This window comes from Chryseobacterium sp. UF-290 (genome assembly GCF_058245615.1).
This window is the reverse complement of record NZ_JBSICB010000008.1, coordinates 1-57,671: the sequence shown is the minus strand read 5'-3', so window position 1 is coordinate 57,671 and position 57,671 is coordinate 1. Positions and strand designations below refer to the sequence as shown.

General features: G+C 34.3%; 49 protein-coding genes, 1 tRNA gene and 1 pseudogene. 41 read left to right on the top strand and 10 right to left on the bottom strand.

All coding sequences use genetic code 11. The features are described from left to right. Window positions 1-250: 250 nt before the first annotated feature. Complete coding sequence (locus tag AC4IF5_RS11235) at window positions 251-418, bottom strand: hypothetical protein (RefSeq protein ID WP_490734521.1); 168 nt, start codon at window positions 416-418, stop codon at window positions 251-253. A 354-nt stretch (window positions 419-772) separates the two neighbouring features. On the opposite strand from AC4IF5_RS11235, the gene AC4IF5_RS11230 reads away from it, so the two are divergent. After that, on the top strand, window positions 773-964 hold the full coding sequence (locus tag AC4IF5_RS11230) for a cold-shock protein (RefSeq protein ID WP_490734517.1): 192 nt from the start codon (window positions 773-775) through the stop codon (window positions 962-964). 1,406 nt (window positions 965-2,370) lie between these two features. On the opposite strand, the gene AC4IF5_RS11225 is transcribed toward AC4IF5_RS11230, so the two are convergent. Genes AC4IF5_RS11225 through AC4IF5_RS11215 form a run of 3 tightly spaced genes read right to left on the bottom strand, consistent with a single transcriptional unit; the run spans window position 2,371 to window position 11,118 of the window. Further along, window positions 2,371-5,913 carry a DUF6443 domain-containing protein gene (locus tag AC4IF5_RS11225; protein WP_490734516.1) on the bottom strand — a complete coding sequence of 1,181 codons (3,543 nt, stop codon included), beginning with the start codon at window positions 5,911-5,913 and terminating at the stop codon, window positions 2,371-2,373. 3 nt (window positions 5,914-5,916) lie between these two features. Next, the gene (locus tag AC4IF5_RS11220) at window positions 5,917-9,525 is read right to left on the bottom strand and encodes a DUF5977 domain-containing protein (protein WP_490734515.1); all 3,609 of its coding nucleotides are present in this window, start codon (window positions 9,523-9,525) and stop codon (window positions 5,917-5,919) included. A gap of 9 nt (window positions 9,526-9,534) precedes the next feature. Continuing rightward, a complete protein-coding gene (locus AC4IF5_RS11215; protein WP_490734514.1) occupies window positions 9,535-11,118 on the bottom strand; it encodes a T9SS type A sorting domain-containing protein in 1,584 nt (527 codons plus the stop codon). Window positions 11,119-11,854: 736 nt separating this feature from the next. On the opposite strand from AC4IF5_RS11215, the gene AC4IF5_RS11210 reads away from it, so the two are divergent. The 3 genes from AC4IF5_RS11210 (at window position 11,855) to AC4IF5_RS11200 (ending at window position 16,180) form a co-directional block, all read left to right on the top strand. Beyond that, window positions 11,855-13,309, top strand: coding sequence for a tyrosine-type recombinase/integrase (locus tag AC4IF5_RS11210; protein ID WP_490734513.1), 1,455 nt, complete (start codon window positions 11,855-11,857; stop codon window positions 13,307-13,309). 1,084 nt (window positions 13,310-14,393) lie between these two features. Beyond that, the gene (locus AC4IF5_RS11205; protein ID WP_490734512.1) at window positions 14,394-14,657 is read left to right on the top strand and encodes a helix-turn-helix domain-containing protein; all 264 of its coding nucleotides are present in this window, start codon (window positions 14,394-14,396) and stop codon (window positions 14,655-14,657) included. 227 nt (window positions 14,658-14,884) lie between these two features. Beyond that, entirely contained in the window at window positions 14,885-16,180 is a 1,296-nt protein-coding gene (locus AC4IF5_RS11200; RefSeq protein WP_490734510.1) for a BT4734/BF3469 family protein, read from the top strand. 8 nt (window positions 16,181-16,188) lie between these two features. On the opposite strand, the gene AC4IF5_RS11195 is transcribed toward AC4IF5_RS11200, so the two are convergent. Beyond that, the gene (locus AC4IF5_RS11195; RefSeq protein ID WP_490734508.1) at window positions 16,189-16,971 is read right to left on the bottom strand and encodes a hypothetical protein; all 783 of its coding nucleotides are present in this window, start codon (window positions 16,969-16,971) and stop codon (window positions 16,189-16,191) included. Window positions 16,972-17,072: 101 nt separating this feature from the next. On the opposite strand from AC4IF5_RS11195, the gene AC4IF5_RS11190 reads away from it, so the two are divergent. The 14 genes from AC4IF5_RS11190 to AC4IF5_RS11125 all read left to right on the top strand — a co-directional run bounded on the left by AC4IF5_RS11190 (window position 17,073) and on the right by AC4IF5_RS11125 (window position 28,802). Next, window positions 17,073-17,768, top strand: coding sequence for a hypothetical protein (locus tag AC4IF5_RS11190; RefSeq protein WP_490734506.1), 696 nt, complete (start codon window positions 17,073-17,075; stop codon window positions 17,766-17,768). Between the two features lie 14 nt (window positions 17,769-17,782). Beyond that, on the top strand, window positions 17,783-18,478 hold the full coding sequence (locus AC4IF5_RS11185) for an HNH endonuclease (protein ID WP_490734504.1): 696 nt from the start codon (window positions 17,783-17,785) through the stop codon (window positions 18,476-18,478). Window positions 18,479-18,782: 304 nt separating this feature from the next. Then, entirely contained in the window at window positions 18,783-19,205 is a 423-nt protein-coding gene (locus AC4IF5_RS11180; protein ID WP_490734502.1) for a hypothetical protein, read from the top strand. A 7-nt stretch (window positions 19,206-19,212) separates the two neighbouring features. After that, window positions 19,213-19,569, top strand: coding sequence for a hypothetical protein (locus AC4IF5_RS11175; protein ID WP_490734500.1), 357 nt, complete (start codon window positions 19,213-19,215; stop codon window positions 19,567-19,569). Between the two features lie 7 nt (window positions 19,570-19,576). Then, complete coding sequence (locus AC4IF5_RS11170; RefSeq protein ID WP_490734498.1) at window positions 19,577-20,005, top strand: hypothetical protein; 429 nt, start codon at window positions 19,577-19,579, stop codon at window positions 20,003-20,005. Window positions 20,006-20,011: 6 nt separating this feature from the next. After that, entirely contained in the window at window positions 20,012-20,233 is a 222-nt protein-coding gene (locus AC4IF5_RS11165) for a hypothetical protein (RefSeq protein ID WP_490734496.1), read from the top strand. Window positions 20,234-20,357: 124 nt separating this feature from the next. After that, window positions 20,358-21,830: a hypothetical protein gene (locus AC4IF5_RS11160; RefSeq protein WP_490734494.1), complete on the top strand. Its 1,473-nt coding sequence runs from the start codon at window positions 20,358-20,360 to the stop codon at window positions 21,828-21,830. Between the two features lie 12 nt (window positions 21,831-21,842). Beyond that, window positions 21,843-23,051, top strand: coding sequence for a JAB-like toxin 1 domain-containing protein (locus AC4IF5_RS11155; protein ID WP_490734492.1), 1,209 nt, complete (start codon window positions 21,843-21,845; stop codon window positions 23,049-23,051). Between the two features lies 1 nt (window position 23,052). Next, window positions 23,053-23,565, top strand: a complete 513-nt coding sequence (locus tag AC4IF5_RS11150) for a hypothetical protein (protein ID WP_490734490.1) — start codon at window positions 23,053-23,055, stop codon at window positions 23,563-23,565. Continuing rightward, a complete protein-coding gene (locus AC4IF5_RS11145; RefSeq protein WP_490734489.1) occupies window positions 23,565-24,629 on the top strand; it encodes a hypothetical protein in 1,065 nt (354 codons plus the stop codon). Before AC4IF5_RS11150 ends, AC4IF5_RS11145 begins: the two co-directional genes overlap by 1 nt. Window positions 24,630-24,695: 66 nt before the next feature. After that, entirely contained in the window at window positions 24,696-25,646 is a 951-nt protein-coding gene (locus AC4IF5_RS11140) for an ABC-three component system protein (protein ID WP_490734487.1), read from the top strand. Next, complete coding sequence (locus AC4IF5_RS11135; protein WP_415877625.1) at window positions 25,630-25,866, top strand: ABC-three component system middle component 8; 237 nt, start codon at window positions 25,630-25,632, stop codon at window positions 25,864-25,866. Before AC4IF5_RS11140 ends, AC4IF5_RS11135 begins: the two co-directional genes overlap by 17 nt. Window positions 25,867-25,870: 4 nt before the next feature. Continuing rightward, complete coding sequence (locus AC4IF5_RS11130) at window positions 25,871-27,685, top strand: DUF2326 domain-containing protein (protein WP_490734485.1); 1,815 nt, start codon at window positions 25,871-25,873, stop codon at window positions 27,683-27,685. Between the two features lie 586 nt (window positions 27,686-28,271). Beyond that, entirely contained in the window at window positions 28,272-28,802 is a 531-nt protein-coding gene (locus tag AC4IF5_RS11125; protein WP_490734483.1) for an antirestriction protein ArdA, read from the top strand. A gap of 148 nt (window positions 28,803-28,950) precedes the next feature. Here AC4IF5_RS11125 and AC4IF5_RS11120 read toward each other — a convergent pair. Next, window positions 28,951-29,021: transfer RNA gene (locus tag AC4IF5_RS11120), tRNA-Gln, on the bottom strand. A 258-nt stretch (window positions 29,022-29,279) separates the two neighbouring features. Here AC4IF5_RS11120 and der point away from each other — a divergent pair. Together der and upp are read left to right on the top strand one after the other, a co-directional pair. Continuing rightward, on the top strand, window positions 29,280-30,590 hold the full coding sequence (gene der / locus AC4IF5_RS11115) for a ribosome biogenesis GTPase Der (RefSeq protein ID WP_490734481.1): 1,311 nt from the start codon (window positions 29,280-29,282) through the stop codon (window positions 30,588-30,590). 156 nt (window positions 30,591-30,746) lie between these two features. Continuing rightward, a complete protein-coding gene (gene upp / locus AC4IF5_RS11110; RefSeq protein ID WP_490734479.1) occupies window positions 30,747-31,397 on the top strand; it encodes a uracil phosphoribosyltransferase in 651 nt (216 codons plus the stop codon). Between the two features lies 1 nt (window position 31,398). Here upp and AC4IF5_RS11105 read toward each other — a convergent pair whose 3' ends face one another. The 3 genes from AC4IF5_RS11105 to AC4IF5_RS11095 form a co-directional block, all read right to left on the bottom strand. Further along, window positions 31,399-32,085 (bottom strand): alpha/beta fold hydrolase, encoded by a 687-nt coding sequence (locus AC4IF5_RS11105; RefSeq protein ID WP_490734477.1) that lies wholly within the window; start codon window positions 32,083-32,085, stop codon window positions 31,399-31,401. A gap of 174 nt (window positions 32,086-32,259) precedes the next feature. Continuing rightward, window positions 32,260-32,913, bottom strand: coding sequence for a ComF family protein (locus AC4IF5_RS11100; RefSeq protein WP_490734475.1), 654 nt, complete (start codon window positions 32,911-32,913; stop codon window positions 32,260-32,262). Between the two features lie 112 nt (window positions 32,914-33,025). Beyond that, window positions 33,026-34,498, bottom strand: coding sequence for a helix-turn-helix domain-containing protein (locus tag AC4IF5_RS11095; RefSeq protein WP_490734473.1), 1,473 nt, complete (start codon window positions 34,496-34,498; stop codon window positions 33,026-33,028). Window positions 34,499-34,624: 126 nt separating this feature from the next. On the opposite strand from AC4IF5_RS11095, the gene aceB reads away from it, so the two are divergent. The 10 genes from aceB (at window position 34,625) to AC4IF5_RS11045 (ending at window position 44,410) form a co-directional block, all read left to right on the top strand. After that, window positions 34,625-36,199 carry a malate synthase A gene (gene aceB / locus AC4IF5_RS11090; RefSeq protein WP_490734472.1) on the top strand — a complete coding sequence of 525 codons (1,575 nt, stop codon included), beginning with the start codon at window positions 34,625-34,627 and terminating at the stop codon, window positions 36,197-36,199. A 146-nt stretch (window positions 36,200-36,345) separates the two neighbouring features. After that, window positions 36,346-37,626: an isocitrate lyase gene (gene aceA, locus AC4IF5_RS11085; RefSeq protein ID WP_490734470.1), complete on the top strand. Its 1,281-nt coding sequence runs from the start codon at window positions 36,346-36,348 to the stop codon at window positions 37,624-37,626. A gap of 219 nt (window positions 37,627-37,845) precedes the next feature. Continuing rightward, entirely contained in the window at window positions 37,846-38,406 is a 561-nt protein-coding gene (locus AC4IF5_RS11080) for an OmpH/Skp family outer membrane protein (protein WP_490734468.1), read from the top strand. A gap of 136 nt (window positions 38,407-38,542) precedes the next feature. Continuing rightward, window positions 38,543-38,929: an acyl-CoA thioesterase gene (locus tag AC4IF5_RS11075; protein ID WP_490734466.1), complete on the top strand. Its 387-nt coding sequence runs from the start codon at window positions 38,543-38,545 to the stop codon at window positions 38,927-38,929. Between the two features lie 74 nt (window positions 38,930-39,003). Beyond that, complete coding sequence (locus AC4IF5_RS11070) at window positions 39,004-40,173, top strand: hypothetical protein (RefSeq protein ID WP_490734464.1); 1,170 nt, start codon at window positions 39,004-39,006, stop codon at window positions 40,171-40,173. Window positions 40,174-40,215: 42 nt separating this feature from the next. Next, window positions 40,216-40,884 carry a DUF6624 domain-containing protein gene (locus AC4IF5_RS11065; protein ID WP_490734462.1) on the top strand — a complete coding sequence of 223 codons (669 nt, stop codon included), beginning with the start codon at window positions 40,216-40,218 and terminating at the stop codon, window positions 40,882-40,884. 219 nt (window positions 40,885-41,103) lie between these two features. Continuing rightward, on the top strand, window positions 41,104-41,550 hold the full coding sequence (locus AC4IF5_RS11060) for a 6-pyruvoyl trahydropterin synthase family protein (protein ID WP_076596381.1): 447 nt from the start codon (window positions 41,104-41,106) through the stop codon (window positions 41,548-41,550). Between the two features lie 23 nt (window positions 41,551-41,573). Further along, window positions 41,574-42,344: a UDP-2,3-diacylglucosamine diphosphatase gene (locus AC4IF5_RS11055; RefSeq protein WP_490734460.1), complete on the top strand. Its 771-nt coding sequence runs from the start codon at window positions 41,574-41,576 to the stop codon at window positions 42,342-42,344. Between the two features lie 362 nt (window positions 42,345-42,706). Then, a complete protein-coding gene (locus AC4IF5_RS11050; protein WP_490734458.1) occupies window positions 42,707-43,699 on the top strand; it encodes a LuxE/PaaK family acyltransferase in 993 nt (330 codons plus the stop codon). Between the two features lie 165 nt (window positions 43,700-43,864). Next, window positions 43,865-44,410, top strand: a complete 546-nt coding sequence (locus AC4IF5_RS11045; protein WP_490734456.1) for a hypothetical protein — start codon at window positions 43,865-43,867, stop codon at window positions 44,408-44,410. 204 nt (window positions 44,411-44,614) lie between these two features. Here AC4IF5_RS11045 and aqpZ read toward each other — a convergent pair whose 3' ends face one another. Continuing rightward, window positions 44,615-45,331 carry an aquaporin Z gene (aqpZ, locus tag AC4IF5_RS11040; protein ID WP_490734758.1) on the bottom strand — a complete coding sequence of 239 codons (717 nt, stop codon included), beginning with the start codon at window positions 45,329-45,331 and terminating at the stop codon, window positions 44,615-44,617. 216 nt (window positions 45,332-45,547) lie between these two features. On the opposite strand from aqpZ, the gene AC4IF5_RS11035 reads away from it, so the two are divergent. The 11 genes and pseudogenes from AC4IF5_RS11035 to AC4IF5_RS10985 form a co-directional block, all read left to right on the top strand. Next, the gene (locus tag AC4IF5_RS11035) at window positions 45,548-46,168 is read left to right on the top strand and encodes a DUF5715 family protein (RefSeq protein ID WP_490734454.1); all 621 of its coding nucleotides are present in this window, start codon (window positions 45,548-45,550) and stop codon (window positions 46,166-46,168) included. A gap of 65 nt (window positions 46,169-46,233) precedes the next feature. Further along, window positions 46,234-47,013, top strand: coding sequence for a hypothetical protein (locus AC4IF5_RS11030; protein ID WP_490734452.1), 780 nt, complete (start codon window positions 46,234-46,236; stop codon window positions 47,011-47,013). 16 nt (window positions 47,014-47,029) lie between these two features. Next, window positions 47,030-47,653, top strand: coding sequence for a hypothetical protein (locus tag AC4IF5_RS11025; protein ID WP_490734450.1), 624 nt, complete (start codon window positions 47,030-47,032; stop codon window positions 47,651-47,653). Between the two features lie 149 nt (window positions 47,654-47,802). Next, entirely contained in the window at window positions 47,803-48,435 is a 633-nt protein-coding gene (locus tag AC4IF5_RS11020) for a sensor histidine kinase (protein ID WP_490734448.1), read from the top strand. Beyond that, the gene (locus tag AC4IF5_RS11015) at window positions 48,404-49,081 is read left to right on the top strand and encodes a response regulator transcription factor (protein WP_490734446.1); all 678 of its coding nucleotides are present in this window, start codon (window positions 48,404-48,406) and stop codon (window positions 49,079-49,081) included. The genes AC4IF5_RS11020 and AC4IF5_RS11015 overlap by 32 nt, the downstream gene beginning before the upstream one ends. Before the next feature lie 152 nt (window positions 49,082-49,233). Further along, window positions 49,234-50,586: a phospholipase effector Tle1 domain-containing protein gene (locus AC4IF5_RS11010; protein ID WP_490734444.1), complete on the top strand. Its 1,353-nt coding sequence runs from the start codon at window positions 49,234-49,236 to the stop codon at window positions 50,584-50,586. A gap of 218 nt (window positions 50,587-50,804) precedes the next feature. Further along, window positions 50,805-52,733 (top strand): ABC-F family ATP-binding cassette domain-containing protein, encoded by a 1,929-nt coding sequence (locus tag AC4IF5_RS11005; RefSeq protein WP_490734443.1) that lies wholly within the window; start codon window positions 50,805-50,807, stop codon window positions 52,731-52,733. Window positions 52,734-52,938: 205 nt separating this feature from the next. Continuing rightward, window positions 52,939-53,274, top strand: a complete 336-nt coding sequence (locus AC4IF5_RS11000) for a hypothetical protein (protein WP_490734441.1) — start codon at window positions 52,939-52,941, stop codon at window positions 53,272-53,274. A 233-nt stretch (window positions 53,275-53,507) separates the two neighbouring features. Further along, window positions 53,508-55,892 carry a TonB-dependent receptor gene (locus AC4IF5_RS10995; protein ID WP_490734439.1) on the top strand — a complete coding sequence of 795 codons (2,385 nt, stop codon included), beginning with the start codon at window positions 53,508-53,510 and terminating at the stop codon, window positions 55,890-55,892. A gap of 26 nt (window positions 55,893-55,918) precedes the next feature. Beyond that, complete coding sequence (locus tag AC4IF5_RS10990) at window positions 55,919-56,473, top strand: hypothetical protein (protein WP_490734437.1); 555 nt, start codon at window positions 55,919-55,921, stop codon at window positions 56,471-56,473. 372 nt (window positions 56,474-56,845) lie between these two features. Further along, a pseudogene (locus AC4IF5_RS10985) lies at window positions 56,846-57,671 on the top strand (hypothetical protein); the annotation flags it as partial.

Here is a 57,671-nt window from a genome sequence, read left to right as displayed (position 1 = left end):
AGCGTTATACAAACCAAGTAATGTTATGGAACAATTTTAAAATCAGTATGTAAAACGGAGTCAAAAAGATTATAGCTTATCCTTTAAACTAGCTGTCGTACAAGAAGTGGAAAATAATCGGGCCGCAATGCGCAAGTATGAGATCCAAGGTCATAGTACTATCACCGAATGGCGGAGAAAATATGGTAACTTTGATATAGATAACCATTCACAAAGTAAATCTATGCAAACCCCGGAACAAAAGATTCAATCACTTCAGGAGAAAATAAAGCGTTTGGAACGCCAGAATCAATCCTAAATCAATATTTCGGGAAACTATGGTAAACGGATTGTGCTGTTTCAGGTATGATAATGGTTTTACCTGCGGATAGGTGAAATAGGTATATAAGACTTTACTATTTACCCCAATTAAAATCATCAAAATACATTTTAACTTTATGCTGATTAGTATGGGTGAATAAATAAAAAGTGCTTGTTTTCAATAAATTATGTGTATATTTGTAAAATAATCAGGCTCCTGCCAACGCTTCTTCTGAAACTTTTGAGTTTACTCTTTCTATCAGTTTTCGCTTTTACAGCCGCTAATTTTTGTCATCAATATAACAGATGCAGTATCTTTTTTCAACTTGAATATTTTCAAGATTCTAAAAAACATCAACATCATTTCTTGCTTACAAATCGATTTATTATTGTTTTGATGTAATTATCAAGACAGTAATGGCAATAGCCAAAACAATTTATCAGTAATACAATAATTTTATAATACATTACAATGCAACAAGGAACAGTAAAATTCTTTAACGATGCCAAAGGATTTGGTTTTATTACACCATCAACAGGTGGGCAAGATGTTTTCGTACATACTTCAGGTTTAGTAGATAATATTCGTGAAAATGATGTCGTAACATTCGATTTACAAAACGGAGCAAAAGGCGTTAACGCAGTTAACGTAAAAGTAGTTTAATCTCTGAGGATTAATAATCTTCAATAGTGATACAAGCAGATAATTTATTTTATCTGCTTTTTTGTCTGAATAATTACCTTTCTCACTGTAATTGTGTGTTCTCATTATTGATATCTACTAAAATTTATATACTAAAGCATTAATATTCATACCTGTCCCAACAGATGCAAATAAAACTATATCATTTTCTTTGATATTGTGCTCTGGAAGTTCATTATTTAATATTATTGTAAATAAAATAGATGAGTTGCTACATGACTGTTTCCTGGTTTGCTAATTATCATCAGTATAACATCTTTATAAAATTCTATACCCAATCTATACATTTTTGAATAGGCATCGTGACAATACCTACCGTAAGCTTACACCTATATAGGTAGATACCTTTTTTTTCAACTACCTCCATTAGAGATTTTTTGTTTTTGACTGCTGTTTCTGTTTTTGGTTTAATCTCGGAGATTATTCGAGCTATGACGAACTACTGGAAGCAATGTATGAACTGCATTCTGATGAATCCGCCCCTGAATTTATTTTTCAAGATTACGAACACCGTGAACTGTTTGAGAGATTGGGATTGATAGGGGAAAGTTTTTTATCTCCCAAGATTTACGAAATTGCAGAGCAAATAAATGAATCAGAGTATGATTCAGAAGTATTCTCCTTACAAAAATATACAGCATTATGGTTTTCGATAAAGAATATATTTTATCTTGCGTTCTTCTAATAAGCATTAACTATTTTTGTATTATAAATAGAAGCCACCGCAATTGCAGTGGCTTTTTGTTGATTTTACTTATTAGAAATAAGCATCGTTTAATTATGGATTGATTCCTAGTTCTTAATTCTTTATAGTATCCTTATAAAATTTTATTCTCAAAAAGAGTTCCTGTCCAAGTATTTCATTTAAGATCTATAATGATGTAGATTTACTAAACGGTGGATATGTTGTATTCCTTGCTTTGGTAAATAATTTCCAAAATTATTGAAGTTTGAATTATCAGATGTATATTACTTTACTCTAAAGGGGAGTCAAATAAAAGGTTTTTCATAACGCCAATTGTGAGCATAACCAAAAAGAAGAGTAAAAAATATGCGAAGAAATTAACAAATCGTTTTCTATTATCATGATTTCCTAACGTATTGGTATTATAATTATTTACAAAGCTCCTTAGTCCTAAAGTAAATACAACAATAATTGATGTAAATGTGATATAAAGGATAATTGATTGCTTTAGTTCAAAGAAGAGTAATATTACTAAAATATCTATTAATGCAATAATCCAACTTAATTTAAATATTTTAAAGGACAATATATTTTTTCCCAACATTAAAAATATTGAATTTGAAAATATAATGATAAGAAGTATTATTTGTAAGATTGTATTCATAAGATTGTATATTAAAAATTAATAAGAGAAAGGATTGGGGAAAGTAAGCTTTATATCAGCACCCAAGCCTAGGCCATCTGCTACCTTTCCTGAAACACCTACAGAAAAGCTATTATTTTTAGGGTTGTAAAGATAAGATGCACCACCTTTTGCACCTACTGCTCCAACTGGGATAGAACCTGTTATGTCCGCTCCCCATCGACCTCCAGGAGAAGTAGCACTCCAATTTCCTTCAAATTCAGCGAATGCACCAATTGCACCAATATCAGCTGACCATCCATATTGGTCACTCTGCATGTTAGCTCCTACAAAACCCGTTAGTCCTTTTGCCCCCAAAGAAAAAGCTAAGGTACTTGTTGTGAAACTCAATTTTGCCTCTCCAACAGTTCCTTCTAAATAACCTTGAAGATTTGAGTTGTTACCGATTAGATATGGCATAGAAAGTCCACCTTTTACATTCATCAGTTTTACATTAAGATTTGCATCTAAACCCTCAAAATTAAAATTTTTCAAACCTGCATTATAGTCAATTGCTGTGAAGTCAAATGATGAAGATGTAAATGATGAAACATTTCCATTCATTTTAGAGAACCATTTACCATAATATGTACCGTATGTATGATCTTTGCCTTCATTATAAATTTTAGTTTCAGACCAATCTCCTGGTCCACCAGGTCCTAAAGTAACTTTTGAACCACTAGCACTTTGATATTCATTATTTGTATATCCGTCAGAAAAATTACTATATCCCATTGATTGATAATTGTCTTTTGTCACTTTGTCATGCCATTCCCATTGATTCCCTTTTAATCCCCAACCATCAGGTGCTCTTCCATCAGGATCTATAAATCCTATCGGATTATTGAATGCATAGTTATAGGGAGAGTATCTTCTCATTTTTTCGGCAAGAGGATCAATTACTCCCCATCTCCCGATATCCGGCATATACATTCTTGCTCCATAGTCATACATACCTGTTTCTTGTAGCTCTTTGCCGTTGTACTTGTAATTATAAGGTATATTAAATTCTTTGAGGTTATCATATTCATTATATCCTTGATGTAATAAACCAAAAGGGTAGTAATTGTTTTCTTTTATATACCATTTTCCACCACCATCGAGAACACTATAAGTAAATCTAATATTCCCCAGGTGATCTTTATAATCATATAAATACTGAATTCTTTCAAAATTATAGGCGCCTTCAGCTGTAGGTATTAATTTTAAAACTCCATTTTCATATTGGAAGCCATCCAGGTATTCAGTTATTTTATTTCCAAAAGTCTTTTTCAGTTTTGTACCATCTGCGCTATAAAGGTAGGAAGTATTTCCTTGCGTAGCTATAATTTGTTTGGGTAAGTTCAAATAGTTATATACTATAGATGAAATGCCTTTATCTTTTTGGCTGGTCATATTCCCGTTTATATCATAGGTAAACGTACTACCTCCAATTGGATAACCTGAGAGATTATTTCTGTTGTCAGTAACTTTTGTTAATTTATTTGACAAATTGGGAATCTCATAGTCATACACAAGTTCATCAATTTGCATGGCTGTTGACGAACCTGGAGGTGGTGCCTGGAACCTGTTTAGAGTTTTGACATTCCCGTTAAGATCATAACTGATTTCTTCATCGTAAAAATGATTCTGGGAATTGGAAGTTAGATAAGGTGTTAAAAAAGTCCCCTTTGTAAGCCTGTTCACGGAGTCATAATTGTAAGCATACCTTCTGTGTATCTTATCATTTGCGGTTTTCCAATCTACTTCTGAAATATTTCCATTATATTTTGCTGCACCGTATTGGCTGTCTTGTGGATTTTGATATTTTAATCTCATTGCAAAAAAATCATCTCCCAAGTTATCAGGATCATTAATGTCTGTTAGCCAACCTCTTATATTATATTTATAATCAATTGATTGTAAAGGGATGTAATAATCTGAATCTTCGCGTCCTGTATCCTTTTTTACCAATTGTCCTAATTCATTGTAGCTTAGTATAGCCAACGGTTCCTCTACATAATTATTAACTTTATGTTTATGAGTGATAAGCCTATTTTGGTAATCATATTCAAAAGTTTCTTTTATTTTAACTTCTTCAGTATTAGCGGTTCTTTTGTGATAAACATATGATTCTTTAACAATCCCTGAAAAGTCCAATAAGAATTCACTTCTGGTAGAGCCGCCTAAATGATTGATAGAATGAGAACCTATGTTTCTTCCTTTTGAGTCATACCATGTATAATTCTTTGTCCAGTTGTCATCATCAATATTTTTAATATAAGTTGCAACTGCCATGGATTGGGTATTTATAGAGGAATTCTGTAGGTCAGAAAGCACACTTTGCCCCAAAATATTGGTCGGAATAGTGGGGGCTCCTATTGGGTAAGTATCATAATAATTAACACTGAGTACGGTCATACTTCCTGTAGGAAATGCACTCTTTGTATAATAAATGTCTAAACCATTTTGTGAAAAAGGAGTGGTACTTCTGGACTCATTATTTCCTGGATTTGCAGTCATATTATTAATGGCAGTTTGCATAACGATTCTACTTGCTGTATTTGTAAAGAAACCAGTATATGCAACTCTACCAAATATGTCATATTTTGTAAAAAGCCATCCTTTTTTTGAGAAATTATTAGTTGTACTGCCTAGTGATTCATCCTGGGATAAAACAACTCTATCCTGTTTGTCATAGATCATATATTCCCACCCTTTACCAGGAAGTTTCTTTTCAACAAGTCTGCCCTTATTATCATAACGATACTGATAACATAGATTATTGAGAAGGATCTCGGTGATTGCTTGATGAACGGCATTAGGTGGTATAACGAATGCCAGTTGGCCATATTCATTATAAACATAATAAGTGTCTACATAGGTAGTAGAGTCCATAATTTTTCTTAGCAGTAAGGTTTGCCCTTCTGTATTCGTGAATTCTACAGTTTGATTTCCATCTTCATCAGTCAAAATGTTTTTATACAAAGTACCAGGAGCATAAGTCTCGGCCGTAGATAGACTTACCTCACTTTTAGTTGTTCCATTCTCCCAAACAGTACTTATAGTGTATTTGTAAACTTCATTAGCTTCGTTGGCTTCATATGCGAATTTTATTGGTTTATTTGCCCAATCTTTTCCTACCTGAATCTGTTTTTGAATTCTATTTAAAGGAGAATTTTCAAAAACTTTTTCTGCATAAATTTTTTCTGCCCCGTAAGGAGTGCTACTTAGGTTATTTAATGGATCAGGAACAATAGCTCCGTTTAAAGAGTTGCCTTGAGGAACGGGAAGGAATTCTTTGGACAGTCTTCCAAACTGGTCATATTCGATATGGGTTACAACGTCCTTGCCTAAAGGGGATGCTTTTACATTAACAACTTGTTTGGGTCTTCCCAGACCATCAAAGTACTCTACTATATGAACTTTTTTAGTATTGTCATTAGGTTGAGTTACAGGCTCTAAGTAAGTGCGTGTCTGTATATAATTTTCTGTAGTAGATAGTTGAGCCCTCATATTTATTGATATAAGAAGTAATCCTATAGCTATGATTGATTTTTTCATTACTTATTCGCTTTTTTGAAATTGGAAGGTGAAATTCAGGTAGTTATATCTGCCAGGTGTTATCGTTCCAGATATTAATTTTGCAGATACGTTTCCGCCATTGTCAACTCTGATTTCCCATGTACGATTTGCTGGAGTAGTTCCAAAAGGTCCACCTGGGAGTTCATCAAAAGTAAAGACTAACGCGGTTTTAGATCGTTTACAATCCCCTTCAATATATCCTAATGAGCGAGGAATATTAAAAAATGTTGGATTTAAACCTTGTGTAGCGATATAAGCTTTGAACTTCACCGTGTTTCCTTCATTATAGATTACAGGAGTGTTAGTAAGTACTAATGAATTGAATGTTACAAAATTACATTGTGAAGCTATACATATTGCATTTTGATTGGCTAAATATTGCCCTGTTGAATTAATGTCCAAGACTGCTTGTTGTTCAGCATCATCTTGGCTAATGAGGGAAGAGTAAGTTTCAGCAGGAACTGTATAAGTATAAGGACCACCTGCAAAACCTTGTCCACAATTATTTCTTGTAAATGTTTTAGTTTTTTCTGTATTATAATATACGGTTGGATACGTATAAGGGGAAGCATAGTTGTAATTAAAATCTTTAAGGATTTCTCCTGATATGTTAGTGATTTTATCCAGTCTGTTTTTTGTGTCGTATATATAATTCTCTCTTATCCCTGAAGAAGACATTTTACTTGTAATACCTACTAACGGATTATAGGTAGATGTCGTTATTGGGTAATCTTGTAAAGCTGGATTTTTCCTAAAAGTCTCCAATGCATTAATTAATGTTTGCTCTGAGTTTGTATCTTTGTCGATATCAGACTTTTTTACTATATCTAAGTTCAAATATGCTGTTGGGCTTGCAGAAAGTCCAAATATTTGCATTAAATCTGTGTAGGTAATTCCCTGTATCTGAGCAATAGGTAAAGTCTGGTGATATCCCCATATTGTTGTAGTAGGAATATCTTGTTTTGCTTTATTTTGTAATAGATTTCCTTTATCATCATAGAGTTGATAATACATTTGATCTTCCGTCTGTACATTTGAGATAGAAGAAAAATCAGCGTTTAAAAGAGAATTTCTTGTTGTTCCGATTTTCCAAGTATTTGAAGTATTGGCATTTTTAGTATAAATATTTTCCGTTAGACTACTTTTACCTGTTTTATTTTTTTCTATTGTCATTACAGGTTTTATGATATTGTCGTTTAGCATATTTTTATAAGTAGCATATTTACCGGCAGCATAATCAAAATCATTGCAATTACCTATAACGCAAGCATCATTTAATCTTAACGCATCTCCTGGATAATATATATTTTTTGCGATTTCACTTCCATCTGTCAAAATCTCCTTGGTTTCGATAGGAAAAGGATGCCAGTACAAATATTTATCATTATAAGTTTTTTTAAAATTTCTTGTAATACTCTTATTTCCAAAGTATTCTGTTGTGATGATATTCTCGGGCAAGTATGGAAGAACAGGAATATACATTCTTCTTCCTTCGGCAGATGGTAAACCTTCTGTAGATACATAATAATTATTATCTGTAATTTTACAATTTGAGCAATTACTTGTTGGTTCACTTAGAGGCTCAACATTATTTAGAAAATTTTTGTATTTATATTCTGTAATACTTTTAAGAACACCATTAACATCTATTAATTCTACTTTCGTTGGTTTTCCTCTTTCGTTTTCTTTCGATAATAATTTTGCCGCTCCTAGATTAGTTATTCCATGAAAATTAGGATTCTTAAAATATAAAGATTTAGCTTCGTCTGGATTAGTTTTTCTGTTAGTAAAAAAATATTTTCTTATTCCTTTTTCATCAATTTCCTGAACTTCTGTATAATGTATTAAGTCAGAACTATACATATTCGGGGAAAGGTTTTCTGAAGATGAGGTCATAGCCCCACTATAAGTGATCAAACCATTTGGGTTCATAAAAACAACAGGCGTAGGTTTTAAATAAACTCCCTGGTCTAAAATTCCTGTTGACTTATTTGAAATATCTATATATTTATAATTTTTAGTATATGCATTGATTCCATCATTAATAATTTCTTTGTATAATCTTGCTCCATAATACTTGTTTTCAGCGACATTTTCAACAACATTGTTCTCTTTATAAATCATGGAATACTTGTGGGGTTCGTAAAAAAATTCTTTGTATCCTCGTGTAGGAAGTAATATTCTTTTTAATAAACCTGTTTTGAATATTTCTTTATCTGGATTTTCAGGATCATTATAGTTCATTTTACCATTCCAGAAACCCATTGTATTCTTGCTTGCGGAATTATATTGTGGAAAATCATTTGTTTTATAATAGTCAAAAACATATTCCTCATCTTTTTCATTGGAAACCTTTTTTAAAAAAGTTCTCTTGTAAGTTCCACCTAGATTATCATAAGATAAAGAGATATTTTTTACGAGCAAATTATTAGTATCAAAGACTGTTATTTTTTTTAAATAAACCTTTGTAAGTTCTAAGGGATTTGTTGTTTCATCATACTCAAAATTCAATTTTCCAACATCACTAATATTAATATTTTCTAATATACATTGTTTAGAATATACAGTTTCCGTACTTTTTTCGGATGAAACTATATCACCAATAGTTCCGTCATTTACGGAGCGTATTGATGTAGTTGAAACAGTATTTATCTGTCTACCGATAAATAAATTATTACTTTTTAAAGCTTGCTTGTCTGGAAATGAAATCATAAAATTAGCAGTGACATTTTTCCCTTCATTAATAAAACTATTTAAAATACTTTTGTTACTATTTTTGTATGTAGCATTTATTATTCTTCCGTTATATAGGATTATTTTTTTTAAATTCCATCCAACAATATAATTTGTTCTTATATTCCTTTTTACAGAGGTATTATACACGCTTGGGGTAGCGTATTCAGAATTATCAACATTTAACTGATGATAGTTAATTTCTAATTCATTAGGTGATCCTCCAAAAATAAATATGTTACCCTTATCATCCTTAAATGTAATTTCAGAAAATGTAATCTCTTCAAAAAGAGGCTGACAGCCAAGATTATTTATATCTACAGTCAGGTTAGCATTTTCACAAACAACAATAGTTTTTCCATTATGATCGATAACAAAATATCCCTTATAATTTAAAAAGTCAAAATAATATTTATCTGTCATCCATGTAAAGTATTCATTAGAAGTGCTTGTCGGATTTTCTAATAACATTTTCTTTGTAAAAGAAAAAGAACTAGGTTTAAAACAATCTTGTTCATTACCATTTACTTGGTTATAATACAATGAATATTTTCTAGTTAAAGGTCTATTTGTTTCTCGTGTAATTTTGCCAAATAAATTAACATTCCAATTAAGACCTACAATATCGGGTTCTATATGTGGCCTGAAACCATTAGACTCATATGTAAGGTTACTTGCTAATGTTAATTCATTTCCAAGACCGATTTGATAAAGAGGAACGGAAACATTAACTAATCCTGAGTATAATTTATTATTGGTTTCTACACCTTTAATTAAAGCGTAACTACTAATACTCTTATCTTGAGAATAAAGGAGATTATTTATGAATAGTAGTAGGATGCAAATATAATTTTTCATAATACAGTTTTATTTCTTTATCAGCTTCACATTCGCTGTTTTGTTGTTATCAGTTTTTATAGTCACTAAGTAAGCACCTTGAACTAAGGACTGAGTATTTATCTTGGTAACTTTGTTTTTGGTTTTCAAATTCTGAAGCTGTCTTCCACTCATATCATACAGCATAATGTCTGCTTCTTTGAAATCAAAACCGACTTCTACGTAAGTATAATCTGATACAGGATTCGGATAGATCCTAATATCATATTTTTCAATCAGATCATTTACTTGTTTGTCACCTAGCTTTACAATCTTCCAGTTTTCTTTTCCTAGTTCCTCAGCACTTGTTCCTGCGAGAATAATAGAGCCATCTCTGTTTAGTTTTAGGTCAGATAATCTTTCCTCTCTCTTTCTAAATTCTCCTTTGACATGTTTTCTCCATTGTTCATTACCGTTGTTATCTAAATACAACATCCAGAAGGTTTCATCATTCTCTTGTATTCTTCCTTCTGCCTGAGTATAACCGCCTAATAAGATTCCCTTAGTTTGCTCAAGTCCTTGAATAGCATTCATACTCATCAAAATATCACGGTTTTTGAAATTGTAGGATTTTTGCCACTGTTCATCACTTTTTTCGTTAAGGGCAATCAGCCAAAGGTCAGTCCCTTCTTCAATTCCTACAGTCTTATTTCCTGATCTTTCAGATCTAGATTCTCCACCGATGATGTAACCATTTGCTGTTAAAGCCAACGTTCTTACATGGTCGTCTCCTTTACCTCCAAAATTTTTTTCCCATTCTACTTTTCCGTTTTTGTCTAATTTGACGATCCAATAGTCGCCTTCACCGAAGTTGATGCTGGCTTTTGGCAACTGGCTAATGGCTGTAGAGGTTACAGATGATAAATTTCGGTTGGCAGATTGACCGGTCGGAAGTTTGGTCTCTGGATTTCTTACTCCTGAATCACGAACCTCGGAACTCCTGGAATAAATTCCAAGCAGTGCTCCGCCGTCTTTCGTTGGTATCATTTTTTCAACTTCATCAAGACCTTTTCCTCCTAAGATAAGTTGGGATAATTCTTTCCCATCTTTATCCAGCCTGATGATCCATACATCTTTAGAACCATAGCCTTTGGATGAGTTTTGTACATTTCCAGCTATAATAAAACCTAGATCAGTAGTTTGAATGACTGCTTTTGCTTCTTCTTCAGAAGATGTTCCCAACGTTTTCTGCCATAGCTCATCTCCGTATTCGTTGATCCTGATGAGCCAAATGTCTGATCCGCCTTTGGAATCCTCTTTTTTATCGAGTCCTTTTCCTGAATAAGAGGTTCCTGCTAATAGAAATCCACCATCTTGAGTAGATACTGTTGCTGATAAATAATCGTGGTTTTGCCCTGAGAAATATTTTTCCCAGACTTCTTCGCCCTGTTGATTGAGTTTTACCAGATGGAAATCGTAGCCATTGTTTTGTTTGTTTCCCTGCTGAAGTTTGTTACTCTGTATTGAGCTTCCTGTGATAAGATACTGTTGATCTATTGTAGTAGTCACTTGGCTCATAAAATCTTGTGTGGAAGATTTAATATCTTTTTGCCAAGCAACTTGCTGAGCAGACATGCTAAATATTGTGCATAAAGTACATGCACAGAGATAAAGCTTTTTCATCCTTTTGTTTTTTTAGTTAGTATTAGTTTGATTTTTTGCAAATTTAACTTTTTTTTAACACGCTATTTGTTTCATGTTAAAGTGATTTAGTATGATTTTTATCACGGTTTCGTGGATTTAAGAACTACTTGTTTTATATTGAAACAAAAGTATTTGTGAAGTACGTCAAATCATGTCGTATTAAAATTATTTTATTAATCTCTTCATAAAAGTCCTTTAAATATTATTATGAGATTTCCAGTGATGAAGATTTTGTACAATATTTATATGAAGATGATACGTCTAATATTCCTAATTGGATTGTGATTGATTCGGTAGCAACCGTACGGAGCATAATGTTCGATTATTTTGAAAGTGACGGACATTATTTCCGTGGTTAAAATGCAATTGGATTAAGATACGTTCAAATAGGTTAAAATATTTCAAGTCGGGAAAAAACTCGGGAGTAAAAAAATAAAAAACCTTGAAAATCAATCGATTAATAAGGTTTTATGTAGACCCACAGGATATAACACTTTGCATTTGTTTATATTTTGTTAAATAAATTTTATAGCTTGTATTGCTGATTAATAGGTGATTAAATTTTATTGAATGCAAATGAATTTAAATACATTCAAAATTTACAGTGACCAAAATAGTGACCAAACTTGAAATATTCGTATATTTGTTATGCAGATATTTTTATTTTATGGCACAATATAACAACGAAACAGGAAGCGTAAATTTCAGACTGAAAGAACCAAAAGCGGAAATTTCCCGAATAATGGGTAGATATTCATTTAAAGGTTTGCAGGCAGATTTTACTACAGGTTTAAAAACTATTCCGAGCAGTTGGGACAGTGAGACGAAAACAGTCACTTCAGGAACTGATAAAAGAGAAATCAACCAAAAGTTAAGCAGGTTTAAAATTTCTATTGTAGATGCTCACAAAAATTTCAATGAGCATTACAATCGTGTGCCAACAAAGAAAGAACTAAAAACGATTGTTGATAATGCTGTAGAGGGGAAAGAGCTCAATACGGTACAAAAAAGTAAAAAATCTTTTGATGATGTTTTTCAAGAGTTTATAAAATTACTTGAATTAAGAAACAAACGTGCTGTTTCGTCTGGACAAAAACCCCTGCATAAAAGTTATGTATCATCATTTAATGTGATGTACCGAGATTTAAAAGATTTTGCTACTGATAACAGTATTTTTTTGGACATAGACAAATTTGATGAAACACAGTGTTTAGAGTTTCAAAATTGGCTACTTGATACAGAAAAGGTAAAGGAATTGAGTACGCTCAAAACACGAATCAAAAGATTGTCACAAGTGCTAAAACGTGCATTTGAGAAAGGCTATACAAACAATAGGAGTTATTTACAAGAAGAGTATAGCGTTAAAGTACCTCCGAGTTTCCATACAGTATTGACAGAACCAGAAATCAAAATATTGTATGAACATGATTTTTCAGGCTTAAAAAGATTGGAAAGAATAAGAGATTTGTTTGTTTTAGGCTGTCATGCTTCACTCCGATTCGGAGATATAACACGAATTGAGAATGGGCATATAGACGAAAGTTCAGGAAATATAAGCATATTATTAAATAAAGGTTCTCGTGTTGACAAGTACAAAACGGTGAACTTTCCGATTTTTGGGTATGCAGGAGAAATTTTGAACAAATATGATAATGATATTAAGAGCATTGCTATATCGAATCAAAATACAAACGAATACCTGAAAGAACTGTTTAAAGAGATTCCCTATTTTAATGAAAAAGTAATAACTCGTGAACGTCCAACTAACGAAGGAGTTGTTTTTGAAACAATCAACTTTACGGATAAAGTGGCTTTTCATGATTCTAGGAGAAGTTTTTGTACGAACCGATATATTGAGGGGTGGGACTTATTGGAGATATGGCAATACACGGGTCATACTGATGAATCTGTTTTTAAAACTTATTTCAAACCTACCTTTGAACATGAGCAGATAAGGCAGCAGAGCATCAAAGCAAGAAACGAAAAACTTCAAAAAGTTGATTTACAGGCAAAACAGATTGAGGAACTGAAAAATCAAATGCAGATGATGAAAGAGCTTTATGAGAATGGAAACATGGAGCAGTTAGCCGAAATCATCAATATTAACAAAAATGTTTCATAAAAATCTAAAAAGTTAAAATTTTGGCATATTAATTGAATATTGAAAAAAGATTGATTTTAAAAAACAGTTATTTAAAATGATAATCAGATAAGCGTTCTTTATTCAATAATTTTCTATGATAATAGTTAGGTGCAAACTCAATAATTTCGAGTAAGTGTATAACTATATTTAAAAATTCTGTTTCACTTGAAATAGTGATAAGGGGTGTCACCTGTTTAAAAACGGCAACAGTCAGCTCATTTGAGGAAATGTATAAATCTATTACAGTTGAAATACTGTTGAGGGGAGCCACCTGTTTAAAAATGGCAGTAGTCACTCATTTTTGAGACATGGAATAATTGTGTCTATACTTTTTGAGCATAAGCTATTAAAACCGAAAGTAGTTAGCAACTATTGAGGGGATACACCTCATTAAACACGTGCGGTCACTCTGTTTTGAAACATTATAATGATTTTATATTTGTTCTCAAAATAGCAGGCATGGGAAAATTATATTTATTTAGCATTGTTTAAATGCTATGGCTAAAAAATCCAAACTAGAACAAGCCACTAGGGAGGGGTTGCACCTCAATAAAAACGTGTTGGTCACTCAGTTTTTGAGAATACTCAAAGACAGTAGGCATAGAATAGCTATGTTTAAAATTAAAATCTCTGTAGGAACTAACTGATCCACTCATGGCGTACCACATGCAAAACGGCAACAGAGTCGCTCAGTTTTTGAGAAAGACGTTAAGTCTGTAAAATCTCAAAACAAGTAGACAGAGGATAATTATGTCTTATTGCTAAGTGTAAATAGTCAAAAAGTCGTAAGGATTGACAAACTAAAGAGGGGTTGCACCTCGTGAAAAACGTATTACGCAAGCTCAGATTTTGAGTTGTATTTTAATTTAAAATATAAGCACTCAAAACAGCAGACAAAAAATAATTATGTCAAAAAATTAAGATAGATAGACCAACTCGAAAGAGCTAGGTCTTTTTTTATGCCCGAAAATTAACAAAATAAATAAATACAAGATAGGAGACCCTTTGAGGTCTCTTTTTTTGTTGGTATGAACTAGAAATAGAATAAAAAAAAATAAATATTATGATACAATTAATTTCAATTTCAAAAGATGAACTAATGCAGGAATTTGAGCAAATAGTTTACAAAGTATTAGAAAAAATGCAACAGGATCAAGCTCCAAAAGATCAGAAAGAGTTTTATACTCGTGAAGAAACAGCTAAATTATTAGATGTTAGCCTAACAACACTTTTTCATTGGAATAATGACGGAACTTTAAAAAATACTAAAATTGGCAAAAGAGTTTATTACTCTAAAAATGAAGTTTTAGCACGTCTAAATCCTTAAACTTCTTTTTGACAGTTGTTTTTATTAGTGTGGGGGCGTAAATCTAAAAACTGTTCTCTTATTAATAACCTGTCAATCAAAAAAATACTCTCCTTACAATTTGTTGGCTTGGATCTCAAATAATAGCCCAAAAATCAACTAAAATTTTAAAACAATACAAACCCTCAAAAAGTATAGCAAACAAACTGTATAAGCTATCGCTATGCCCTTATTTTAAATGAATCATTATGAAATATAAACATTTTAAAAATACACCAAATACAATTATAAATATTTGCAAAGCTGTAACATCTAGAGACATTATTTATTCTGTAAAAGATTTAAAAGAATTTATAGACTTAGTAAAATCAGATGATAAGCCTGAAAATGTAACTATTAAGAATCTAAGAACATTTAAAGAGAAAAAATCTGAGTTTAAAAAAATCAAATTAACTCAAATTTCCAGTGCAATACTTCATTTTAATTATGATAACAATAAAATGGTAAGTGAAAACACTAAAAATCCCACAGGCTATTTATTTTTTGATATTGATAATGATGCTTCAGATGTATTAAAGCAACAATTAGACAGTAATCAATATATTGCAGCTTATTGGAAAAGTGTCTCTAATACTGGATTTGGACTAGCAGTTAGAGTTTCTGGAATTACTCCGTTTAATTATCTTGATGCTTGTAAATATATTCGAAGAATATTAAAACTCCCAATCGATGAAAAAGCACATTCAATAGATAGATTGACAGTTCTTTCTTATGATCCCAATGCGGTGTATAAACCCACATCTACTATAATTGACATTAATCCAGTAAATTTTGAAAATGCAATACCCCGTAAAATTTCTAAAAATCAGGAAAAATCTATACAGCCACTTTTCCGTAACACTATCAATAAAGATAAATCTTTATTAGGTATACACTGTGACGGAAAAATAACAATAAAATATAATAATCTTGAAGAAGTAACTGAAAATATGGAGTTTCATTATAATAATAATGGTATCCATGATTGTGGCAAAAATAAAGTAGAATATACAATTGCTTATATGCCTAAAAATGTGAAAACAGGAAACCGTGAAAGAACCTTGGGATTATATGCTAAAAATTTATTATTTCTGAATCCTGATATGACAAAAGAATTGTTGCACAAAATAGTATCAAATGCCAATATGAGAAATCTTTTAAATCCGTTGGATTATAAGGAAGTTAACAGTATAGTAACTAAAGCTTATAATAAGCAAAATGAATTTAAGCCTCCCTGCAAAAAAAATAAAAGATTTTTCTTTAATGATGTTACTCTTACTCCTATTGAGAAGACTTTAAAGTTTTTACCAATTCTTAATGAAGAAAAAAGACAAAAAACTGAGGAAAAGAAAAATTTGATTTCAGAAATACTCTGCAATTGGAACTGTAATGACAGTGGTAAAATAACTCCTAAAAAAGTATTGGAGCTTGGAAATGGAATATTAAAAAAGACATTAGTATACAATTACTTTAGAGATAATAAAAAAGATATTCCGATTTGTTAATAATGTATTTAATTTAAAAGCTCTTTCGTAAAAGCAATTATGGGAGGGGCTATCAAGCTAATTGTTTGAACTATTAATAATAAAGGTTTTAATGGCTTTTCAGGGTTTAGCTTTTGAGATTTAACAAAAAGATATTTTAAAATTCGATAAGAAAGAAATGCTGTAAACCTACACAATGACCATACAACTAATTCGATAATAATAAAAGTTATAATTATCAGTATTGGTAAGAGAAGTAAAATTAAGTATGTCTGATTTTCAATTATTTTTTCAAAGATAACATTTTCGGGTATGTTGAAATTTTTTAAGAAGGTAAATGAAATATAATAAAAACCTAATATTAAAAAATAATATAAGACTATTAGAAACAAGACTAAAGGATTTTTGATTTTCTTCAAAATATTAGTTTTTGTATTCTTATAAAAAGTGGAAAAGTCAGTTTTAAATCCATTAGATAAAAATAACAGAATAAATACAGCTCCTGCCATGGAATAAATTTCTTGCAGTATAAATGATGTATTTGTATTTCCTGCATTTATAGCTATACCCAATATAAGTATCGAAACCATATAAATAACAGCAAAAAAGAATAAAATAACCCTTAACGAATTGATTATTATTCCTGAAGATGCTGTCCTGAAAGTTGTTGCGGTAAATTTTTCAACATATATTCTTATTTGTATATGAAAATTATCAATTTTTTTTAAAGTTACTTCATCTGTAACAACGCTTTCAATAGATCTTGTTACAAGTATAAAAGCTAGAAATAAACTTAAAATAATTAATATCATGAATTGTCTATTTATTGTGACATGAAATTTATATTTTTTTCAATCAACAATGAAATATTAAACGTAATTAATAAATTTGTATTTCATGTAATTTATAACAAATGCTGAAAAAATATAAAAACGAAGTTTATCAGATTATTAAAGAAAAGTTTAGTTTAGATACAAACAGGTTTACTATTTCGGATTTTGAAGAAAAAAATAGCCCTATAACAGAGGTTAAGGTTGTTGATTCCGAGATGAGGTTTCATTTTTTTAATCCAGCAAGCAGTTGGGAACAATTTAGATATAGATACACAGCCTTTAGACCCATTCTTAGTATAACTGAATTTATACCAAATAATGCACAGGTTCATGATAAAGCCGAAGTATTTAAGCATTTTGAAAATTGGATAAAAAATCATGCTGCACTATTTATTGAAGATATGGATTCAGTCGATCATTGGAATAATTTTCAATTTGAACAAAATATTTTCTCTTTGTTAGATGCTAATGCACTTGACAATGCTCCATTCACGATACATCAAGTTCAATATATTACCAATTCAACAAATGTGTTAAGGGAATCAATTGTTGAAACAATTAATCCTACAGAAATACAAATGCAGTATATCACAGAAAGATTGGATTATCTAGTAGATGCTACAGAAAGATTAGGGAAGTTTGATTGGTACGGGGTGTTTTTATCTACTCTTATTTCCATTGCAATTAATATGGGGGTTGATACGGGGACACCACAAGTTTTGTATGAATTGGTAAAACAAGCATTTTCCTCATTTAAATTATTAATGAATAATTAGATTATAAAAACATTATGGAAGAAAAAAAAGTAAGAAAAAGAATCCCGAAGGAAAGTAAAGTGAGAGCTGAGTTACAAAAAGAGATAAATTCATTCTGTCCTTTTTGTAGTAATGATGATGTTGGGCATTTTGAGATCCATCATATTGACGAAAACCCCTCAAATAATGAAATTAAGAATTTAATTTTACTTTGTCCTTTATGTCATTCTAAAATAACTAAAGGGGATATTTCTAATTTTGATGTTCTAAAAAGAAAATTTGAATTAGTAACTACTCCATTAAATATAGATAAGCAAGATAAAAATTCTATAAACTTTAATGCTAAAGTTGGTAATGCTGTAATTGGTGACAATAATAACATTACAATTAAAAAACCAGGTAAAGCACCAAAAGCAAAATATCCAGAAGGTTGTGTAGGATTTGATACCACGAAAGCTAATTATATTGGTCATTTAATAAAACGATATAATGAATATAAAGAATATGAAGTAGGGAAGGATGGAATGAATTATGGAGCGTTTGGGGCTGTATTGAAAAGAGAATTTAAAATTGCTCCTACAAGAACAATTTACAATGTTCCTCTTGAAAGATTTGAAGAATTATCTTTTTATATACAAGGTAGAATTGATAAAACGAAGCTAGCTCGAGTTAAAGGAAAAGAACATAAAAATTATTCCACATTTGAAGAATATAAAACTGATGTTGGATAAGTTATTTAAAAATATTTAGGAACAATTTTTGCTTATTAAGCACAGATTGCAAAAATTTATATCTTTGCAATTCAAATTTTATCGAAAAACAGAAGCATAGCTTTTATTTTGTTAGCAGAAATCTGACAGTTTCAAAAAACGATACAAAATAAATAGTTCATGACTCGTGCTATATGGCATGGGTTATACCTATTTGTATCGTTTGGCTTTGTCAGAGCCTCTGCTAGCAAGTATGGTTGATCCCATGCTTTCTGCATTTTATAACCTTTCACTTTTGGGATTGAGTGAGTAAAAATATTCACTTATGAAAAAACTATTATTCACAGTTTTTACAGCACTAACATTCATTGGTTGTTCAAATCACGATGATGACAACACACAAGCAACAAACAATCCAGTAACAACACAGTATTTTCATCCACCCGCATGGATTCAGGGAAAATGGCAAAAAGACGGAACGACATTGTATAAGTTCACTAATGATGATTTTTATACCATTGCAGGAAGCATAGAAACAAGTTACAAATCCATTTTGGAACAGGGAGCAAGTTTAGGAGCTTCTTCCAGTGTTCCCGAAACTATTTCAGAGACAGTTTATGAATTTACGATTAAATCAGGCTCTACAAATGCAGAATACAAATTCAAAAAGATCAATTCTACGACAATCGAGTGGGTAAATTATCCTTATGCTTCGACAGTCGGTGCATTTTATTTAACTAAACAATAATACTATCATGAAAAAGTTTTTAACAGCAGTAGTGATAGTTGTTTCGACAATTACTTTTGCACAACAAGTAGAGCAAAACAACAAATGTGATTTACCTAAAGATTATCAAGAACCAAAGCCAGAAAAAAGACTACAATCCAGTTTAAAAAGAGTTAATGCTACTATTAATGATTTGAGGAAACATATTGCAGTTGAGAATGATTGTAACGAGGAAGATGTTGTTTTTCTTAGAATTTCTGAACAATTGGGTAATGGTATGTATTCCGTTTGTGTTAAAGGTCAGGAAATGAAATACAAACGTATGGGATCAGTTTTTATGAAAAATTCTGAAAATCCCTTTGATGCATTTAATTCTAATAAATAAGGATAACATGAAAAGGTTATTTTTATTTGTGGGAATATTCTACAGTTTTTCCCTATCAGCACAGGTGTATCATGATAAAATCACATTTTCTTACGGATATGATGTAATTGAAATTATTGAGTATGGAAAACACGTTAAATACATCAATATGCCTACTGTATGTACTTTTAATACTGGAACTAATAAATCAAAAGTAGTTTGTACAAATGAATTATTTAACAATAGCAAAATATTTATCAATATTGATGATGATTTGTTTGATAATTCACAAAAAATAAAATTTCCAAAATCTCCAGTAAAATTTTATGATTACAAAATTGTAGATGATGAAAATTATTATTTACTGAAATTGTGTCCAGATAGGGCAATACTACTAGATATTCACGGAACAGGCTATGTTTTTTATGATTACAAAAAAATGAACAAGAAAAAATAAAACAGTATGAAAAATCACAAAATCCATTTAAAACAAACAGACAGTCAGTTTCCTACTGATAAAGAAATCAGAATGTCACTCCGAAAGTTAGGGTTAAAAGATGTTGTTTTCTCAATATTAAAGACCGTTGAATTTGCTGAATTGTCTGAAAGAGATTTGAAAACAGTTATTACAAGTAAACCCCAAAATCCCTTAGAAGAATTATTGAAAAAGCAACTGTTAAAATAAAACACGTCACGTTTTGACGTTATACAGATTTATATTTGTCAAAATTTAAAAGATTGTTATTTCACTATTTATAGAAAATTTGTAAATTGCAGGAAACACAAATCAAGTCAAAAAATTAATATCCATGATGAAAAAACTACAAGTTTTTCCCTTATTGTGTTTAGGTGTCGTGAGTTTCGGACAAATTCCGAACCTACCTACCATGCAGGCTCCTACTCAAAGTAGTTTAGGCAATTATTCCAATCAGAATTATGGCAGTCCGATGAACGGTAGAAGTTCCCAAAGGAATTATGCACCGTCTATGCCTAGCACTTATCAGAAGCCCTCAAATTCTGTTGGGCAACATAATACCTATGAATCACAGTCAAGATTACAGAATGATGCTGTAATGCGTGAGATAGAACAGGATATGGCAGAAGTTCAGGAAATGCAATTCCGTGAATGGATAAACAACGGCAGAAATATGTCATACGAAATGCCCTCACTTTCAGGAAAAGCAGGAACAGGGGCATATTATGATGCTTTTAATAAACTTTCTGGAATGGATACAGAAAATTATTCATTGGCAGATGTTAATTTTACCGTAGAAAATGCTTTTTATGACAACAAACAGGAATTAGCTAAATTCAAGTCAGGAATACAAAAAACTGCAAAACAGTTATTGCAGAAAATGAAAGAACGTAAGCAGGACACAGAAAGCAATGTTTCTAAAAACCTGATGCTTTTTGAATATTTTTCTAAAGATATGAATTTGAACGGTACAACCCATAAAGCCTTTGAATATGATTTTAAAGATTATATGGGAGAAAAAGACTATTCCAAAATGTTTGTTTCAAAACTGCTTAAAACAGGATCGGGACAATGCCATTCAATGCCATTATACTATCTTATTCTTGCAGAAGCTATGGGGACAGAAGCCTATTTGTCTTTAGCTCCTAATCATTCTTATATTCGTTTTATAGATGATGAAAATAAAGTGAGAAATATAGAGCTTACCAACGGAATGTTTACAACCGATAACTCTTTATTGGAATCAGGGTTTATCAAATCTGAAGCCCTGCAAAATAAAGTCTATATGGACAATCTTTCCAAAAAAGAACTTTTGGGAATGGCATATTTTGATCTGGCAAGGGGATATGTACATAAATTCGGATATGATGAATTTGTAAATAAAGTAATAGACAAAGCAATAGAGCTCTATCCTAACGGAATAGCTCCTAATATGGAAAAAGCAAATGTTAGTCAAGCTAGATTGCTATCTGCATTAAAACGATTAGGAATTGACCCAAATGATAGGAGAGATTTGCAAAGAGCAAATTATTTTCCAAAAGCAAATGAGCTCTTAAAAGAACTCATTGCCATGCGTGAGCACATTGACCAACTGGGCTTTGCTGAAATGCCTGCATCTGCTTATGAATCGTGGTTGGCAAGTTTGAAAACCGAAAAGAACAAACAGGAAAGCGAAGCATTAGCACAAAAAATACATCTGTACGAACTGCAAAAACAGAAAGACAAACAGCAGGAAACTGCTAAGAAAGCACAGGAAAAGAAAAAACAAGAACCTAAATATTTTCCAATAGACCCTAATAAATTATAAATACAAATGACTATGAAAAAATCTCTATTGCTTGTTTTTGCAATATTAGCAGGATTTACACAGGCACAGGTCAAGAAAAAAGCACCAACAAAACCCAAGACCGAAAAGAAGTGGTTAAATCCTGTAAAACTGACAAAGGAGGAACGAAACCGTCCGTATATGGACGAAGTTTTGAAAACCCGAGATTCTTTGACACCACATGAAGCAGAAAGACGAAGAAAAAATATTGCTATCGGAAATCCTTTTGCCAAATACGGCTACTACCCTAAAATTGCAACATTAAGCAAAGGTAAATATCTGGAATTTCACGATACGGACAGTATTGTAATAATTGGTTCCGTAAGGTTTAATACAAAAAGGCAGAATATAATCGAGGTAAGGGAAATTGATTTATCTGATCCTGATGCACAACCTATTGGTGACACTCACGGACGTTGGATGTCTCCTGATCCACTTAGTGAGGAGTTCCCAAGTTGGTCGCCTTATAATTATGCAATGAATAACCCCATTAATAATATTGATCCAACAGGTTTAGCTCCTGAAAGTGCAAAAGATGATTATAAATTGCTGAAAAATGGTCAAGTAGAACTAATACAAAAGACTAATGATAAATTTGACAGACTTTTTTCTACAAACGATTCAGGTAAAGTAACATCTCAAAGTAACTCTATAACTGTTGATAAAAATAGTGCTAGTGAAGTTTCTATAATAGGACAATTAAGTCAAACCAATGATGGTAAATTAATGGATTATTTCGGAAAAGCTATGAACCCATTTTTTTCTGAAGGATTTACAAATAATCTGGATACAGCCTTTAACGTATATAATTTCTTAGATAATAATACCGACAGTGGGATTGAATTTTCTTTGGCAAATTATAATGTTAATGGGAAAGATAATTTTCAGATAGCAACAATGCATGATATAGATGCCTCTAAAATTAAATCAAATAGATTTTCAAATGATAACCTAATATGGTCTGTTCATAACCATGACGGTAAAGTAGGTTTAGATTATAAAAATATCGGAAATCAGTTTAGTGCTGATTACAATACGGCAAAAGGTATAATGTGGAATAATTCTAAGAAAAATTTAGGTTATCCAAATTTTTATATTGTAAATGATAATATGAGATTAATCGAAATCACAAGGAAAGGAGCAAATACGAATACGACATATCCGTTCACTACTCAATTTTTAAAAAATGTAAAGAGAAAATAATATGATAAAAAAACTTAGTTTAGTTATGTCTTCAATTTTGATCTTATCATGTTCGCAAAAAGAAGCAATAAAAGAGAATAATTTTGAAAAAAAACTATTTACTAAAATTGACTCATTTCAATGTGATACAGGGATAAGAAGATTATTGCTTGTAAGACATCAAAAAATGGACAATAAGGATTACGTCCAAATTAAAGTTGATTATGATTATAATTTGGATTCATTAGCTTATTGTAGAGAAAATAATTATGTTTTTTCTGTTTTTTATAATGATGATTATTTTAAGAATAAGATTAAATATGATAGTGCTGAGAAAGATTCTCTTTTAAAAAAGTACGACTATTTTAGTAATAAACATTCAGGAAATCTTTTGTATCATAATCTTTGTGAAGAGATATATGAAGTAAGAAATGACAATTTTATTATAATAAATAAAAATAATCCTGTCTATAATAAATTATTCAATTATACCTCTACATTTGTTCCAGAGCCACCTCCACCCCCAAGAAAATAATGAAAAAAATATTATTACTTACAACTGCATTAATTCTTTCTGTTTTCTCAAAAGCACAAGAAAACCACTTTTATACGGATTCCTACCAAGCTATAGATAATATGCTCAATGATAAAGAGCCTTACAGTTTCAAAACGGCAGTTTTTAGTGTTGAAAATGCTTATTATCAGGGAAAATTAGATACAGAAGAACTAAACCGAAAAGTCAGATTTTTAGCTAACTTCTGTAATCAGCTTGTTGATAATAGAAAACTCAACTATACAGAAAGGGATGGGGCAAAAGTAAGCAAGTATGCTGCTGTTTATACAGTAATGTGCCAAACAACCCCTGTCATTCTAAGAAATGATACCGTAAAATACAAACCTTTCACTTATGATTTTGAAGATGTATTCGGACATAAAGAACTGTCTAACCTTTTTGTATCAAAATTATTAAATACTCAAAAAGGTAATTGTAACTCAATGCCGTATCTATACAAAATTTTGGCAGAAGAAATTGGGGCAGATGCAAATTTGGCGTTAGCACCGAACCACGTTTATATAAAGCATAATATTAAATCAATCGGTTGGTTCAATACAGAGCTTACAAGTGGTATTTTCCCTATTGATGCGTGGTTGTCGGCTTCGGGGTTCATTCACTTGGATGCCATTAAAAATGGTGTGTTTATGAAAGCCCTGAACAACAAAGAAACTCTTGCTTTGCTTTTGGTTGATTTAGCCACTGCTTATAACAGGAGTTTCCCAGATAATGACGGAAGTTTTGCTTTAAAATGTGCAGAAAGAGCAATACAAATACATCCATATTTGGCTAATGCTCTGATATTACAGGCAGAAACCCATACAAAACAGTTTCAAAAGCTGATGAAAGAGCAGAACACAAAAGATATTCAGACTACAACATTAAACAATCCAAAGGCTAAAGAACTGTTTGATACAATGAATAAAGAATACAGTCATATTCATAAAATAGGCTATCGTAGCATGCCCGAAGAAATGTATTTAGATTGGTTGGTGTCTTTAAAAACTGAACGATCTAAATATGAAGATACAAGATTACAGAAATAAAAGAATTATTATTAACTCTTTATAAATTATTATTTAATTTTATTTATTAGAATTATACACTCAAATATGGATTATAGATTAGAGATGCTTAGTGAAGACCAATTTGAACATCTTGTTAATAGAATTTGTCAAGAAATTTTAGGAATTGGTGTAATTTCATTTTCAAAAGGTAAAGATGGAGGTCGAGATGGAAAATTTACAGGAACAGCATCAAATTTCCCCTCCGCTACTTCATGTTGGAAAGGTAAGTTTATAATTCAAGCAAAGCATACAGATAATTATGTTGCATCATGTTCAGATTCAGATTTTACAAAAATTATTAATGTAGAAATTGAAAAAATAAAAAAATTAAAAGAGGCTGGTGATGTTGATTGTTATATTCTCTTTACAAATAGAAAATTTACGGGAATAGCGGGTGAAGCTCTTGTAAAAAGAATGAGAAAGGAAACTGGTATCAATAATATTGAAATCATAGGAAAAGAAACTTTAAATAATCAACATATTAATGGAAATAGAGCAATTATTCGTGAGTTTAATTTAGATATTAATCATATTCCGTTTGATTTTTCAGAAGAGGAAATTAAAAATATTATTCTCGAATTTAAAAGCCAGCTCCCAACGTTAAAAGAAGATATGAAATCTGAGGTAGACAAGGTTAAATTCGATTTTGATATGATTAAAATTGAAGAAAAGAATAAAAAGAATAATCTTAGTAAGGAATATTTTGAAAATGTCATTTTGAATCAGTCTTTACAAGATTTTGAAAAAATATCAACATTCCTTGCTGATCCAAGAAATGAGGATTTAAAAGAACAGTATTTTGATATTGCTTCTGAATTAAGTAATGTAATATTAATTAAAAGAGATAACTTTGCAGAGTTTGAACAAGTTTTTCTTTTTATCTTTAAAAAGATTTGTGACGGAGAGTCTATAAGAGGTAAAAGACATATATATACATTATTGCATTATATGTATTATGAATGTTTAATTGGTATTAAAAATGATAAAATTAGATAGACATACTAACCCTAAGTTTTCAATGATAAATATTAGTTCTATTATATTATCGGAATTAAATGCTTTTTATTCGGTACAGTATGACTCTTTATTAAAAAAAGTGGTGAATATATTGGGAGATGAAGCTCGAGTAAATTTCCCTTATGCTCTTAATTTCCTTTATTTATTAGGTAAATTGACATACGAGCAAAATACAGACTCTTTTAAAGCAATTAAATAAACTAATGAAGTTAAGTAAATTATACAGTAACGATGAAAGGTTTAAAAATATTACGTTTAATCTTCGAGGGTTAAATGTGATATATGCTGATGTACAAACTGCTATTGGAGAAAAAAAAAATTCTCATGATTTAGGTAAAACTAAACTTGCAGAGCTAATTGATTATTTATTAATAAAGAGAATCGATAAAAAACATTTTCTGCTTAAAGTAACGGATAATGAAGGAGAATCGATATTTAAAAATCATGTTTTTTATTTAGAAATTCTTTTAAATGATGGTCGGTTTCTTACTATAAAGAGAAGTGTTGAAAATCCAACCAAAACAAGTTTTAGTATAAACGAACAGAAAGTAAATGAATATATCCCTCCAACTAATTGGATTTATGAGGATTTGAGTATTGATAACGCAAAAAAAACACTTGCGATTTACTTAAATTTTGATTTTTTTAAAAATAAATCCTATGACTATCGAAAAGCTATAAACTATTGTATTAGAATGCAACCCGATTATGAGGATGTTTACAGATTGTCAAAGTTTAAAGGAGGAAAAGATATTGATTGGAAACCTTTTATGTTTGATCTTTTAGGATTCAATGGAGAGGTTTTGAGAAAAAAATATCAAAATGATGAAGAACAGGATAAAATTAATGAGCAAATAAAATTATTAAAAAGGGATTTTTCAGTTAATGAGACAGATAGAGATGAAATAATTGCTCAAATTGGTCTACAGGAGACTAAAACAAAAGAAGCAGAGAGTAAGATCGATCAATTAAATTTTTACGAACAGGATAAATCATTAATTGAAAATGGAATTGATGGAATCGAAAATAAAATATCTGATCTTAATACTATTTCTTATAACCTAAATTTCGACATTAATAAACTTCAAAATTCTATTAAAAATAATTTTGCTTTCGATCTTTCAAAAGTTGAAAAAGTATTTAAAGAATCTAAAATTTATTTTCCAAATGAATTAAAAAAAGATTACTCCGAATTAATTCAATTTAATGAAGAGCTTACAAAAGATAGGAATAGGTTACTGAAAAAAACATTAAAAGAGAAAACGGAAGAACTGAATACTATAAATATTCAGTTAGAAAAGTTAAATCATAAAAAAGAAGAACTTTTATCTTTTTTAAAAGATACTGATGTGTTCCGAAGACTTAAGTTTTATCAAAAAGAGCTTGCTAAACTTGAATCAGAGCTAATGAAACTTACCGAAAGGTTAAGAATAATTGATGTAATTATTGAAAAAGAAGATAAAAAACAAGATTTAAATAAAAGTATTGAAGATACCATCAAAGAAATTAGAGATATAAGTAATCATACAGAAAAAAATGATAAATATAAGCTAATCAGAGGGTTGTTTTCTAAATACTTTTTAGAAGTAATGGATGAGGACACTTATATTTCATGGTCTATTAATTCAAACAATAATGTTGATTTCAAACCTCCTGTTATAAAAACAAAAGATAGTTTATCAAAAGATACTGCTAAAGATGAAGGTCGTACTTATAGAAAAATCCTTTGTATTATATTTGATTTAGCAATATTAGTAGCTTATAATATAGAATCATATTTTAGATTTGTATATCATGACGATGTTCTTTCTCAGCAAGACAATGGAATTAAAGTTAGATTATTGTCTTTAATCAGCACAATAACTAAAACACATGATATACAATATATCTTATCAGTTATTAAATCAGATTTGCCAACGGATCAGGACGATAATCCTATTTACTTTAGTAGTAGTGATATCGTCTTAGAGTTAAATGACAAAGATGAATCAGGTACACTGTTTGGCTTTGAGTTCTAATTATTACTCGAAGCCAAGATTTTCAAAAAAAAATATTAGAAACGTAAAAATACAACGGTAAATCCTCATCCACAAAACTACCCCCGCACAATCTCTCTCAAAAAATCAGACAGTCTTTATAGTAGAATTTACAGCAATTTAACACCAAAAAATATTTTGAGTGTACGGACAGAAGTCTCTATAGGTTAACTAGAGGGTATGAGAGTTGTTTTCTTTGGCGCCCCCTCCTAAACTGTCAACCTTTTCTCAAAAGTAAGTTTTGTTTTATTTGGTTTTTGTGGATCTGTTTTTATTTTCCACTTACATTTTCTGTTGGTTATACTCGTCAGACTATATGTTTTATTGATATTTTTTTGACAGTTTTTGTTTGTTGCGGTTTGTGTTTAAAAATATTTTGAAAACTTTAATTTTAAAGTTGAAATCTCTGTCAATTGGCATGAATATTGACTTTATTAATATGTCAAAGAACTATTTCAAGTTCTTTTTTCTATATAGATTCTCACAATAATATATAAAAAATGCCTAAAGTGCTACGAACACGATAGGCAACATCAATAAATTTTAAAATCAGTAAAAAATTATCGACATGACAAATTTACAAAATTGTCTTGATTCTTGCAGTATCTATGTAGGAACTTATCAGAAGTACAACAACGGAAACCTTTACGGCAAATGGCTCAATTTAGCTGATTATTCAGATTATGACGAACTATTAGAAGCAATGAAAGAGCTTCACCAAGACGAACTCGATCCTGAATACATGATACAGGATTATGAAAACTGTTCTTTCTTTGAAAAATTAGGGTTAATCGGAGAGAGTGATGTCTCTAAAGATATATACGAGATAGCCCACCAAATAAATGATTCCAGCTATGATATTGATGTTTTTGAAGCTTATATTGATTGTGTTGGGAAAATTGATTTTGACAGCCTTTATGATGGTGTGATGAACTATTATATTGGTGAATATTCAGACGATGAAACATTTGCCCAATGTCTTTTAGAAGAAAATATTCCTGAAACCCTACCAAATTATATTTATATCGATTGGGAAGCTACTGCAAGAAATCTAATGTATGATTATTATTCTAGTGATGGGCATTATTTCCGTAGTTAAAAATACAATCAGATTCAAATAGATTCAATGAGGTGCACTCAAGGAGTTTTTCACAAAAAGAGTGACCAAAATCGTGACCAAGTGACTAAAAGTGACCAAAGTAAAAAAGCAACTTGCTGTAAATTAGCGAGTTGCTTTTGTTTGGTTGTAGACCCACAGGGATTCGAACCCCAGATGACTGAACCAAAATCAGTAGTGTTACCGCTACACCATGGGTCTGTTTTTGATGCCGCAAAACTATAGAATTTATTTTAAATATGAAAATCAAAATTAAAGATTTATTGACATCATTGTAATGGGGATGGTCTTATCTGTTGATAGCCAAATAATTATTTTAACTAAAATTTTTTCAAAATAATAGAGATTCCTGATACTAAATAATAAATCTTATCTTTGCAAAAAAATTGGGCTCCAAAAGTTGGAGTAACCCATTAATAACATATCCTGAGCACAGCAAAGGATTATTAAACATTTTTTATGTCAAATATTGTTGCAATCGTTGGGCGCCCCAACGTTGGAAAGTCCACGCTTTTTAACCGTTTATTAGAGAGAAGAGAAGCTATCGTAGATTCTACAGCTGGTGTAACCAGAGACCGTCACTACGGAAAATCTGACTGGAATGGAGTAGACTTTACCGTAATCGATACCGGAGGATATGATGTAGGTACGGATGATATCTTTGAAGAAGAGATCCGTAAGCAGGTACAGCTGGCGGTAGATGAAGCTACTTCCATTATCTTTATGATGAACGTGGAAGAAGGACTTACTGATACAGACTACGAAATTTACAGACTTTTAAGAAGATCCAACAAACCGATCTATATTGTTATCAACAAAGTAGACTCTTCAAAAGAAGAGCTTCCTGCAACAGAATTCTATCAATTAGGAATTGATAAATATTATACGCTTTCTTCAGCTACGGGTTCCGGAACAGGAGACCTTCTGGATGATATTGTTAAGGACTTCCCGACTACAGAATATAAAGATCCTTTTGAAGGATTACCTAAAATCACCATTGCAGGTCGTCCAAACGTAGGAAAATCTACTATGACAAACGCTTTATTGGATGTAGAAAGAAATATCGTAACAGATATCGCGGGAACTACGAGAGACAGTATCCAGACGCTATATAACAAATTCGGACATGAGTTTGTGCTGGTAGATACTGCCGGGATGAGAAGAAAGTCTAAAGTAAATGAAGACCTTGAATTCTATTCTGTAATGAGATCTATCCGTTCAATCGAATATTCTGATGTGGTGATCATTATGGTAGATGCTACACAGGGATGGGAGTCTCAGGATATGAATATCTTCGGGTTGGCACAGAAGAACAGAAAAGGAATTGTAATTCTTGTCAACAAATGGGATTTGATTGAAGACAAGCAGACTAATACGATGCGTGATTTCGAAAAATCTATTAAAGATAAAATTGGCCAGTTCCAGGATATTCCGATTCTGTTTGTTTCGGCTTTAACGAAGCAGAGAATTTTAAAAGCAGTAGAAGTGGCTATGCAGGTTTATGAAGACCGTAAAAAGAAGATCAAGACTTCCAGGCTGAATGAGGTAATGCTTCCGATTTTCGAAAATACACCGCCACCGGCGCTGAAAGGAAAATATATTAAAATCAAATATTGCGTTCAGCTTCCTACACCTTCACCACAGTTTGTATTTTTCTGCAACCTGCCACAGTATGTGAAGGAGCCGTATAAGAGATTTACGGAAAACCAGCTGAGAAAAGAGTTCGGGTTTACCGGAGTTCCGATCGAAGTGTATTTCAGACAAAAATAAAAAGACTTTTACATAAAAATCTGGTGAGGAAATCCCTTACCAGATTTTTTATGGATCTATCATATTCTATTGGGCACTGATCTGCAGATTCGTTTTTTAGTTGTAATTTTGCAGAGATCAGAGTTGACTAACCTTAATTAAAAATTTAAGATCTTCATGCTTACTATTTTATCGCAAAACTTTTCTCTTGTTAATGAATGGATTAATGAACTTCGTAACGTTGAAGTTCAGCATGACCGAATGAGATTCCGTAGAAATATGGAAAGAATCGGAGAAATTGCGGCTTTTGAAATCAGTAAAGGTTTAGAGCATAGAGAAGTTGAAATCCAGACTCCTTTGGATACCATAAAAAGCAGAGAAATTGCTGTACAGCCAGTCATTACAACTATTTTAAGAGCTGGGGTTCCGTTGTTTGAAGGAATCCTTAACTATCTGGACAGAGCAGACTGTGGTTTTGTTGCAGCGTATAGAAAACACGATGCCAACGACTATTTTTCCATCAAACAGGATTACCTGACCTGTCCGAGTATTGAGGGAAGACCTCTTATCGTGGCAGATCCTATGTTGGCAACCGGGGCGTCATTAATTGAAGCGATCAAGGATTTGCTGACAAACGGAAATCCAACACAGCTTCATATCGTGGCGGCTATTGCTTCGAAACAGGGAGTGGAAACCATTCAGAATGCCTATCCTGATGCCCATCTATGGGTAGGAGCTATTGATGAGCATCTGACGTCAAAAGGCTATATCACACCGGGATTGGGAGATGCCGGAGATTTAAGCTATGGAGAAAAACTTCAGAGATAATTTAAGAAAGATTCCAGAAATCCTGTATCAGATTCAATAATAAACCTGGTCGTACTTTATCCATGGGATGCTTTGTATTCGGGAGTACGGCCAATTTTGCATTAGGAAGTTTTCTGTAAACATTTACGCTTTCTTCAATTGTTACCATATTATCTTGATCTCCCACCATGATCTGAACAGGGATATTGATGGTGGCGAGGTTATTTTCCAGGGGTGGATTTTTACCCAGATCGATCATAAGATCAGCGATGGCCGGAAGGAGCTGTCTCCATTTTGGGCCATGTTGTGATTCTAAAAGCTGGGCATACTTCGGAATCTTTTCAAGGATCACATCAGGATTGAGCATTTTACTTTCTTTCAGAGCCTGCTCTTCAGTCCAGTTAAATTTTGTTCCTAAAGTGATAACGGATTTTACATTTCCGGGAGTTTTCATAGCATAGCAAAGAGCAATATAGCCCCCCATGCTATGTCCGAAAATGGAAACTTCGGTTAAGTTGTTATCGTTGCAGTATGCTGCCAATTCCTGAGTATATTTTTCAATCGTAATGCTATCCGCCGGGAGTTCAGTATTTCCATGTCCGGAAAATATGGGAGTATGAACATTAAAGTGTTGGGATAACTTTTCTAAATAGGGGGTAAAAATATCGCTGTGACCTAGCGCTCCATGTAATAAGATCAGATTGGGCATAATGATTTAGTTTTTCGGAAAATTAGGAAAAAGAACCGGAAAAAGAAAATCAGGTTTGAGAGTTTAAAGATGGGGGATAAGAGAGTAGTGTATTTAGATAAATATATTGACAAATGACTACGGCTAAAAATCTGTAAACCAGTAATCTGAGATTATTAAATTTAAACTTTGAACTCACACATCCATTGCTATCACCAGCACACTCACTTTATTATCTCCGGCATTTAAAATTTCCCAGGCAATCGAGGAGACCGTGTTTCCTGTGGTAAAAACGTCATCGATCAGCAGAATGTGCTTTCCTGTGACTGGCCGTGTAACAGAAAAAGTATTGAGAGAACTCAGTCTGTGTTTTTTATCCTTTAAAGCCTGCGCTTTTGAATAATGATTTCTTTTGATGAATTGGTGGTCAAAGGGTATTTTATAGAATCCGGCCAACGTTTCTGTGAATAGATGAAGCTGGTTATAGCCCCTTTCCTTTAATTTCTTTGGGTGCAGCGGGACACTTACCATAAGATCTGGCTTTTCATTTTTAAAATCCAGACGTTCTGTAGTCCATTCTGCCAATATCTTTCCGGTTTTTTCTCTGCTTCTGTATTTCAGTTCGTGAATGATCTTCCGGCTGAGGTTTTCTTCCTCAAACTGTATCAGCGCAAAGGTATTCTCAACAGGAAAAAGTAAGCTGCACTTTTCTTTAATAGGAGTATTCTCAAAATAATCATAGTGGGTGAAATGGATCTGACTGAAGCATAGATCACATACCAGGAGGTCAGGATCAATAATTCTGCTGCATTCAATGCAGCGGTTGGGAAAAAGCAGGTCCAGTATCATTGATGTGTTTTTTACTAAGTTATGAAATAGTTTTTATTTATGGCTGATAGTTTCCGGTTACAGCCATTCTCAACTCTATAGCACATTGACTCCCACACTCTGATTCTCCAACTCAAAACTCTCTCCTGATCTTCTCAATAGAGCTTTTCATGCTGAGATTAAAATGCTCCTTTTCCAGCCGTACGGGAGGCGCTTGTCTTACTTCGCAGTCTGCGATGCTGCAGGACTCACAGGTAACTCCTACATTGATGGTTTTCAGAGAAGGAGATTTTATAAAGCTGATCTTTTTAATGGTTTGTGGGTTCAGCAGGATACCAAGACAGTAGCTTCTGTTGCTTCCGTCTGAAAAAGGATTTTTTTGTGAGGTTGAAATGACCAGATAGCTTATCCCCTGATCTTTGTAATGGGAGATCTGTGCGTCGGTCAGCGTTTCATTTTCTTTTAAATGGTGGAGGTTTTTCACGGCGATCCATCTTCTGCAGTAATGCTCATTCATAGCATTGGCGTGAGGAGCCTGTTGATGGTTAAGATGCAGCTCCTTTAAGATCTGGATCTTATCCGAATCTTTCTTTTTAACCAGACATAGATAAAAAAGGTCTTTGATTCCCATTTCGGCAGAAAGAATATTGGTCAGGCGGTAATAAAATGTTTCCGGAGAATGGGTGAAACGGTTGATAAGATTTTCAAAATCCTGTGGTTCCCAATTGCTTTGTTGAAAAAACTCTGATGCTTTCTCTATGACCGGTCCTTTAGTGATCAGTAAGGCTCCGGCAAAATAGGAAGCGTAAAAGTTATTCAGAATTTCCTCAAAGCTTCCAAAATCAAGCCATGAATAAGTGTTGGGACGGATCTTTAAATCCAACACTTTAAATCCTATTTCTTTAGCCAGAATAAAGGTCTTCTGATCTTTTTCAAGCTTTTGGTTCAGCAGGAGTAATTTTTTTTCAGGAATCCACAGAGAACGAAGGTTACTCAGGGTTCCGTATCGGTCAAAATCTTCAGATTGAATCGTATAGCTGAATTTTTCCGTTAAGATGCTTTCAAGGATATCAGACTTTACATTTTTGTCAATTTGTAACTGGTTTTCCTGAATAAACTGGCTTACCTTTTCTTCAATTTCCGGGAAATAATTGTCATACAATTCCTGGAATGACCTCAAAACAGCAAAATAAAACCTTTCCTTTCCAAGATTATAGTTCTGGGAAATCTCAATTAATGCATTAATGAAAGCGGTTACTTTTTTGGGAGCGTCACTGATGATGCTGATCAGGTTGTTTTTATTGATCCCAAACAGTTCCAGCGGAATTTCTTTGAAAAAATCCGACTGTAAAATTTCATTGAAGGGAGCCAGGCTTTTGTCAAGCTTTGTAGAAACCAGATCATCAAAAGTACAGTTAAGGGCTTCAGAAAGCTGGATGATCTTATCGTGCTTCGGGTATTTTTTTCCATTCTCAATTTCATTAAGGTAAGATTTTGATAGTCCGGTCTTTACAGCAAGGTCCTGCAGAGACCAGTTTTTCTTTTGTCGCTGCTGCTTCAGTTTCAGTCCGAAAACTGTTTTGATAAAATCGCTTTCTGAATTCATTATTCAAATATAAATAATTAGATGCGATTATTCGCATAATAATTTTTAAATAAATTTAGCGAACGTTCGCTATTTGTGAAAATTTTTGTTTATGTTTGTAACATCAAATCACAAAATCAATAGGTTATGGAAACAAAGACTCAATTAAAAATAAAGGCACAGAAGCTTTTTGAAGATATTTTTACCCCGGATTTGATTGATTTTCTTGTTGCGCTCCATCAGAATTTTAATCATCAAAGGCTGGAGCTTTTAAAGGAAAGAAAAAAAAATCAGCAGGCGTTTGATCAGGGGACTCTTCCGGAATTTTTAAAAGAGACCGAGGAGATCAGAAACGCGGACTGGGTTTGTGCTTCGCTGCCGGAAGATTTATTGGACAGAAGAGTAGAGATCACCGGACCTGTTGACAGGAAGATGATCATCAATGCGCTGAATTCCGGAGCTTTCACATTTATGGCAGATTTTGAAGACAGCAGTTCGCCGACGTGGGAGAACTGTATTCAGGGACAGGTTAATCTTTCTGATGCGATCAACAGAACCATTGATTTTGTAAACGAAAAAGGAAAATCCTATACCCTTAATGAAAAAACAGCAGTGCTGCTGGTCCGTCCACGTGGACTTCATCTTCCTGAAAAACATATTGAGATCAATGGAGAAGAAGCATCCGGATCCCTCACTGATTTTGGAATCTATTTTTTCAGAAATGCAAAAAAACTTCTGGAGAACGGAACCGGACCTTATTTCTACCTTCCCAAATTAGAACATTATAAGGAGGCCCGATGGTGGAACGAAGTATTTGTTTTTGCTCAGAATTATCTGGGAATTCCACAAGGAACAATTAAAGCAACGGTTTTAATAGAAACGATCACCGCTTCATTTCAGATCGATGAAATTTTATTTGAATTAAAAGACCATAGCGCAGGACTGAATTGCGGAAGATGGGATTATATTTTCTCCTATATAAAGAAATTCAGAAACCTGCCGGAGTTTATCGTTCCGGACAGAGATCAGGTGACGATGACTTCTCCTTTCATGAGCGCTTATTCAAAAAGGGTGATTGAAATATGCCATAAAAGAAATGTTCACGCTATTGGCGGAATGGCGGCACAAATTCCTGTAAAAGATGATGATGAAGCCAACAATATTGCTTTTGAAAAAGTAAAAAGTGATAAGGAAAGAGAGGTGAAGAACGGTCATGACGGAACCTGGGTGGCACATCCTGCGCTGGTTTCAGTAGCAAAGGAAATTTTTGATCAGTATATGCCTTCCAAAAACCAGATCGACAAAAAATTTGAGTATCATATAACAGAAAGTGATCTGCTGGAAATTCCCAAAGGCGATATTACTGAAAAAGGAGTCAGAAAGAACATCAATGTAGGAATTCTCTACCTTGAAAGCTGGCTGATGGGAGTGGGTGCGGCGGCCATTTATAATCTGATGGAAGATGCTGCCACTGCTGAGATTTCAAGAACCCAGATATGGCAATGGCTGAAAAATGAAGCCCTATTGAGTGATGACAGAACACTTACCCGGAATATGATCCTTCAATGGGAAAATGAAGAAATGGACAATATTGAAAAATATGTGGGAGAAGCACGCTTCAGAAACGGAAAATTCAATCTGGCCAAAGAACTTTTCAATGAACTGATCTTTTCAGAAAACTTTGAAGAATTTTTAACCTTAAAAGCATATCCTTTTATCTAGTTCAAGAGTAAAAGTGTCTGAGAGTAGAGAGTAAGAATGTTTGGAATTATAATGATCAATTGAATACATGTAATTTTCAACTATCAACTGACTACCATACTCTCACCCTTATTACCTTATCCCTAATTTAACAAAATCCAAATATTATGAAAACAAGACAAGAACAAATCCAGGCTTTAGAGCAAGATTGGCTGACAAACCCACGTTGGAACGGTATAAAAAGACCTTATACGGCAGAAGAAGTTTTAAAGCTCCGTGGCTCTTATACAATAGATTATACCATTGCTACAGAAATGTCTAAAAAATTCTGGGATAAATTAAATAACCAGGATTATGTAGCGGGACTTGGTGCACTCACCGGTAATCAGGCTGTGCAGGAAGTAGATGCGGGACTGGAAGCTATATATCTTTCAGGCTGGCAGGTAGCGGCTGATGCTAATTTATCGGGAGAAATGTATCCGGATCAATCATTGTATCCAGCCAATTCAGTGCCTTCTGTGGTGAAAAAGATCAATAATGCTTTATTGAGAGCAGATCAGATACAATCTGTGAGCGGAAACGGAAATAAAGAATATCTTGTGCCGATCATTGCCGATGCGGAAGCGGGTTTTGGAGGAAATCTGAACGCTTTCGAGCTGATGAAGCAGATGATTGAAGCGGGAGCAGCTGCCGTACACTTTGAAGACCAGCTGTCTTCTGCAAAAAAATGCGGTCACTTAGGGGGGAAAGTATTGGTTCCTACCCAGGAGGCTGTCAATAAACTGATCGCTGCACGTTTGGCTGCAGATGTGCTGGGAGTTCCAAGTCTTATTATTGCAAGAACGGATGCCGATGCAGCAGATCTGCTGACTTCAGATATCGATGACAGAGATAAAAAATTTGTAACCGGAGAAAGAACTTCCGAAGGATTTTACGTAGTAAGAAACGGTGTGGAGCAGGGGATCGACAGAGGATTATCTTATGCGCCTTACGCAGATCTGATCTGGATGGAAACTTCAAACCCGGATCTGGAACAGGCAAGAAGGTTTGCAGAAGGAATTCATGCGAAATTTCCTGGCAAGATGCTGGCATATAACTGCTCTCCTTCATTCAACTGGGCGGCGAAGCTGAGTGTTGAAGAAATGTCTACCTTCCGTGAGGAGCTGGCAAAAATGGGCTATAAATTCCAGTTTATCACATTAGCAGGGTTCCATGCTTTGAATACGGCAATGTTTGAATTGGCTTTAGCGTATAAAGAAAGGGGAATGGCAGGATATTCAGAACTGCAGGAGCGTGAATTTGCTTTACAGCAGAAAGGATTCAGAGCGGTGAAGCACCAGTCTTTTGTAGGAACAGGATATTTTGATGAAGTTCAGAATATTGTTACCAACGGATCTTCAGCTACCGTAGCGATGAAAGATTCTACAGAAACGGCACAGTTCCATTAGTCATTTTTTTCCATATTTTTTTGATGTAAACCTTTCTCAGCTTATTGGGAAAGGTTTTCTCTGATAATGATTTCATGATGGCCTTTTAACATCATCTTTCAGTGTGTTTATGGTACTTCCTATTTTAATTTTAAGGATAAAAGATCAGGTGATATTTGATGAAAAATTGTATTATATTTGAAAACGAAAAACAAGTGTTTTTTGAAAACTATAATAAGAATGAAACTAATTAAATTATTTTTTATTGCAGCCGGATTAACATTAAGTGCTAATGCTGCAAATGCTCAGCAGAAGATTGGAAATGTAAACTCAGATGATATCTTTGACAGTTTATCTGAGGTAAAAACAGCCAATACAACCATTGATAATCTGACTAAAGCCAAACAGACGGAAATTGAAAAACTGATCAGCGAATATCAGACTAAGCTGAAAGCAGCACAGGACAAAGAGAAAACATTGAGCCAGGCTAATAAAGAAGCAGTGACGAAAGAGCTGGTAGCAGCACAAACAGAATTGCAGACTTTGGGTAAAAAAATAGAAGATGCAAGAACTCAGGCTGCTAAAGATATAGGTGCTAAGCAAAACGAATTGTACAGCCCTTTGCAGCAAAAAGTAAAAGCAGCTATTTCTGCTGTAGCTAAAGAAAGAAGCCTGAGCTATGTTTTTGATACTTCAGCACAGGAAGGTAATAATCTTGTTTACACTGACGGAAGCGAAGATATCACATCCCAGGTGAAAGCTAAATTAGGAGCTTCAGCAACCCCTTCAAAATCTAAATAATTATCTTAATATTGAATATAAACGGGATCGGATCTGTATCTGATTCCGTTTTTCTATATACAGCTATAGTCTTTGTCCCCAAAGAATTGGATGAATTTTATTTTTAAATGATAAATTTGAATAAACTTTCAGAGGAATGAATTTAATGTATGAGAAACAGATAAAGGTAACAGAAGAGCATATTGATCAGAACAACCATGTCAACAATGTACAGTATGTGCATTGGGTGGAAGAAGTGGCGGCGGAACATTGGAACCTTTTAAAACATAAAACAGAATATGTGGATGATGCCTGGATGCTTCTGGATCATCATATACAGTATAAAAAACAGGTTTATCTGAATGATATGATTACTGTGAAAACCTATCCTCAAGCTCCTGAAGGTGCCAGACAACCAAGAAAAGTTGAGTTTTATTGCCATGATGAGCTTGTGGTGGATTCCAGTACCCTCTGGATTTTATTTGATCCGGAAACAAAAAAGATCAAACGTCTGGAAAATAACTGGCTGGAAAAACTGATGTGAATGCTGGAAATGGAAGTCAATGGATAAATATTCAATTGATTTTTCTATTTTTAGGCTTATTAAAAACTCATAGCATGAAATTCTGTTATTCGGTCATCATATTACTCCTTAGCATCTCTGGCTATGGCCAGGACAATCTTTACCGGTTTTCGGATGATATAAAAAAAACAATACTAAAAGACTCTACCAAACCCGAATCCTGGAGAAGCCAGATGAGTGCTACCTATTATTCGATAAGCGGACAGTACAGGCCGGCACTTGAAAGCTGGGATATAACTTTTGGAAGAGTGAAGAAACTGAGTGCTGCTGATAGTCTGAGGTTTACAAAACTCATTCCCGTCAATGCAAAAAACTATATCTTAGACCGGGCTTCCAAAGAAGAAATGATCATCATCAATGAAGCGCATCATAATGCCAGCCACAGAACTTTTGTATCTTCTTTGCTTCAGGGGCTATATGACAGAGGATACAGATACCTTGGAGTGGAAACTCTGGCCAGCGACTCTTTAAATACTACAAAATTTGCCAATCTTAACAGCGGATTCTATTCCCAGGAACCTGAATTTGGAAACTTTCTTTATAATGCCCTGAAAATCGGATTTAAGCTCTTCCCTTATGAAGCGGAAGGGAACGGAAAAGAAAGGGAAATAGGGGAGGCGAAAAATATTCATGAGTTTATGCAGAAGAATAAAGATGGGAAATATCTGATCTATTGCGGTTATGAGCATGCCTATAAAGGTGTTCATAGAGGATGGGAAAAAACAATGACAGTGAGACTTTCTGACCTGACAGGCTTAAATCCTCTGACCATCGATCAGACCCAATTTTCAGAAAAAAGCCTTTCAAAATATAATGAGCCGCTGCTAAGGCTGGTAAAAAATACACATCCTGTAATTTTAATAGATAATCATAAATCGGTTTATAATGGTGAAGACAAAGAATTATTTACCGATATTAAGATCATTCATCCCGTTACAAAATATAAAAAAGGAAGACCTGGATGGATGCTGAATGATAGCAGAAAATTTTTTAAAGTTCCATCCTCCGAAATACCTCAATATCCGGCTTTGGTTTTAGCATATAGAAAAAGCGAGCTGGAGAAAAAAGGTATTCCTGCTGATATTATTGAGCTTAAGAATTCACAAGACAGCCACTTTCTGATCCTGGATAAAGGACATTATGAAATTATAGTTAAAGATAGAAAATATAAGGTGATCAACAGCTTTGAAAAAACAGTGAAATAACTTTCATGATAATCGGCTGAAGGTATAAGAAACAACGTAAATATGAAAAAAATACTGTTATCATGCATAGCACTTACTTGTATAAGCTGCAACTCCCACAAAAAGATCTCAGACTCTGAACGTGAAAAGATCATTTCTGAATTGGATTATATTGGCGACATTGATCAGCAATATGCGAGAATACCCTCTAAAGAAATGATGGAAAAATATGGAGAAGAGAATGCCTGGAAAATATTTGAAGCTAAAAGAGACAGCATCGGAAAAGATAATCAGAACAGAATCAGGAAACTCTATGCTGAATACGGATATTTAGGCTTTAAGCAAGTAGGCAGGGAAAATGCTACAAAATTCTGGATCCCTATCCAACATGCTGATGATGATGTTGAATTTCAAAAGAAAATGCTCGCTGCTCTGAAAAAAGAAGTCAAAAAGAACAATGCCCACAGAAATGAATATGCTATGCTGGAAGACAGAGTGGCCATTAATTCCAATCAGAAGCAAAGGTTTGGAACACAGGTAATCTATAACAAAGCTGAACAGGCGATTCCCAGAAATGGATTGACAGACAGTGTAAATGTAGACCAATTACGTTCAGAATATGGTTTACCAACCTTTAAGGAGTATTATAATCAAATGACTATCATGCATTTTGAAATGAATAAAAAGAATTTTCTGAAAAGAGGAATAACAGAGCCGAAACTTTATCAATAAGGCGTCCGGTATAATAAATAAGCATACCGGAAAACACGAAATGCTCCCGAAAGTGATCTAACTTTTGGGAGCATTTTATTTCTTGCGCTTTTTGTCTTAACTTTGAACATTAATTTTACAGTTTTTCATTGAGTTGATCCCTGTTTTTGACCTTTCTGCATTTTTTTATTTGTAGAAAAATGAAAACCAGTAATTTAGAAAAAACTTATTCATAAGAGTATGATACGTATTACAAAAATTTTTACATTCGAAACAGCTCACGTACTGTATAACTACGATGGGAAATGTAAAAATATGCATGGACATTCCTATAAGCTGTTTGTAACAGTGAAAGGAAGACCGATTAATGATATTGAAAATCCTAAAAATGGAATGGTGGTTGATTTCGGAGATATCAAAAGTATCGTAAAATCTGAAATTGTAGACGTCTGGGATCATGCGGTTCTCGTTAATGCGCTGTCTCCACACAAAGAATTGGGAGATGACCTTGAGCAGAAAGGACATAAAGTAATCTACTGCAGCTTCCAGCCAACCTGTGAAAATATGCTGTATGCTATTGCTGCCAAAATAAAATCAAGACTTCCGGAAGGAATTTCTCTGGCTTATCTTAAACTTCATGAGACAGAAAACTCTTATGGAGAATGGTTTGCAGAAGATAATCAATAATTTTATCCAACAAAACTCAGACGGTGTTAAAAACAACAATTAATTTAGAACCTGGAAAAAAAGTATATTTCGCTTCAGATCAGCATTTTGGGGCTCCTACCCCTAAAGAGAGCCGGGTGCGTGAAGAGAAATTTATACGCTGGATGGACGAGATCAAAGAAGATGCACAGGTTTTGTTTTTAATGGGAGACCTTTTTGATTTCTGGCATGAATGGAAGCATGTCGTTCCCAAAGGATATGTCCGGGTACTGGGAAAAATTGCAGAACTGAAGGACAGGGGAATTCATATTTATTTCTTCGTCGGAAATCATGATCTATGGATGAAAGACTATCTGGAAGAGGAGATCGGATGTACGGTATTTTATCAGAAACAATATTTTGAAATGGGCGGAAAGCAGTTTTTGTTAGCTCATGGCGATGGGTTGGGCCCTGGTGACAAAGGCTATAAGAGAATGAAAAAGCTTTTTACAAACCCGGTTGCACAATGGTTTTTTAAATGGCTTCATCCGGATATTGCGATGAAAATAGCTTTATACCTTTCCCAAAAGAACAAAATGATCTCAGGAGAAGAAGATAAAGCGTTTCTGGGAGAAGATAAAGAGTTTCTGATCATCTACTCCAAAGAGAAGCTAAAAACAGAGAAGATTGATTACTTCATTTATGGACACAGGCATCTTCCTATGGTGCTGGATCTGGAACAGAAGGCAAAGTATATCAATCTGGGAGACTGGATCTCTTACTATACCTACGGCGTTTTTGAAAAGGATTTTGAATTGAAGACTTTTGGCAGATAAAACAAAAAAATTACCCCTACAAGAGGTAATTTTCGAATGGGCCGAAGCTCACTCTTGTTTTTAATCCATATTCCATATAAGTAATTGCAAGAAGCCTACCAAAGTATAGCTTTACCATTAAAAATTTATTAAATAAAATTATTTCATCCTTAGATCCTGTTTAAATTTGTATTAAAATATTATTTCTCGCTGATTTTGCAAATCTCGCTGATTTGATTTACGAATAATGATCTGCTGAATCTGCAAAATCAGCGGGAAAATAAAAAAATAAAGCGTTAAATTAATGAGACAAAATTATTAGCAATTAAATTTAAACAGGCTCTTATAATTGCTTTACTGAAGTAATAAGAAGATCAGAAGATATGAAACCGAAGAATATATTCAGCATACAGACAGAAGAGGATTTCCTGAATGAATCGTTGAAAACATTTCATTATCAGTATGAAAATGTTGAAATATACAGGAAATTCGTTGACTTTTTGAAGGTAAATCCTGATGAGGTGGACCGTTTGGATAAAATCCCTTTTCTGCCTATCGAAATGTTTAAGAACCATCAGATCCTTGATAAAAATAAAACAACAGATCTGTTCTTTCAAAGCTCAGGAACCACTCAGATGAATCTTTCGAAGCATTTTATTGCCGATACGGAATTGTATGAAGAAAGTATTTATAAAAGTTTTAAACTGTTTATAGGAAAGCCTGAAGATTTTATTTTTCTTGGGTTGCTTCCAAGTTATCTGGAAAGACAGAACTCATCACTGATCTATATGGTGGACTATCTGATGAAAAAATCTGCGAAACCGGAGAACGGATATTTTCTTTACAATCATTCCGAGCTCTTTGATCTTTTGAATACATTGGGGCATAAAAGAGTAATTCTCTTCGGAGTTTCTTTTGCCCTGCTAGACTTTTTGGATTACTGTCATTCAGAACGACGAGAAGAATCTCTGAATTTTCTTGAAAATTTAGTCGTGATTGAAACCGGAGGAATGAAAGGCAGAAAAGAAGAGATGACAAAAGACGAATTGCTGAAAATCTTGCAGCAGGGCTTCAAAACAGATAAGATCTATTCCGAATATTCTATGACAGAATTGCTTTCACAGGCTTATTCCCTTGGAAACAACGAATATGAATGTCCGGGCTGGATGAGAATTATGATCCGGAATGCGGAAGACCCTTTGGCATATGAAAAAGAAGGGAGAACCGGAGCCATTAATATTATTGACCTTGCGAATATCCATTCCTGCGCCTTTATTGCCACTCAGGATCTTGGGAAAATAACAGGAAGTAAATTTCAGGTGCTGGGAAGAATAGACCATTCCGATATCCGTGGCTGCAGTCTGTTAGTCGGCTAAAGAATTCAGGGAGTAAGATTTAAAGTTTAGAGTTCAAGGTTGATAGTTGCTAGCCATACAGCTCTTGCCTCAAGTCTCATATCTCTAAGTCTATTGTCTTGATTCTTGGCTCTTGATTCTCTATCATCAATACATTAATACTTTTTACATTAGTACATCTAAACAATGCTCAAAATAGAAGAACTTGTTCACGCATACATCCATTCTCATTGCGATTTTGAAAAAGAGATCGTTCTGACCAATTATTTCCAGGCTGACTGGGAAGCGGATATACTCGTTATTGATGCCGGGGGATTCAGTCATGAAATTGAGATTAAGCTTTCGAAAAGCGATTTTAAAAATGATTTCAGAAAATCATATCTGAATAAAGATACCGGAGAAAAATTTCTGAAGCATGATAAAATTTCCTGTGGAGATTATGTCTGTAATGCTTTCAGCTTTTTGCTTCCGATGGGGATGGTGGACGCGGCTCTTATTCCGGAGCATTGCGGGATTATTGAATTTTATCATAATGTGGATACCTGGGAAACTGAATTTTATCTTATCCGTTCTCCCAGGAAGCTTCATGAAGATCCTTACTGGAAGCTGAATGACAAAGATCTTTTTATCAGAAAAATGGCGCTTAATCTGCTCCAGCGTAAAATGGAGATTAAAGGTAAACATGAAGAGCTGATCTTTAAAAATCCTTTTGATATTAAAAAATTGAAATAAAAACAGAATCATATTCCTTTGTATAAAAAAATACAATCTGCTGAATCAGCAAAATCAGCGGGAAAATAAAAAAATAAAGCGTTAAATTAATTAGACAAAATGACTAGCCATTAAATGTAAACAAGCTCTAATAGTTTTATAATCAATACCAAATAAAAAGTCCTGCCGATTGGCAGGACTTTGTGTTATTTATAATTTTTTTAATTAATCTACGATTTCATCAGCATCTCTCTGAAGTAAAAACTTGTAGATCAGCCCACCTACAATTCCACCCAGGATTGGAGCTGCCCAGAACAGCCAAAGCTGTGACATGGCAAGTCCGCCTGTGAAAACAGCCTGAGAAAGAGATCTTGCAGGGTTCACAGAAGTATTGGTGATAGGAATAGAGATCAGATGGATCAGTGTAAGCGCAAGACCAATGGCAATACCGGCAAACTTACCGTTAGCCCATCTGTCCGTTGCTCCCATAATGACAATAAGGAAAAAAGCAGTTAATAAAAATTCAGCAAGGAATGCTGCTCCCATACTGAATGCCTTTCCGTTGTAGACGGCCTCTCCGTAAAAGTTAGTAGCAAAAGCTCCGGGTTGTGAAAAATCTACTACCCCTGCACCATTAAGAATTGTATAAAGGCACCCTGCTGCAACGATCGCTCCAAGACACTGTGCTACAATATAAGGAATAAGATCTTTCGCAGAAAATCTTCCGCCGGCTAAAAGCCCGAAAGAAACTGCCGGATTGAAATGTCCTCCGGAAATATGACCTACAGCATAAGCCATAGTAAGAACAGTAAGACCAAAGGCTAAAGCAACGCCTAAAAGTCCAATTCCAATATCGGGAACGCCGGCTGCGAAAACAGCGCTTCCACAACCTCCGAAAACAAGCCAAAATGTGCCAAAAAATTCAGCAAAAAGTTTTTTTATCATGTTGTTTATTTTTAAATGTAACTCAAATGTAGAATTTATATCTTAAAATAAAAAGTTAAATCTGAAAAAATATTTCAAAAATGAGAGAACAAAAAATTTTGAATTCAATAATTTGGTTTAAAGTTTGTTGGGGTTGTAATCAGATCTTATTATGACCGGTTTTGGAAATAATATAAATGATTTATCTTTCGTTAGAAGTTTAAAGGATGATTAATGAGAAAGTTTCTTTGTGTGGTCTTCGTACCTTTTATTTATAATTTACATTATTCGCAGTCGGCAAAAAAAGCTTTACCCTGCTATGATCTTACAAGTGTTTTGAAGGTGGAGCCTACGGCTCTTTATAAGCCCCATCTTGATGCTTCAAAAAGTTTCGGAATAACATTGCTGAAAGACTCCAAAACAGTACAGAAATATATTAATAACGGAAAACTCCATAAAATAAAGAAAGCAGGGAAAGGGTATCAGGTTCAGAGACTTGATTACAGCAGAGCTTATATGGTTTCCAAAGCAAAGACGACTCTCGATAAGATCGGTTCCAAATTCAGTAAAGATACTAAAGGAGGTACATTTACCGTTTCATCCATTACCAGAACCCTTGAAGATCAGTGCAGGCTGAGAAGGGTGAACTCGAATGCCTCACTAGGGATTAGTTCTCACAATTATGGTAACTCCTTTGATATTTCATACATAAGATTCAATAATGTTCTTAAGTACAATCCGAAAATGGAAACAGCACTTGAGAAAGTTTTAAAGTATTATGCAGATGCCGGTAGAATTTATTACATAAAAGAGAGGCAACAGAGCTGTTATCATATTACAGTGAGAAATTATTAATTAAAATCCTACTTGCATACCACATTTAGTTTGCATAATTTTATGCCACTAAAAACCATGCTTATATGATAACAGTAGACGCTCAGACTTCAATGCTCTCTTTTCAGGATTGCAAATCCGCAATGGATCAATGGACAGAATACCGATCCTCCTTTTCTGAAATAAAAAAAAGGATTCCTACAAATTATGTTTTTAACTTATCCAGAGAAAGCCTTGACTGGATGAGGCAAATTGGTGGCAAATCGCCGGAATTCTGCGCTGGAGTAGGAATATACAAAGATCAGGTAATTCTGATTCTTTATCCTATGAATGAATCAGGAGAAAGAATTGTGGAAAAAGAATACCCATATAGCATTCTTTCCGAGCTTACAAAAGATGTAAGGCTTCAGGAAATCCAGGAATATACCATCGTTAAAAATGCGGTTCTCTCCAAAGGCCTCGAGCCGATAGGCAGAGATGCGGATATGGCTTTTCCGATATCCGATAAGCCGGTCCTTGAGCAGGATAAAGCTTTGGAAGCCATAGAAAAGTGGAGACTTGAAGGAATGGACTGGTTTTACAGAGAATGTGGAATTGAAGAAGGAACGGGAATCTTTAGAAAATTCTATGTTCCTACAGAGGACCTTTGCCTTTCAGATGAAGGATTAACGGATATTGTATGCTCTTTCGGACTTAAATACAATGATATTTACGGAAAAATGCTTGTCACTCTGATCTTTATTTCCTTCCGTGAAACTCTTCAGAATGCCGGACGCGCAGAAACCATTTCAAATACATACGACTGGGCGAAACCATGCCCTCCTATTTGCCGCATTCCTGATGATGGAGTAGGCTGCGAATTTTAAATGATAAAATAAAGGAATGGCTGATTTTTATAAAGCAATTTTATTCCTGAACTACGGACTGCTTCTATCTGTTATACTGTTGGGAGCAGCTAAATATCGGCTATTAGATCATAAAGAAAAGCAATATTTTCACTGTATTGCTTTTCTCTTTTTTATTGAGCTGCTGAACCTTGTTTTACCCTATGTTTTTAAGCTTGATGACACCTCATTTCTTTATCCGTTTTACATCGCAGGAGAATTTTTCCTGCTGACAGGATTGTTTATCCGGAAACTGGACTGGCCTGCGTACATACGATGGATTGTAGCATTTGCTGTGGCTGGATTTATGATCCTGAAATACGGTTTTAACTATCCTGCCAATGCAGATATTGCAAAAGTGATCTCAAATATCATCATTATCTGCCTTTCCGGATATACGCTGATCTGTGAGATCAAGAATGCCTCTACACAGGGTCGTTTTCTTTTGGTAGATGCCTGTATTTTTTTCTATTATTCCGTTTCAGTATTTATTTTTATCATTCAGCATCAGATTGCCAATCTGTCCGAGAACGATTATTACACCCTTTTCAGTGCCAATAATATTTTGTCAGGTATCTTATACTGTTCATTTTTATATACTTTTATCAGATTAAAGAAATAACTCTAAATATTAACCTGCTGATCCTTATAATTGTTACCATAGCAATTATAGTATCCTTTATTCTGCTTGCTTACAGAGCTTTTATCACGAGAATTATCAAGGAAAAAAATGTACAGCATGAAGCGGAGGTCCTTCATCAGAAAAAACTGGTGCTGGAAAATATCAGAGCCCAGGAAGAAGAACGGAAAAAAATTGCGGTCATGATCCATGATGATATCGGAAACCGGCTCAATATTCTTTCCTTATGGCTCAATAATCTTGATACGAAAGGAGATGAGCTGATCAAAAAAAATATATACGGCCAGATGTCTTCCCTGATCGATGCGGCGAGAAGTATTTCCCACTCCTTATATCCCGTCAATCTGGAATCGGTAGGTCTGGTCCTGTATGTGGAGGAGCTGATCACCAATCTTTCCCACAAAATTAATATTTCCCTGCAGGTGATGCCCGGATATGAAAAGAAAGAGCTCTTTGTGGAAGTGCAGCTGTATAGGATCATTCAGGAATTCACCACCAATGTTATCAGGCATTCGGATGCTACAGATCTTTGGATCTATATTAAAGATTACCCTGAAAATATGGCTGTCGTTATTTCCGATAACGGACAGGGTTTCGAATATGAACAGGTGAAAAAAGGAATGGGGATCAAAAATATTGAATCCCGCATCAAGTCAATGAATGCCGCACACAAATGGAAAAAAACTTTTTTAAATAAAGGAAGCCGTCTAATTATTAAAATTCCAAAACATCATGAGTTCCCAAATCAAAATAGCCCTGATTGACGATGAGCAGCTGATCCTTGAAGGGGTGAAAATGCTGCTGTCCAATGAAAAGAATATATCTGTCTGCCTTACCGCAGATAACGGACCTGATTTTATAGAAAATCTTGGCAAACTTTCAGAAGATGAGTTTCCTGACCTCGCTCTTGTGGATGTGCAGATGAAGCCTATGAACGGATTCGAGCTGGTAGAAGTTCTCAAAGAAAAATATCCGGAACTTAAAATTATCATTCTTTCCTCTCATTACAAGACCTCTATCCTGGGATATATGGTTAAGCTGGGAGTTTCCGCGTTTCTTCCTAAAAACTCAAACAAAAAAACATTTATTGACGCCATAACCATGGTAGATAAAAATGGAGTTTTCTTTACTGCCGAAGATCACCAGATGCTGTTTAGCTATATGAACAGTACCTCCAAAAAAAATTCTCTTTTTGAAACAGAAGATGAATTATCTGAAAGAGAAAAAGATGTGGTAAAATTGATCTGTCAGGAATTTACGAACAATGAAATCGGAGAGAAGCTCTTTATCAGTCCCCGGACTGTAGAAAGTCACAGGCAGCGGATCCTTGAAAAAATTGGAGCCAGAAATACAGTGGGTATCGTAATTTATGCCATTGTACACAATATATACACCCCTGAAAAAATATAACCTGATTCCGTAGAAATACGGAATTTTTTATTTGGTACTTTTTACTCTAGATTACTTTGTTTTTCTTCTGTTATTTTGGAATGTCTCTTCTGGAGATTTTAGATGAAAAAAATAGAACACAGACAGGAGCTGTAACATAAAAAAACATAAGTATGAATGACAAGAGAGTTTTTTCCGTCGGGATTTTCTTTGATGGGACGGGAAATAATGGAGTGAACGTTCTTTCCCCGGATAAGCCGTTGAATAATAATGAAAGTTATTTTGGAGCCTTTACCAACATCTATAAATTGTACAGTGTATTCAATGGAAATAAAAAAATATATATTGAAGGAATAGGAACGGTAACCGGAAGTGAAGACAGTAACTTTGCTATGGCGACCTGTGCCAATCCTCCTTATGGAACAGGATATTCTTCTGATGACAAGCTTCAGAAAGCAGATGACTTTGCACAGGAAGTAATCAGTGATGAAGCTCAGGAATATCATTTTTATGTATATGGATTCGGAAGAGGAGGGATGCTGGCGAGAACTTTCTGCAACCGGCTTTTATCTTATTATCCTACAAAAAACTGTAAAATAAAGTTCTTAGGTGCTTTTGATACTGTAGAATCAAAGCCTTTCAATCAATATAATCTGAGCCTGTCTCATGAGGTGGAAAATGCGTTTCATATCTGTGCAGTGCATGAGTGCCGGTTCTTTTTTCCCTTAACCGGTTTTTTTGAGGATTCAAAAATGATGAGGGACCAGAAAACGGAAGATTCTTCAGCTGTCTGGAAAGAAATTTTTGTTCCGGGAGCCCATGCTGATGTGGGAGGAGGATATCTGGAGGGAGCTCAGTCGGTTTATATTTCTACAGACTTTGTTAATAGCACTGATTTACAGGATTATGTTTCAGATGTAAGAAATGCAAAAGCAAATGCGCAAGGTGATACAATCTGGGATGCATTGCTTTCCGGGTATAAGATTGAGAGAGGAGAAATTTTTTCACAGGCTTATGTATCCCGTGATAAGGTATATAATGACCTTTCAAAAATATATGGAAAACTGATGCTCGAAGAAACCAATACAATATTCCCTGTTTTTGATTCAGGTGATGGGATCTGTTTTGAAGCAGATCGTGATAAACACTTTTCACTCGAAGCTTTTTATAAAGAACTGAAGGAATATGTGAAAACCCTTTCGGCAGATAGCAAACCGCAATACAACTATAGCGGACTCGCGGATTATATCCATATTTCAGCCAACTTTGGGCTGTTTAGCAGGAATTTTCCGGAAAGATCCGAACAGGAGATCAATGCGGAGCTGATCAACAATGGGCTGAACGTTTCCAGCAGTACCTCTGTAGATCAGGATAGCAGGACAAGGCTTTCTGTTGAGCTTCATTTGCCTGAGGACAGCTTTGTATCAGACTTTCTTTATGGAACCAGTGTTCCCAATAATGATATCTGGATCCGCTCCATTTTGAAAGCGCCGGTACCGGCCAGGTTAGATGAAATGAATAAATAGTGCAAGCACTTTAGTTTTAAATTTAGGGTAGCAGCCATCTCAAAAGAGAGATGGCTGCTTATTGTTGTATATATTAAAAAATTCAATCCATAATTTTTTGTACTCTTATAGAAAAGCTGTCTGAAACGGGTAACTTTTTTATTTCTGGGGTATTCATTTCTTTTTCCGTATTTTTGCACCCGAAAATTCATACTCATTATTAACAATTAATTAAAAAAATGCTTTCGGTTCAAGGTTTAGGATTACATCATTCAGGAAATTATTTATTTCAAAATGTAAATTTCACTATCAAAAAGGATGATAAGGTAGGTCTGGTAGGTAAAAATGGAGCAGGAAAATCTACTTTATTGAAAATGCTGTCCGGAGAAATTAATTTCTATGAAGGAGATGTAGTGACTGAGGGAAGTATTACGATAGGTTTCCTGAAGCAAGACCTTGATTTTGTGAAAGGGAGAACCGTTTGGGATGAAACTATGCAGGCTTTTGAGCAGATCAATGCATGGAAGAATGAGCTTGAAGAGGTCAATCACCAAATGACGACAAGAACCGATTATGAAAGTGATTCCTATACAGACCTGATCAATAAGATGACCGAGCTGAACGATCTTTTGATGAATCATGATGCCTATAATCTTGAAGGCGATATGGAAAAAGTATTGTTCGGTTTAGGGTTTAGAGCAGATGATTTCCAAAAGATCACTGATGAATTTTCAGGAGGATGGAGAATGAGAATTGAATTGGCAAAACTGCTTCTTCAAAAGAATGATATCATGCTGCTCGATGAGCCTACCAACCACCTGGATATGGAATCTATCATCTGGCTTGAGAACTTCCTTAAAGATTATCCCGGAGCGATTGTTCTGGTAAGTCACGATAAACAGTTCATGACGGCTGTCTGCAACAGGACTTTTGATATCAACAATAAGAAAGTTGACGATTATAAGGCAAACTATTCCAAATATCTGATCATGAGAGAAGATCGCCGTGAAAAGCTGATTCAGGCTAAAAAGAATCAGGATGCGGAGATCAAGCAGATGGAAGATAACATTAATAAGTTCCGTGCAAGTGCTACAAAAGCATCTTTTGCGCAGTCTTTGATCAAAAAGCTTGACAAGATAGAGCGTATCGAAGTGGATAATGAAGACGTTTCCAAGTTCAATATTCGTTTTGTACAATCTATGGTTCCGGGGAAAGTGATCTTTGAAGCGGAAAACCTCGGAAAAGCTTACGGACAGAAGCAGATTTTTGATAATGTAGACTTTATCGTTCAGAGAGGTGACAGAATTGCCCTGTTAGGTCAGAACGGTCAGGGAAAAACAACACTAGCTAAAATTCTTGCTGGTGATATTAAAGACTATTCAGGAGCCTGGAATCTCGGGCATAATGTAAATATCGGATACTTTGCTCAGAACCAGGAGGAGGTGCTGACGCCCAATAAAACGGTTCTGGAAGAAGCTGAAGATGCCGCTACCGAAGAAACCAGACCCAGAGTAAGAGACTTGTTAGGATCTTTCCTGTTCCAGGGAGACGCAGTTTCCAAAAAAACGAAAGTACTTTCCGGGGGAGAAAGAAACCGTCTTGCACTTTGTAAACTATTGCTTCGTCCTTTCAATACATTGATCATGGATGAGCCTACCAACCACCTTGATATTCAGTCTAAGGAGATTATTAAGCTGGCGTTGCAGAACTTTGAAGGAACATTGATCGTAATTTCTCACGACAGGGAATTCCTTCAGGGACTTTGTGATAAGATCTATGAGTTCCGTGACGGAAAAATGAAAGAATTCCTTGGGGATATCAATGAATATCTTGAATACAGACAAAAAGAAACGATCAGAGAAATTTCTGCAGAAAAAGCCAAGCTTCACCATGAAGAAGTAAAGGTTGAACCTAAGAAAGAAGAAAAACCTGCCGTTAGCAGCAGTCAGTCTTCTAACATCATCAGCAAAGAGCAGAAAAATATTCAGAATAAAATAAAGAAAGTTGAAGAAAGAATTTCCGAGCTTGAAATCAAAGTGGAGGAAATGGAAGCGTCTTTTGCGAAAGAAAACCCTTCTGAAGAAACTTTAGAACAATACAATAAAGCTAAAGAGGAGCTGGATAACGCTTTGCAGGAGTGGGAATATCTGGGAACCCAACTTGATTAAATCCAAAATAGCATGAGGCTGCCTTAGAAGTTAGAAATAAGATCTCCTTCATTTTTAACTTTTAAGGCAGCCTTTATTTTTGTAACATATTACTATTCATTTCGACGTATTATCAATAATTATAAAAGTAATTTAAGAGAAATTAAGTCTAACAATTAAATTATTTTCATACTTTTGAAAAATGATTTTTAAAGAAAGCAGAAATATGAAGAGTTTTATCTCCAAGCTATTGTTTGGTGTGTATTTTCTCGCCCTGCTTTCTCAGAGCTTTCACCATCACGATTCTTTGGATAATAGTTTTAAAGGGTTAAACCTTAAAAAGACAGAGAATACGGTGACGAAAGACGCTGCTAAAGAGAAAGCCGGCGACTGTCTGGCGTGCCACTTTTTGGCTACCGGACATACATTAGCTCCTGAAGAATTTAGTTTTACCTTTGAGCACTATACTCATGAGGTAAAACAGATCATCGCCATTCAGGAGAAAATCTGGTCACAGACCAAATTCTCATTCCAGCTTCGGGGACCGCCTGCAATTTCATAATCAATATATTCTTATTGGGTTTAAAGTTCTGTACTTTAGATAGAAAAGTTCAATGTTTCAAGTTTGATATTCAAAGCTTAGGTTGTTGAAAGACAGCCGGTAGTTTGTAATAGACCATTATAATGATAAGAAATGCTCAATTACTAACTTCTAATATCTAGGTTAAACCCATCCAACAAATCTTAACGGAAAATGTACCCTGCTCAATAGGGTACGCAATCAATCTATTTACAATGAAATTGATATATTGCCTGCTGCTGATCTTTTGTGGATCAGTATTCACAAGTGCACAAAAAACTTATACCGTACAAGGAACTGTTCAGGACTTTCACGATAAAACACTGCTGGAAAACGCAGTAGTGAAGATCGGAGAGTTTACGGTAAAAACAGATAAGAAAGGTAAATTTTCTTTTGATAAGATCCCTGCAGGGAAGTATACACTCATTGCCAAACATCCTGATTGCAATGATTATACTGAAAATATAGGGGTTGATCAGGATCTTCACATCACCATCACATTAGAACACCATACCGGTGACATAGAAACCATTACCTTGCATGGAAGCCATAAATCTAAAGGCTCCGTGGTAATGAAAACACTGGATAAAACTGATATAGAAAGAAATTCTACAGAGAACCTGGGGAATATCCTTTCGAAAATTTCAGGAGTAGCGGTGCTGAAGACAGGAAATAATATTACCAAACCTGTTATTCATGGTCTCTATGGAAGCCGTATTTCTATTATGAACAGTGGTGTGAAGATGGCAGAGCAGGAATGGGGAGCAGAGCATGCTCCCAATGTAGATGTCAATGATTTCGAACATATAGATGTCATTAAAGGGGCATCTGCATTGAAATATGGAAATGACGGAGTAGCAGGTGTCGTACTTCTGGAACCGGCAGTTCCTCCGAAGAAAGATACCCTGATGGGGAATATCAAGCTGTCAGGAATCTCAAACGGAAGAGGAGGTGAAATTTCTGCCAATGTTCTTAAATCCTGGGAGAACCAATGGTTTGTGAAAGCCGGGGGCAGCTACAAAAAAGTAGGAGATCTTTATATCCCGCATCATACGCTTCAGAATACAGGAGCAGAAGTGAATTCCTTTAATTTTTCTTTTGGAAATCACGGTTTCATGCAGGGATTTGATGTCTCTTACAGCGGGATCAACCAGGACTTTGGAATTTATAAAGGAGCACACCTGGGGAATAGTTATGATATCTATAGGGCAATGAACTTCGGACAACCTTATTTCCTTGATGATTTTAACTATGATATAGGATATCCGAAACAGAATGTAGAGCATCATATTGCAAAAATTTCGGCATATAAGCGTTTTGCGGATTTTGGTAAAATTACTTTCCAATATAGTTTTCAGCTGAACAGACGTAAGGAATATGATATCAGAAAAGGAGAGCTGAAAGATACTCCTTCCATGGATCTGAGATTGATTACCCATTCAGCAAGCCTTACGCATCTCATTGAGCGCTCAGACTGGAGCCTGGAAAGCGGAATATCTGCTGGTTTTCAGGATAACTATCCTAACCCGGCAACTGAGGTCAGACGTTTGATACCGGATTACTATCGTTATGATGCAGGAGCATTTTCTGTCTTTAAATATCGTTTTACTCCACAATTAAACGCAGAAGCGGGAGTGAGATATGATTTCAGCAGATATGATTCCTATAAGTATTATGATGCGAAAGAGTGGAACGAAAAATATGCGGATGTTTTTCCGGAATTTTATATCAGACAGAGTGGAAGCAGAGTGTTGACACGTCCTGTTTTTGACTATCACAATTTTTCTGCAAATGTTGGTCTGAACTATAAGCCTTCCAAAGATTTTGATATCAAATTTAATTTTTCAAGAATGAGCAGAACACCGAATCCGGCTGAGTTATTTGCGGACGGACTTCATCATTCTGCGGCAATTATTGAAAAAGGAGACCTAAGGATAAAAAAGGAAGAGATTTATAATGCGAACCTTTCATTAACAGGACATTTTGATGTTTTGAAAGGATTACAGCTGGAGGCCAATCCGTATGTTATATTTTCTGACAGCTTTATCAATCAGATGCCGGTGGAAATCCAGAATACAAGCAGGGGAACCTTTGCTGTCTGGGCCTATCAGCAGGTGAAAGCAAGAATGTACGGAATAGATGCTGATGCACAGCTTACTATTCTGGATAATCTGAAATGGACGACCGGTTTCAGTGCATTGAGAGGAGATGATCTTACAAACAATGAACCTCTTATCCTGATGATGCCTATGAACCTTAGGAATTCACTGGAGCTGAAGCTGAATAACCCGTCTAATTTTTACATCAGACTGGAAAACGAAAATGTATTCAAACAGAACCGTTTCCCTATCAGAGATCAACCGGTAGAGTTCATTGAGAATGGTGAATTCGTAACCAGAATAATAGATTACAGTACTCCTCCTGTTGCATTTTCCATTTTTCATGCATCAATAGGTGCAGATCTATTCAAAAACATGAATCTGAATTTCAGAATCAACAATATTTTTAATAAAGAGTATAAGGAATATCTTAACAGATTGAGATATTATATGCCGGAACCGGGAAGGAACTTCGTGGTTACTCTCAAATACAATTTCTAACAATTAATATTTAAAATTAAATTAAAATGAAAAAATTATTCAACATATCACTTTTATTATTCGCTGCAATTTTATTATTCTCATGCCGTAACGGGAACGATGATATCCCTGAAGATATCCATGAGCATGAAGAGATCGGACAGGTCGTAGTGACTGTAACCAATAAAGCGGATGGAAACAAACAGATTGTGACGGTGAAAGATGGTGCAACAGAAGATCATCTTCACCTGAGCCAGGGAGCAACCTATACTGTAGATGTTGACTTTCAGATCAAGCATGGTGATCATTATCACAGTGCTGAGGAAATTATAGAAGAAAAGGATATGCACTTCGTAGTGTATAAGTTCTCAGGAGCAGATATAAAAGTAAAAAGAACAGCTGATGATATCATAAGAACCGATGGCAAAAAGCTTGGTCTTAAAACTGAATGGACCATAGACGCAGCGGCGGTAGGTAAAGCAAATATCACTCTTGTGCATGGACCTACTTCTGTAAATGATAATTTTCCTTCAGCTGATAATCAGCAGGGAAGCACGGTAGGAGGTGAAAGCGATGTGGATCTCTTTATTGAGTTCCACTAGCAATCGGAAATAGTTACTCTGCAAAGAGTATCTTTCATATCGCGTCATATTTAATTTGGGAAACCACTGATTTATTCAGTGGTTTTTATATTATGTGAACCCAATTGTATAATGAATGATGCCATATATTTTTTTGCAAGTCAAATTTCTGAATGCCTTTTTTATTGATTTTATTAGAATACTGTAAAATACGACAAGTTCTGTCGTTATGCTGAAATAAATTTGTGGTATCAATGATTAACAGAAGTAAAAGCTACTTGAAGTGATAAACTTCATATTAAATCACCTTAATATGAGCTAAATGTAATGTTAAAAAATGTTAAATTTGCATGAAATTAAGAAACTAATTATTAACTCAAAAATAACACGGGAATGAAAAAAGTTTATTTCAGTGCATTTACTATATGCATATTCCTTAGTATATCTGCCCAGGAAGTTGTCTGGCAGAAAGACATCAAATCCTCTACTCAGGATTTTCTAAGTCAGGTTACTACAACGATTGATCAGCAATATCTTATCACGGGCAGTTCTATTCAGACCAAAAGCCAGTCGCCAGCAGCTAATAGCCAAAAGCAAAACAACGGTTATGATTTTCATCTGGTAAAACTCAACCAGCAGGGCGAAGAAGTTTGGGAAAAGTATTTCTCCGGTCAGAATCATGATTACCTTTCTGCAACGGTTACCACCCAGGATGGTGGATTTTTAGTTTCAGGTACCTCGTATTCTAATAAGGGTCTGGATAAAAAAGATGATTCCAAAGGAGGTTCTGACATCTGGCTGATCCGTCTTAATGAATTTGGAGATGAATTATGGCAGAAAACTTTGGGAACTTCTTCAGATGAAGAGGCCAGAGCAGTGATCCAAACGACAGATCTGGGATTCTTTGTAGCCGGAAACGTACAGAATTCATCCAAAGGCTATGGTTCCAAAGATGCCTGGATCATCAGGCTGGATAAGGACGGAAAAGAATTATCCCAATTAATTTTAGGAGGAAAAGGACTGGATGAAGTGGAGAAGATGATTCCTACCAAAGACGGCGGAGCCTTATTGGGCATCTATTCCAGAAGCTCCGAGGTTCGTGATTCTGGTTCAGGAGTTAGAAATCAGGAGACCAAACTTCCGACCGGTCAATCTGCCAACCGAAACTTATCATCTGCCACCTCTACAGCCATTAGCCAGTTGCCAAAAGCCAGCAGCA

Excerpts from the sequence above, each read along its gene's own strand:
- AC4IF5_RS11235 (WP_490734521.1), bottom strand. The coding sequence starts at position 418 with ATGATTTTAATTGGGGTAAATAGTAAAGTCTTATATACCTATTTCACC.
- AC4IF5_RS11230 (WP_490734517.1), top strand. The coding sequence starts at position 773 with ATGCAACAAGGAACAGTAAAATTCTTTAACGATGCCAAAGGATTTGGT.
- AC4IF5_RS11225 (WP_490734516.1), bottom strand. The coding sequence starts at position 5,913 with ATGAAAAAATCAATCATAGCTATAGGATTACTTCTTATATCAATAAAT.
- AC4IF5_RS11220 (WP_490734515.1), bottom strand. The coding sequence starts at position 9,525 with ATGAAAAATTATATTTGCATCCTACTACTATTCATAAATAATCTCCTT.
- AC4IF5_RS11215 (WP_490734514.1), bottom strand. The coding sequence starts at position 11,118 with ATGTCTGCTCAGCAAGTTGCTTGGCAAAAAGATATTAAATCTTCCACA.
- AC4IF5_RS11210 (WP_490734513.1), top strand. The coding sequence starts at position 11,855 with ATGGCACAATATAACAACGAAACAGGAAGCGTAAATTTCAGACTGAAA.
- AC4IF5_RS11205 (WP_490734512.1), top strand. The coding sequence starts at position 14,394 with ATGATACAATTAATTTCAATTTCAAAAGATGAACTAATGCAGGAATTT.
- AC4IF5_RS11200 (WP_490734510.1), top strand. The coding sequence starts at position 14,885 with ATGAAATATAAACATTTTAAAAATACACCAAATACAATTATAAATATT.
- AC4IF5_RS11195 (WP_490734508.1), bottom strand. The coding sequence starts at position 16,971 with ATGATATTAATTATTTTAAGTTTATTTCTAGCTTTTATACTTGTAACA.
- AC4IF5_RS11190 (WP_490734506.1), top strand. The coding sequence starts at position 17,073 with ATGCTGAAAAAATATAAAAACGAAGTTTATCAGATTATTAAAGAAAAG.
- AC4IF5_RS11185 (WP_490734504.1), top strand. The coding sequence starts at position 17,783 with ATGGAAGAAAAAAAAGTAAGAAAAAGAATCCCGAAGGAAAGTAAAGTG.
- AC4IF5_RS11180 (WP_490734502.1), top strand. The coding sequence starts at position 18,783 with ATGAAAAAACTATTATTCACAGTTTTTACAGCACTAACATTCATTGGT.
- AC4IF5_RS11175 (WP_490734500.1), top strand. The coding sequence starts at position 19,213 with ATGAAAAAGTTTTTAACAGCAGTAGTGATAGTTGTTTCGACAATTACT.
- AC4IF5_RS11170 (WP_490734498.1), top strand. The coding sequence starts at position 19,577 with ATGAAAAGGTTATTTTTATTTGTGGGAATATTCTACAGTTTTTCCCTA.
- AC4IF5_RS11165 (WP_490734496.1), top strand. The coding sequence starts at position 20,012 with ATGAAAAATCACAAAATCCATTTAAAACAAACAGACAGTCAGTTTCCT.
- AC4IF5_RS11160 (WP_490734494.1), top strand. The coding sequence starts at position 20,358 with ATGATGAAAAAACTACAAGTTTTTCCCTTATTGTGTTTAGGTGTCGTG.
- AC4IF5_RS11155 (WP_490734492.1), top strand. The coding sequence starts at position 21,843 with ATGAAAAAATCTCTATTGCTTGTTTTTGCAATATTAGCAGGATTTACA.
- AC4IF5_RS11150 (WP_490734490.1), top strand. The coding sequence starts at position 23,053 with ATGATAAAAAAACTTAGTTTAGTTATGTCTTCAATTTTGATCTTATCA.
- AC4IF5_RS11145 (WP_490734489.1), top strand. The coding sequence starts at position 23,565 with ATGAAAAAAATATTATTACTTACAACTGCATTAATTCTTTCTGTTTTC.
- AC4IF5_RS11140 (WP_490734487.1), top strand. The coding sequence starts at position 24,696 with ATGGATTATAGATTAGAGATGCTTAGTGAAGACCAATTTGAACATCTT.
- AC4IF5_RS11135 (WP_415877625.1), top strand. The coding sequence starts at position 25,630 with ATGATAAAATTAGATAGACATACTAACCCTAAGTTTTCAATGATAAAT.
- AC4IF5_RS11130 (WP_490734485.1), top strand. The coding sequence starts at position 25,871 with ATGAAGTTAAGTAAATTATACAGTAACGATGAAAGGTTTAAAAATATT.
- AC4IF5_RS11125 (WP_490734483.1), top strand. The coding sequence starts at position 28,272 with ATGACAAATTTACAAAATTGTCTTGATTCTTGCAGTATCTATGTAGGA.
- der (WP_490734481.1), top strand. The coding sequence starts at position 29,280 with ATGTCAAATATTGTTGCAATCGTTGGGCGCCCCAACGTTGGAAAGTCC.
- upp (WP_490734479.1), top strand. The coding sequence starts at position 30,747 with ATGCTTACTATTTTATCGCAAAACTTTTCTCTTGTTAATGAATGGATT.
- AC4IF5_RS11105 (WP_490734477.1), bottom strand. The coding sequence starts at position 32,085 with ATGCCCAATCTGATCTTATTACATGGAGCGCTAGGTCACAGCGATATT.
- AC4IF5_RS11100 (WP_490734475.1), bottom strand. The coding sequence starts at position 32,913 with ATGATACTGGACCTGCTTTTTCCCAACCGCTGCATTGAATGCAGCAGA.
- AC4IF5_RS11095 (WP_490734473.1), bottom strand. The coding sequence starts at position 34,498 with ATGAATTCAGAAAGCGATTTTATCAAAACAGTTTTCGGACTGAAACTG.
- aceB (WP_490734472.1), top strand. The coding sequence starts at position 34,625 with ATGGAAACAAAGACTCAATTAAAAATAAAGGCACAGAAGCTTTTTGAA.
- aceA (WP_490734470.1), top strand. The coding sequence starts at position 36,346 with ATGAAAACAAGACAAGAACAAATCCAGGCTTTAGAGCAAGATTGGCTG.
- AC4IF5_RS11080 (WP_490734468.1), top strand. The coding sequence starts at position 37,846 with ATGAAACTAATTAAATTATTTTTTATTGCAGCCGGATTAACATTAAGT.
- AC4IF5_RS11075 (WP_490734466.1), top strand. The coding sequence starts at position 38,543 with ATGAATTTAATGTATGAGAAACAGATAAAGGTAACAGAAGAGCATATT.
- AC4IF5_RS11070 (WP_490734464.1), top strand. The coding sequence starts at position 39,004 with ATGAAATTCTGTTATTCGGTCATCATATTACTCCTTAGCATCTCTGGC.
- AC4IF5_RS11065 (WP_490734462.1), top strand. The coding sequence starts at position 40,216 with ATGAAAAAAATACTGTTATCATGCATAGCACTTACTTGTATAAGCTGC.
- AC4IF5_RS11060 (WP_076596381.1), top strand. The coding sequence starts at position 41,104 with ATGATACGTATTACAAAAATTTTTACATTCGAAACAGCTCACGTACTG.
- AC4IF5_RS11050 (WP_490734458.1), top strand. The coding sequence starts at position 42,707 with ATGAAACCGAAGAATATATTCAGCATACAGACAGAAGAGGATTTCCTG.
- AC4IF5_RS11045 (WP_490734456.1), top strand. The coding sequence starts at position 43,865 with ATGCTCAAAATAGAAGAACTTGTTCACGCATACATCCATTCTCATTGC.
- AC4IF5_RS11035 (WP_490734454.1), top strand. The coding sequence starts at position 45,548 with ATGAGAAAGTTTCTTTGTGTGGTCTTCGTACCTTTTATTTATAATTTA.
- AC4IF5_RS11030 (WP_490734452.1), top strand. The coding sequence starts at position 46,234 with ATGATAACAGTAGACGCTCAGACTTCAATGCTCTCTTTTCAGGATTGC.
- AC4IF5_RS11025 (WP_490734450.1), top strand. The coding sequence starts at position 47,030 with ATGGCTGATTTTTATAAAGCAATTTTATTCCTGAACTACGGACTGCTT.
- AC4IF5_RS11015 (WP_490734446.1), top strand. The coding sequence starts at position 48,404 with ATGAGTTCCCAAATCAAAATAGCCCTGATTGACGATGAGCAGCTGATC.
- AC4IF5_RS11010 (WP_490734444.1), top strand. The coding sequence starts at position 49,234 with ATGAATGACAAGAGAGTTTTTTCCGTCGGGATTTTCTTTGATGGGACG.
- AC4IF5_RS11005 (WP_490734443.1), top strand. The coding sequence starts at position 50,805 with ATGCTTTCGGTTCAAGGTTTAGGATTACATCATTCAGGAAATTATTTA.
- AC4IF5_RS11000 (WP_490734441.1), top strand. The coding sequence starts at position 52,939 with ATGAAGAGTTTTATCTCCAAGCTATTGTTTGGTGTGTATTTTCTCGCC.
- AC4IF5_RS10995 (WP_490734439.1), top strand. The coding sequence starts at position 53,508 with ATGAAATTGATATATTGCCTGCTGCTGATCTTTTGTGGATCAGTATTC.
- AC4IF5_RS10990 (WP_490734437.1), top strand. The coding sequence starts at position 55,919 with ATGAAAAAATTATTCAACATATCACTTTTATTATTCGCTGCAATTTTA.